This is a genomic window from Desulfovibrio psychrotolerans (assembly GCF_013340305.1).
Taxonomy (GTDB): domain Bacteria; phylum Desulfobacterota; class Desulfovibrionia; order Desulfovibrionales; family Desulfovibrionaceae; genus Halodesulfovibrio; species Halodesulfovibrio psychrotolerans.
The window spans coordinates 115,344-173,014 of sequence record NZ_BLVP01000008.1 but is presented as its reverse complement, the minus strand read 5'-3'; the positions used below and the strand labels follow the sequence as shown (position 1 = coordinate 173,014).

Annotated in this window: 47 protein-coding genes and 1 pseudogene (2 of these 48 cut by a window edge); 23 read left to right on the top strand and 25 right to left on the bottom strand. The window is 60.4% G+C overall.

Translation table 11 applies throughout. The features are described from left to right. From HUV26_RS08515 to HUV26_RS08490, 6 genes are all read right to left on the bottom strand, one after another. Positions 1-2,319 carry the 5' portion of a PEP/pyruvate-binding domain-containing protein gene (locus HUV26_RS08515; protein ID WP_174409692.1) on the bottom strand. It extends 252 nt beyond the left edge of the window, so only the first 2,319 of its 2,571 coding nucleotides appear in the window; the start codon lies at positions 2,317-2,319; its stop codon lies off the left edge, out of view. Between the two features lie 103 nt (positions 2,320-2,422). After that, entirely contained in the window at positions 2,423-4,105 is a 1,683-nt protein-coding gene (locus HUV26_RS08510) for a sensor histidine kinase (protein WP_174409691.1), read from the bottom strand. A gap of 129 nt (positions 4,106-4,234) precedes the next feature. Continuing rightward, on the bottom strand, positions 4,235-4,456 hold the full coding sequence (locus HUV26_RS08505) for a hypothetical protein (protein ID WP_174409690.1): 222 nt from the start codon (positions 4,454-4,456) through the stop codon (positions 4,235-4,237). 66 nt (positions 4,457-4,522) lie between these two features. Further along, positions 4,523-4,972 (bottom strand): response regulator, encoded by a 450-nt coding sequence (locus tag HUV26_RS08500; protein ID WP_174409689.1) that lies wholly within the window; start codon positions 4,970-4,972, stop codon positions 4,523-4,525. 58 nt (positions 4,973-5,030) lie between these two features. Further along, entirely contained in the window at positions 5,031-6,485 is a 1,455-nt protein-coding gene (locus tag HUV26_RS08495) for an SLC13 family permease (protein WP_174409688.1), read from the bottom strand. 55 nt (positions 6,486-6,540) lie between these two features. After that, positions 6,541-7,095 carry a CBS domain-containing protein gene (locus tag HUV26_RS08490; protein ID WP_174409687.1) on the bottom strand — a complete coding sequence of 185 codons (555 nt, stop codon included), beginning with the start codon at positions 7,093-7,095 and terminating at the stop codon, positions 6,541-6,543. Between the two features lie 376 nt (positions 7,096-7,471). Between HUV26_RS08490 and HUV26_RS08485 the strand changes: the two genes are divergently transcribed. Then, the gene (locus HUV26_RS08485) at positions 7,472-9,997 is read left to right on the top strand and encodes a sigma 54-interacting transcriptional regulator (RefSeq protein WP_174409686.1); all 2,526 of its coding nucleotides are present in this window, start codon (positions 7,472-7,474) and stop codon (positions 9,995-9,997) included. A 378-nt stretch (positions 9,998-10,375) separates the two neighbouring features. Here HUV26_RS08485 and HUV26_RS08480 read toward each other — a convergent pair whose 3' ends face one another. The 4 genes from HUV26_RS08480 to HUV26_RS08465 form a co-directional block, all read right to left on the bottom strand. Next, positions 10,376-10,591, bottom strand: a complete 216-nt coding sequence (locus HUV26_RS08480) for a hypothetical protein (RefSeq protein ID WP_174409685.1) — start codon at positions 10,589-10,591, stop codon at positions 10,376-10,378. Positions 10,592-10,659: 68 nt separating this feature from the next. Further along, a complete protein-coding gene (locus HUV26_RS08475) occupies positions 10,660-10,914 on the bottom strand; it encodes a hypothetical protein (RefSeq protein ID WP_174409684.1) in 255 nt (84 codons plus the stop codon). A gap of 106 nt (positions 10,915-11,020) precedes the next feature. Then, positions 11,021-12,088, bottom strand: a complete 1,068-nt coding sequence (locus HUV26_RS08470; protein ID WP_174409683.1) for a sulfite exporter TauE/SafE family protein — start codon at positions 12,086-12,088, stop codon at positions 11,021-11,023. Positions 12,089-12,111: 23 nt separating this feature from the next. Further along, positions 12,112-12,420, bottom strand: coding sequence for a DVU0150 family protein (locus tag HUV26_RS08465; protein WP_243451324.1), 309 nt, complete (start codon positions 12,418-12,420; stop codon positions 12,112-12,114). 512 nt (positions 12,421-12,932) lie between these two features. On the opposite strand from HUV26_RS08465, the gene HUV26_RS08460 reads away from it, so the two are divergent. Continuing rightward, positions 12,933-15,698 carry a PEP/pyruvate-binding domain-containing protein gene (locus HUV26_RS08460; RefSeq protein WP_174409682.1) on the top strand — a complete coding sequence of 922 codons (2,766 nt, stop codon included), beginning with the start codon at positions 12,933-12,935 and terminating at the stop codon, positions 15,696-15,698. Between the two features lie 10 nt (positions 15,699-15,708). Here HUV26_RS08460 and HUV26_RS08455 read toward each other — a convergent pair whose 3' ends face one another. The 8 genes from HUV26_RS08455 to HUV26_RS08420 form a co-directional block, all read right to left on the bottom strand. Continuing rightward, positions 15,709-16,113, bottom strand: a complete 405-nt coding sequence (locus HUV26_RS08455; RefSeq protein ID WP_174409681.1) for a response regulator — start codon at positions 16,111-16,113, stop codon at positions 15,709-15,711. Positions 16,114-16,184: 71 nt separating this feature from the next. Further along, on the bottom strand, positions 16,185-17,027 hold the full coding sequence (locus HUV26_RS08450; protein WP_174409680.1) for a sensor histidine kinase: 843 nt from the start codon (positions 17,025-17,027) through the stop codon (positions 16,185-16,187). Beyond that, the gene (locus HUV26_RS08445; RefSeq protein ID WP_174409679.1) at positions 17,012-17,434 is read right to left on the bottom strand and encodes a response regulator; all 423 of its coding nucleotides are present in this window, start codon (positions 17,432-17,434) and stop codon (positions 17,012-17,014) included. The genes HUV26_RS08450 and HUV26_RS08445 overlap by 16 nt, the downstream gene beginning before the upstream one ends. A gap of 41 nt (positions 17,435-17,475) precedes the next feature. Next, positions 17,476-19,125 carry a sensor histidine kinase gene (locus HUV26_RS08440; protein WP_174409678.1) on the bottom strand — a complete coding sequence of 550 codons (1,650 nt, stop codon included), beginning with the start codon at positions 19,123-19,125 and terminating at the stop codon, positions 17,476-17,478. Beyond that, positions 19,122-21,788, bottom strand: a complete 2,667-nt coding sequence (locus tag HUV26_RS08435) for a PEP/pyruvate-binding domain-containing protein (RefSeq protein ID WP_174409677.1) — start codon at positions 21,786-21,788, stop codon at positions 19,122-19,124. Before HUV26_RS08435 ends, HUV26_RS08440 begins: the two co-directional genes overlap by 4 nt. Before the next feature lie 9 nt (positions 21,789-21,797). After that, positions 21,798-22,205, bottom strand: coding sequence for a response regulator (locus tag HUV26_RS08430; protein ID WP_243451323.1), 408 nt, complete (start codon positions 22,203-22,205; stop codon positions 21,798-21,800). Positions 22,206-22,916: 711 nt separating this feature from the next. Next, positions 22,917-23,699, bottom strand: a complete 783-nt coding sequence (locus HUV26_RS08425) for an SDR family oxidoreductase (RefSeq protein ID WP_174409676.1) — start codon at positions 23,697-23,699, stop codon at positions 22,917-22,919. After that, a complete protein-coding gene (locus HUV26_RS08420; protein ID WP_174409675.1) occupies positions 23,696-24,022 on the bottom strand; it encodes a nuclear transport factor 2 family protein in 327 nt (108 codons plus the stop codon). The genes HUV26_RS08425 and HUV26_RS08420 overlap by 4 nt, the downstream gene beginning before the upstream one ends. Positions 24,023-24,149: 127 nt before the next feature. On the opposite strand from HUV26_RS08420, the gene HUV26_RS08415 reads away from it, so the two are divergent. The 6 genes from HUV26_RS08415 (at position 24,150) to mnmA (ending at position 32,214) form a co-directional block, all read left to right on the top strand. Beyond that, positions 24,150-24,482 carry a winged helix-turn-helix transcriptional regulator gene (locus HUV26_RS08415; RefSeq protein ID WP_205245134.1) on the top strand — a complete coding sequence of 111 codons (333 nt, stop codon included), beginning with the start codon at positions 24,150-24,152 and terminating at the stop codon, positions 24,480-24,482. A gap of 241 nt (positions 24,483-24,723) precedes the next feature. After that, positions 24,724-26,634, top strand: coding sequence for a molecular chaperone DnaK (gene dnaK / locus HUV26_RS08410; protein WP_174409674.1), 1,911 nt, complete (start codon positions 24,724-24,726; stop codon positions 26,632-26,634). 115 nt (positions 26,635-26,749) lie between these two features. Continuing rightward, on the top strand, positions 26,750-28,825 hold the full coding sequence (locus tag HUV26_RS08405) for a penicillin-binding protein activator (RefSeq protein ID WP_174409673.1): 2,076 nt from the start codon (positions 26,750-26,752) through the stop codon (positions 28,823-28,825). A gap of 393 nt (positions 28,826-29,218) precedes the next feature. Then, on the top strand, positions 29,219-29,503 hold the full coding sequence (gene gatC, locus HUV26_RS08400; RefSeq protein WP_174409672.1) for an Asp-tRNA(Asn)/Glu-tRNA(Gln) amidotransferase subunit GatC: 285 nt from the start codon (positions 29,219-29,221) through the stop codon (positions 29,501-29,503). A gap of 140 nt (positions 29,504-29,643) precedes the next feature. Further along, the gene (gene gatA, locus HUV26_RS08395) at positions 29,644-31,107 is read left to right on the top strand and encodes an Asp-tRNA(Asn)/Glu-tRNA(Gln) amidotransferase subunit GatA (protein WP_174409671.1); all 1,464 of its coding nucleotides are present in this window, start codon (positions 29,644-29,646) and stop codon (positions 31,105-31,107) included. Between the two features lie 45 nt (positions 31,108-31,152). Next, positions 31,153-32,214 carry a tRNA 2-thiouridine(34) synthase MnmA gene (gene mnmA, locus HUV26_RS08390; RefSeq protein WP_174409670.1) on the top strand — a complete coding sequence of 354 codons (1,062 nt, stop codon included), beginning with the start codon at positions 31,153-31,155 and terminating at the stop codon, positions 32,212-32,214. Positions 32,215-32,276: 62 nt separating this feature from the next. On the opposite strand, the gene HUV26_RS08385 is transcribed toward mnmA, so the two are convergent. The 4 genes and pseudogenes from HUV26_RS08385 to HUV26_RS08370 all read right to left on the bottom strand — a co-directional run bounded on the left by HUV26_RS08385 (position 32,277) and on the right by HUV26_RS08370 (position 36,164). Further along, the gene (locus HUV26_RS08385; protein WP_174409669.1) at positions 32,277-32,681 is read right to left on the bottom strand and encodes a response regulator; all 405 of its coding nucleotides are present in this window, start codon (positions 32,679-32,681) and stop codon (positions 32,277-32,279) included. Positions 32,682-32,941: 260 nt separating this feature from the next. After that, positions 32,942-33,214: pseudogene (locus HUV26_RS08380) on the bottom strand (phage regulatory CII family protein); the annotation flags it as partial. Positions 33,215-33,396: 182 nt separating this feature from the next. Beyond that, a complete protein-coding gene (locus HUV26_RS08375; RefSeq protein WP_174409668.1) occupies positions 33,397-34,992 on the bottom strand; it encodes a sigma-54-dependent transcriptional regulator in 1,596 nt (531 codons plus the stop codon). A 23-nt stretch (positions 34,993-35,015) separates the two neighbouring features. Next, positions 35,016-36,164: an ATP-binding protein gene (locus HUV26_RS08370; RefSeq protein ID WP_174409667.1), complete on the bottom strand. Its 1,149-nt coding sequence runs from the start codon at positions 36,162-36,164 to the stop codon at positions 35,016-35,018. Positions 36,165-36,468: 304 nt separating this feature from the next. Between HUV26_RS08370 and tsaA the strand changes: the two genes are divergently transcribed. Then, positions 36,469-36,981: a tRNA (N6-threonylcarbamoyladenosine(37)-N6)-methyltransferase TrmO gene (gene tsaA, locus HUV26_RS08365; protein WP_174409666.1), complete on the top strand. Its 513-nt coding sequence runs from the start codon at positions 36,469-36,471 to the stop codon at positions 36,979-36,981. Positions 36,982-37,009: 28 nt separating this feature from the next. On the opposite strand, the gene uvrC is transcribed toward tsaA, so the two are convergent. Then, on the bottom strand, positions 37,010-39,001 hold the full coding sequence (gene uvrC, locus HUV26_RS08360; RefSeq protein WP_174409665.1) for an excinuclease ABC subunit UvrC: 1,992 nt from the start codon (positions 38,999-39,001) through the stop codon (positions 37,010-37,012). 279 nt (positions 39,002-39,280) lie between these two features. On the opposite strand from uvrC, the gene HUV26_RS08355 reads away from it, so the two are divergent. Then, the gene (locus tag HUV26_RS08355) at positions 39,281-40,888 is read left to right on the top strand and encodes an outer membrane homotrimeric porin (RefSeq protein WP_174409664.1); all 1,608 of its coding nucleotides are present in this window, start codon (positions 39,281-39,283) and stop codon (positions 40,886-40,888) included. Between the two features lie 331 nt (positions 40,889-41,219). Here the strand turns inward: HUV26_RS08355 and purT are convergent, their stop codons facing one another. After that, positions 41,220-42,404: a formate-dependent phosphoribosylglycinamide formyltransferase gene (purT, locus tag HUV26_RS08350; protein WP_174409663.1), complete on the bottom strand. Its 1,185-nt coding sequence runs from the start codon at positions 42,402-42,404 to the stop codon at positions 41,220-41,222. Between the two features lie 129 nt (positions 42,405-42,533). Beyond that, positions 42,534-43,676, bottom strand: a complete 1,143-nt coding sequence (locus HUV26_RS08345; RefSeq protein WP_174409662.1) for an FIST N-terminal domain-containing protein — start codon at positions 43,674-43,676, stop codon at positions 42,534-42,536. A gap of 182 nt (positions 43,677-43,858) precedes the next feature. Between HUV26_RS08345 and HUV26_RS08340 the strand changes: the two genes are divergently transcribed. The 13 genes from HUV26_RS08340 to HUV26_RS08280 all read left to right on the top strand — a co-directional run. Then, the gene (locus tag HUV26_RS08340) at positions 43,859-45,268 is read left to right on the top strand and encodes a sigma-54-dependent transcriptional regulator (RefSeq protein WP_174409661.1); all 1,410 of its coding nucleotides are present in this window, start codon (positions 43,859-43,861) and stop codon (positions 45,266-45,268) included. Positions 45,269-45,738: 470 nt separating this feature from the next. Further along, positions 45,739-45,906 carry a Flp family type IVb pilin gene (locus HUV26_RS08335; RefSeq protein WP_174409660.1) on the top strand — a complete coding sequence of 56 codons (168 nt, stop codon included), beginning with the start codon at positions 45,739-45,741 and terminating at the stop codon, positions 45,904-45,906. 118 nt (positions 45,907-46,024) lie between these two features. Further along, the gene (locus tag HUV26_RS08330; protein WP_174409659.1) at positions 46,025-46,576 is read left to right on the top strand and encodes an A24 family peptidase; all 552 of its coding nucleotides are present in this window, start codon (positions 46,025-46,027) and stop codon (positions 46,574-46,576) included. Between the two features lie 31 nt (positions 46,577-46,607). Then, positions 46,608-47,435, top strand: a complete 828-nt coding sequence (cpaB, locus tag HUV26_RS08325; RefSeq protein ID WP_174409658.1) for a Flp pilus assembly protein CpaB — start codon at positions 46,608-46,610, stop codon at positions 47,433-47,435. Continuing rightward, complete coding sequence (locus HUV26_RS08320; RefSeq protein WP_243451322.1) at positions 47,432-48,925, top strand: type II and III secretion system protein family protein; 1,494 nt, start codon at positions 47,432-47,434, stop codon at positions 48,923-48,925. Before cpaB ends, HUV26_RS08320 begins: the two co-directional genes overlap by 4 nt. 25 nt (positions 48,926-48,950) lie before the next feature. Next, on the top strand, positions 48,951-49,253 hold the full coding sequence (locus tag HUV26_RS08315) for a hypothetical protein (protein ID WP_174409657.1): 303 nt from the start codon (positions 48,951-48,953) through the stop codon (positions 49,251-49,253). A 26-nt stretch (positions 49,254-49,279) separates the two neighbouring features. Then, a complete protein-coding gene (locus HUV26_RS08310; protein ID WP_174409656.1) occupies positions 49,280-50,500 on the top strand; it encodes a CpaE/TadZ family protein in 1,221 nt (406 codons plus the stop codon). A 585-nt stretch (positions 50,501-51,085) separates the two neighbouring features. Then, positions 51,086-52,525: a TadA family conjugal transfer-associated ATPase gene (locus HUV26_RS08305; RefSeq protein ID WP_444979612.1), complete on the top strand. Its 1,440-nt coding sequence runs from the start codon at positions 51,086-51,088 to the stop codon at positions 52,523-52,525. Positions 52,526-52,562: 37 nt separating this feature from the next. Then, complete coding sequence (locus HUV26_RS08300; RefSeq protein ID WP_174409655.1) at positions 52,563-53,534, top strand: type II secretion system F family protein; 972 nt, start codon at positions 52,563-52,565, stop codon at positions 53,532-53,534. Between the two features lie 14 nt (positions 53,535-53,548). Then, positions 53,549-54,583, top strand: coding sequence for a type II secretion system F family protein (locus HUV26_RS08295; protein WP_174409654.1), 1,035 nt, complete (start codon positions 53,549-53,551; stop codon positions 54,581-54,583). A 62-nt stretch (positions 54,584-54,645) separates the two neighbouring features. Beyond that, a complete protein-coding gene (locus HUV26_RS08290) occupies positions 54,646-56,403 on the top strand; it encodes a tetratricopeptide repeat protein (RefSeq protein WP_174409653.1) in 1,758 nt (585 codons plus the stop codon). A 12-nt stretch (positions 56,404-56,415) separates the two neighbouring features. Next, positions 56,416-56,805 carry a TadE/TadG family type IV pilus assembly protein gene (locus HUV26_RS08285; RefSeq protein WP_174409652.1) on the top strand — a complete coding sequence of 130 codons (390 nt, stop codon included), beginning with the start codon at positions 56,416-56,418 and terminating at the stop codon, positions 56,803-56,805. 17 nt (positions 56,806-56,822) lie between these two features. After that, positions 56,823-57,671 carry the 5' portion of a vWA domain-containing protein gene (locus tag HUV26_RS08280; protein ID WP_174409651.1) on the top strand. 435 nt of this gene lie beyond the right edge of the window, so the window shows 849 of its 1,284 coding nt (coding positions 1-849); its start codon is at positions 56,823-56,825; its stop codon lies beyond the right edge, outside the window.

Here is a 57,671-nt window from a genome sequence, read left to right as displayed (position 1 = left end):
GATACGCCTTCCCGCGTCTGCTGCGCCGCCCTTGAAGGAGAACATGATATAGTTATCGTTCAAAAGCGGACCGCAATAGGAATCCACAGTGGCGAAATGGTGTCCCATTCTCCCGTGAATGTTCATATATTCACCGGAAATGATGGCATAGTTTGCCCCGCCCAGCCCAGAACCGGGCAGCCTGCTGCGAAAAACGGAATCCGCCACGGCGGCATCACAGCCGGACGACTCCTGCTGTGTGGCATTGGTCCAGCGCACGCCGGGGTGGCTCATGCCTTCCAGCAATGCCTTGAACGGCATGCAGATAATATCCGTTACCTCCGCCATGCGACCGCTCAAAATAGGATGCAGCCCCCCGCCCAAGTCCACAACGAGAAACCGCAGGGGCAACCCCGTGAACAGAGGCACGGCAAGCCCCTCCTGCATGTCCAGATCATCCGCAATGCAGAACATGGAACGCATGGCCATCTCATGGGCAAACCGGATGATATCGTGCAGGGTCTGGCACCCGGAAGCCGTAAATTCTGGGGTCTCCGGGTCCACAAGATTGAGGGGGGCAATGAGCTTGAGAGCCTGCTGGAGCGATTTATACACCGGGCTGCCCTTCATCAGGTTCACGGGTTTGCGCTCGTGCAGAATCTCTGTCACGCGCCCTTCGTACACCACCTGATTAGAGGCATCCAGCGTTACCACCTGCCCGTGCTGAAGCGTATGCGTGGCCCTGCCCACCCCCACAAGCGTGGGGATGCCGAACTCGCGCGCCACAGAAGCCATATGCCCCGTAACGCTGCCCATGTCGGTGATGATGCCGGAAACCTTGCCCATGGCCGCCACGTATTCCGGGGATGTCTGCCGGGCAACAAGGATGGCACCCTGCGGAATGCCGTGCAGCTCATACCCAGTCTCCACCACATGCACAACGCCCGATGCCGTGCCCGGAGACGCCGACTGCCCTCCGGCGAGCAGCATCGCGTACCCCGCAATGAACGCACACGATTCAGGCAACTTGCAGGCATTGGCCTGCATGAGCGGGCGCGCCTGCAGCACCACAAATCTATTCTCGGCATCCATGGCCCATTCCACATCCAGCGGCGTGCCGTAGTGCTCCTCCAGCCGGAGAGCATATTCCACCAGCCGCGCGACCTGCCCATCGTTCAGGCAGGGCATGGTTCGCTGTTCCTGCGGCACGCGCTCGTACATGGTGCCGCCGCCGGGGAGCAGAACAATGCGCTCTTCCTTCAGGGCAACCTGACGCGCTTCCAAGCCCCTGTCACGCCTGCGCACGCGCCAGAAATCGGTATCTGCAGAACCATCCACAACGCTGAGTCCCAGCCCCCATATGCCGGAAACCAGAATATCCCTGTCATCCAGACAGTTTGGGTCAGCTGTATAGATGACGCCGCTGGCCTTTGCAGAAATCATGTTCAGCACCAGCACGCTCATCATGACATCTTCTTCCGAGTAGCCCTTTGTTCTGCGATAAAAGACAGCCCGGGGGCTAAACACGCTGGCTACCACTTCTCGCCATGCGCGTTCCATTTCCTGCGGTGCGACACCGAGCACCGTGGCGTGCTGCCCGGCAAAAGAAGCCTGCGAATCCTCGCATACGGCGGACGAACGGACTGCCAGCCGCACCTGAGACCCGAACGTGCGCACCATGCCCCGCGCAGCTTCCGCCAGTGCCGTTTGCAGTTCCGGCGGCATAGGCGCGGCGAGAATGCGTTCCTGCGCGCTCAGGGCCGCCTCCTCCAGCCGGGCCGTATCCCCAATATCCGTTGCGGAAAGTTCGCGCCGGACATGCTCGAACACGCCGGAATGGTGTAAAAAAAGAGCGGCTGCGGAGGCAGTCACGGCAAAGCCGTGGGGCGTGGGAAGTCCCACCCGGTTACTGACTTCACCCAGATTGGCGGCCTTGCCGCCCACCTCATCCAGATTATCCAGCGAAAGGTGTTCCAGCGGAAAGATAAGGCGGCGGGATTCAAACCTTCTGCGCCGCGAGAGCAGCTTAAGCGCCTCAACACTGATGGATTCCGCCCTGTCGAAGAGTTCCGGATACGCGCCGCCGGAAAGGGAGTTCAGGTCTTCCACAAGGTCGTATACGCCCGCAACAAGCGATTCTGTCAGCTCAAGAGCCTCGTCCTGCGTGAAGGAACGGCCATCGTACATAAGCCGTTCCAGATCGGTCATAAACTCCAGAACCTGATTATTCCCGGCAAGAAGGCTCTTGAAGGTATGATACTTGCGATCCAGCGCCGTCTCGTCGCTGATGCCGCGCTGGCGGGATTTGTTTTTTCTGAAAAACTCAAGAAGCTGTGGCATCGTTTCCTCATGGTATCAGGTCGGATATCCGGCCCAGTCCTTGAAAACGGTGAGCCTTGCATCACGGGCGGCGGGGCGGGCGTATCCTCGGGAACCGCATCGTCTACTCAATGTCTGCCGGGGCGTTCTGCGGCAACAGGATGGTAAACGTAGATCCCTTGCCGGGAGTGCTCTCTGCCGTTATGTCGCCACCAAGTTTTTGAATGATGCCATGGCAGATAGAAAGCCCAAGCCCGGAGCCTTGCCCCGGCTCCTTTGTGGTAAAAAACGGCTCAAACACCCTGTCCAGATTGTCTTTGGGAATACCGATACCCGAATCGGCTATGCGGATCGTTACCCCGTTACCCCGCGACTTTTCCGCATCAATAGTGATGGTGCCCGTGCCGTGGATGGCGTCCATGGCATTGTTCAGCAGGTTCAGCAATGCCTGCCGCAGCAACGAAGGTTCGCTGTGGATGATGGGTAAATCCGGCGCAAAATTCTTTACAATGGCGATATTGTTCAGCATCGCCTCGCGTTCACGCATCCCCACCACCTCGGAGACAACGTTGGCAATGTTCACCTCGCGGATCACAAAGTCCATCTTACGGGCAAAACTGAGCAGTTTATGCGTAATTTCGCGGCACCTGCCCACCTGCGTGGCAATGACTGCAAGCGATTCCTTGAACTCGTCATGCTCCGGAAAATCCGCCATGCTTTCGCGCTTGAGCAGGTCCTGCAACCAGCCTGTGCCCTCACCGATAATGGCAAGCGGGTTATTAATCTCATGGGCTATGCCCGCCGCAAGCTGGCCTATGGCGGCCAGTTTCTGCGACTGGATGGCGTAGTCGTTGAGCATTTTCTTATCCATATCGAGCTGGGCGAAATGCCTGAGCAGACGATGGATGGTCCAGCCGCTCGCCGCAAGCACCACAGCCACACCGAATATGCAGAGAATCAGCAACCCCTTGGCGCGCAACCCCAGTTCGCTGGTCAGCTCGCTCTGCGACTGCTGCACAACCAGCCACCAGTTGGGGTTACTGTTCAGGCTGGCGGCTTCAAACAGCACACCGCCCCCCTTCTCCTGCATAACCGCCCCTTTCTGCCCGGCGGCTACCGCTGTCGCGAGGGAGGAATCTACCGCCTGAAGCATGGCACCGTTGCTGGCAGAACGGGTCTGCAACACCCCGCCAGCGTTGATAATGTAAATTTCGCCCGTGTTGTCGAACCGCACATCGTCCAGCAGCGAACTGAAGAGAAAGGCATTCACGGTTGCGCGCAGAACCCACGTCTGCCCCGCGTTTTCCTGCCGCACCGCGATGATGAAATGGGGCGAACGGCGATACCCCAGAAATACATCGCTTATGGTCACGCCCTTTTCCATGACATCCCTGAACCACGGCTCCTCGCTGTAGTCCCTGCCCATGATGTCATGCGGCCCCACATACGCAATGTGCCTGCCGTTGCCATCCAGAACACCCATGTCCTCAAAAACATGGTCAAAGTCGCGGTCTATGGTGTTAAACAGGTCAAACAGATTTTTCTGCGAACGCAGGTACTCAAGAGAATGCACATGGGCCACAAACTGGACAATCTTCACCATCTCGCCCAGGTGGGCATCTACGGTGCCCTTGTAGCGCGTGGTAAGAAAAGACAGCCTCTGCCCGTGCTGCGCATGCAGGTTCTGCTCTGTGCTTCTGAAAATGTGGGCAAAAAGAAATGATATGGCCAGCAGAGAGGGAACAGTAAGAAAAACAAGCACCGTGAGTATGACCGGACGCTTCCGGGAAGCCGAAGAGGCATTCATATTCGCATCATCCTGAGGTTGCCATCGTTACCGCTGCAGGGACGGACACCCAAATATGCCGATACCACAGCACGATCAACATGCTACAGGCTCTCTTGCTAACACGCCTGCAAAAGAAAGGACAAGAAGCTACATCAGCCATTCCCGAACAACATACGCCACAAAGTTCAGAGCGGCGAGTCCTGCCACGCAGGCGGGCCAGAACCACCACTCCTTGAGTATGGCGGGGTTCCAGGTATTCTTGCCGCGGGGAAGATGATGCAGCGCCTTGAAGGGCACAAACGACTCAGCAGGCGTCTCGCCGGGTGGTGCGCCCTTTTCTTCTGCTTTTCCGTTCAGTGGCTTTACCATGGACCGCCTCGTATCAAAAAGTCTCCCCGCCGCGCAGGGCAACGGGGAGACTGCATTGCATCGGTACTAAAAGCGCATGCTCTTTTCAAGCCTGTCCAGCTGCGCCCGTTCTTCAGCCTTGCGCAGGCGTTCTTCACGCTCCTTCTTCACGGCGTGGGCTTCTTCTATCTTGGCGAGCAGCCCCTCTATCTCATAGGGCTTCATCAGATAGTCAAAGGCACCAAGGCGCATACCTTCCACGGCAGACGGCACGTCCCCGTGTCCGGTAAGCAGAACCACCTCCACCCCAAGATGCTTGGCGCGTATTTCCGCAAGGGTTTCAATGCCGCTCAATCCGGGCATACGTATGTCCAGAATGACCACGTCTATGGGCGTGGTGGCAAGCAGGTCCAGAGCCTCCATGCCGCTGCCCACGCTTTTCACATCGTATTGCCGTTCCGTGAGCCGCTTGCCCAGCGTGGTGCGGAAGCTTTCCTCATCGTCCACGAGCAGCAATCTGGCCTTAGTATCACTCATGATGCACTCCTCCTTGGTACCCGCCGGCCCCAGAGACCGGCGGGATTGCATGCTGCTTCTAATAGAACCCTATCATCGGCCAGTAGACCATTGCACCGAAAGTTGCAACCAACAGCAGGGCAAGGCACCACGGCACTGCGACCTTGATGAAGTCCATCTGGCTGAAGTAGCCGGTGCTGTAGGCAATAATGGTGGGTGGACATCCGATGACCAGCATAATGAACGATGTGGTCAGCGGCGCAAGCATGGCCACTGCCTTGGGCGACATATTCAGCATTTCCGCCATGGGCAGAGTAATGGGCAGGGTAAGTGCCACAGCCGCCGAGTTGCTCATCATGCTGGAGAGGATGGAGCCGAAAAGTCCCATGCCGTAGTAGACCACAAAGGTGGCCTGCCCATCCAGAAGCGGCAGCAGAGATTCAGCAAGGAACTTGCCCGCGCCGGAGTTAAGCATGGAAGCACCCATGGAGACGCCCGCGCCGAAGACAATCCACGATTCCCACGGGAACTTATCGCAGATGGTCTTAAAGGACACGAACTTGGGACCGCAGAAGCCCGCCAGGGCCAAAGAAGCCACAACGCTCACATGCCATCCCGTCAGGTCGGAGAAGGTCCAGAGAAGAAAGGTGGCGGTAAAGATGATGGTAACGCCCAGTTCACGGGTGCTCATGGGGGCCATCTTTTCCATCTTCACGCTGGCGGGCAGTTCCTTCTCCTTGGGGCGGAAGATGAGAAACACCACGCCCCACGTGGCCAGTGCCGTCAGCAGACATATGGGGAACTGAATAACGATGTATTCCATAAAACCTATGGAAACCTCGCCATTGGTGAACTGCTGGAGGATTTCCACAGCCAGAGGGTTACGACCACCGCCCAGCAGCGTGCCGAAACCACCGGCGGAAGACGCCAGCGGAATGAGAATGATAAAGAACTTTGCCAGATTGGTGCTGTTTTGGGGCGTTATCCCCATGGATCGGATGACCGGCACCAGCGCGAAGATCATGATAACGGTTACGGTCGCATCATGGAAGATGGTGGCAAGAACAGTACACCCTACGGCAAGAACAAAGCTGAGCCGCTTCACGCCTGTACCCGCAACCTTGAAAATCCAGTACATGATACGGTTGGCAAGCCCAACCTCGTTCAGCACCACGCCGAACATGACAATCATGAGCACGAACATAACCGCAGGGCTGGCAAAGGGTGCCCACGCCGCCGCAGGCGTTTCTATGCCGAAGAGGATAAGCCCGCCCGCGGCGCACAACGCGGTAACGCCGATGGGAATGGCCTCTGAAACCCACAGTATGACTATGGTGGTCACCAGTGCCAGAAACTTATGCCCCTGAGGCGAAAGGTTTTCCGGCGTGGGCAGCATGTATATGCCAAGCCCCACAGCAAGCGCGACAAGCACCTTAATGATAATAGACTTACCGGACTGTTCGGAACCCTGCTGATCTTCTTCGTGCAGATCCAGCTCATCCGGCGAGTTCATGTGATCCTTGAGTGTAGCCATGTATTCCTCCTTCCCGTATCCCCGGAAAATTCGTTATGGAATGCAGACCGCCTGATCAGGCACTGCAGATATTTTTCATCTTGTCAGCCACTTCCCTGTACACGTCAGAAAACCGGAGGATGCCGACCAACCGTTTCCCGTCCATGACAAAAAGTGAATCGTGCCGGAACATGACAAAACGATGAAACGCGGCGTTTATGGAGTCATCCTGCCCGATGACCTGCGACTTGGTCGGGCGGTTCACCACATCCCGTATGGCTATCCCCTGCGCCGTGGCACACAGGTCGTCCAGCGGCTTCGCCCACAGAGTTGCCGTATTCTTCATGGAATCGATCACATAGCCCACGTTGCCCATGAGCGGGCTTGTGCTGCCGCCCATAACCTTGTCATAGTCTGGTTCCAGCCCGCGCATGACATCAATGGGAGACAGCTTGCCCACAACCTTGTTGCCGTTGTCGCAAACAAGAAGTATGCGCTGCTCCCGCTTGCCTGCCAGATACTCTTCATGAACCTTGTCCAGAGCCAGAACGCCTTCCGCCAGCGTCGCCGTTTCGGCAATCAGGGGAAACTTGGCAACCGGAATCATGTAGTCCTTTACGCTTCCTTTCATTCTCTCTTCCTGCCTTTCTGCGTACAACGCGCCCCGGAGGACCACTGCACGATGTTGGTGAGTTGGCGCGAATACTGCGCGCAAATCAGAAACACGTTTCACACAACTATCAAATGCCGTGCCATCATGGACAGACTGGCACAAAACATCCTGTTAACTCTTTTATATTTCTCAAATTTATTTATGTAACTTTTTTCACAAAGCAGACCGCAACCCACTTGCCTGCCCGACTCCTTGCGTGTTATTGCAGCCTTGCAGGAAACGATTTTGCCAGATTTTGCACGATAATATCCCTGCGCGGAGCAACCTGCGGTCATGCACGGGCACAACGTGGCAGCCGCATTCCGCAACCGCCAAACGTACGGAGGGCCGGACCATGAGACCCAGCGACCCGAAAGGCAGACTCCACTCCACCGCCGTTTCCGGAAGCAAAGCCGCTCCGCGCAAACTGAGCACCCGTCTCTCCCTCATCCTCATTCCTGCCTCCATTCTCATTCTCGCCGCATCCGGGCTGAGCACCTACATCGCGTCTTCAGAGTTCATAAACACCGCCACCGAGCGTGTTTCCCGCGCCCATGCCACCACCACCGCGCATGCGCTGGAAACGCGGATGGAAGGCTACCGCAGGGAACTGCTTCTGGCAGCCCAAATGCCCGTTTCCGCATCATCCATGTTACGGCATCTGGCGGAACACAGAGCGGTAGACGGCGATACCGTCACGGAGTTCGGCTTCATTCCCAACCATGCGGAGGAGCACATCGTCTTTGTGGCGCATCAGGGAGTGACCATTGAACTGAAACCGGAAGAGGTGAAGGAGGTTCGCCCTAATCCCGTGCTCTTTTACGGGGACGTGAAGAATCTGAAACCCGGCGAGGTATGGCTTTCTCCGTTCAAAGAGGTGGAATACCCCTTCGCCCATGATGACGCCCCGCACGCCCGGATATCACTCACCATAATCCGCATGTTCACGCCATGCATGGACGCCGCGGGCGAGGTTACGGGCTACCTGTATATGGGGATTGACGTGCGTAAGCTGCGTAACGTTCTCTCGCTGTACGATTCCACAAAATCTCCCGTGTACGCGTTTCCGCGCAATCCTTCTGTCACGCGTTACACCTTCTTTTACGACGCGGAAGGCTGGGTAATTTTCCAATCCGAATCGCCCGATACGCCGGAGGCACCGCTGAGCACCCTCGGCGTGCGCGCCGTTCAGAAGGGCACCTTAGGCAGACCGGGGCTGCCCAACGCCTTTAAACCGCTGGACGATGAAACACAGTACTGGAACATGGTCACGGAAACGGGCAGAGGCGAACGCAGCCTTTTTCATCTGGACACTGCCGACAAAGACGGCTCTGAACGTCGCAGACATGTGGTCGCCTTTTCGCCGGTGCGACTGCGCCTCTCTTCTTCCGACACCCCGCAGGTCGTCGGAGGCGTTGCCTTTGTGGACAGAAGCGCGTTGGTAGAAAGCGCAGGAAACAGGCACCTGCACATCATGCTTGTCATCATTGCCGCTGCCGTTGCATGCATCACCTTCCTGATAGCCCTTACCACGCGGCTGACGACCCGGGGCCTTATGGACCTTGCATCCAGAGTCTCCCACGTGCGTGAAGAAGGGCGATGGGAAGAAATACGCCTGCGGAACGACGCAGGGTATGAAGCCTCTCTTCTTGGCGATTCCATAAATGCCATGATTGCCACCATACGCAAGCAGCTGGAGGAGATACGCACCAAGGATATCCGCATAGAATCAGCCGCGCTCAAAGAACCCGTGGCCCTGTCCATGGATGAACCCGGACAGGATGAAGATGTTATCTGCCCGGAAATAATCGGCTCAGGCCCGCTCATGCACGCGCTCAAGCGCGACATAGTCAAGGCCGGTCAGGTAGATGTGGACGTGCTCATCGAAGGCGAAACCGGCACCGGCAAGCAACTGGCGGCAGAAGCGGTGCACAGGCTCTCACGCCGGGCGGGCAAGCCCTTCATCTCCATTAACTGCGGAGAACTGGACGAAAACCTGCTTCTGGACACGCTGTTCGGACATGTGAAAGGTGCGTTCACAGATGGCAAAACAGACCGCCGGGGCGCGTTTCTGGAAGCGGATGACGGGACACTGTTTCTGGATGAAATTCAGTCGGCCTCACTCAAGGTGCAGCAGGCTCTTTTGCGGGCCATAGCCATGCGCAAGGTGCGGCCACTGGGCAGCGACAAAGAAATGGAAGTGAATGTGCGCCTCATAACAGCGTCCAACCTGGATCTGAAAACCCTCATTGATCAGGGCAAATTCCGTGAAGACCTGTACTACCGGCTCAAAGTCATAACCATTCAGGCCCCGCCCCTGCGGGAACATTTGCAAAACGTGCCCCAACTGGCACTGCATTTTCTCAAAGAAGCCGAGCACATGGCCGGAAGAACCAGCCTGTCCATCTCCCGCGGCGCTCTGGAAGCCCTGCTGGCATACCACTGGCCGGGCAACATCCGGGAGCTGAAGCACGTAATCATTACCGCCGCCGTTATGGCAGAAGGCAAAGTAATTCAGGCAGAACAACTCAACCTTGACCTGCCGGACACGCCGAGACTCGCTTCTGCTGCAGCGGAACCGCGCCCTGCGCAGCCGCCAGTGGCTTCCACCGTAACACCACCCGGTGCGGAACAGGCTGCTCCCGCAGTACGCCCGTTGCCTCCCGATCTTAACAGGCGGCAGATAGCGGCGTATGAACATGTTCTGCGCACGGGAGAAATAACCAGCAGAGAACTCATCCGCCTCATGGGCGGCGATATCTCCAAACGCACAGCCAGCTACGATATTCAGGACCTTGTTTCCCGCAACCTTCTGTTCCGCGTGGGCAGGGGGCCGAATACACGGTACGTGCTGCCTGAATCTGAACCTGACAAAGGCTGAACGAACATTCCCTACGCCCTGTAACATTCCCGAAGCCCTTTCATCCGGAGCAATACCTGCGGATTGCGGGCTGTTTTCCCGGCCAAAATAGAAGTGGCCGGGTATGGCAGCCCCGGCCACTGGAGAAGGGATCGATGTTTATTTCGATCCGCTTGGGTGTCCCTTGCGTTATTCTCTTTTCCCTGTTGCGAACGGTGTCTCGCACGGTTGCGGCAGCAGTTGCCTGTCACGCCGAGCGGCCCTTTCGGTCTACGTCCCTGTCATCCTGTCGTCCGGTCTGGCGGGAGGCCGCACCCCGTGCCCTTGTGGGCATCATCCGTGCGGCAACTCCCCGGCACGCGGGTCCGCTCCGCCACCGGCAACATGGCAGAGCACACCCTACTGCGCGCTCTCCGCTTCCGCCGAAGGAGATTCAAAACGTCTCACAAGATAGCGGCAGGCAAGCAGAGTTCCCAGACAAAGCGGCACATATGTCCGCAGAAATAGTACCGGCATGGTGTCCGGATCGCCGTGGCTGTAATAGATGCAGAAAACCAGCTCCGCGATGAGCAGAATATCCATCATGATAATGGTGATGCGCTGTCTGGTGTTCACTGCCATATTCTCCGTTGCGTCAGTTATCTCAGGTACGCCGGGTTGCATATGCCGGGTGCGTACCGCACTTAGCGCATGCCTTCCTGACGCGTCACATTCATAACCCGCACAGCAATTCGTTTTTCCCCGTCCACCACATAGGCGGTGCGCACTATATCTTCCGGCCGGGGTTCCATTCCCATTCGCGCCCGCGATATATCAAACGTGGTTATAATTCCGGTGGCCATGCCGTATCTGTGCTCAGGGGTAAAATTGGTATCAAACTCTTCCACCACCATAATGCCCTGCCCGGCATCGAACTGGATGCATCTGCCCTGACTCACCTCGGCAGCCCATCCAACATGCGGTACAGACAGAAAAAGAACTGCCGCAAAAATCGTCAAAACCGCAAACCTGAACCCGGCGGGCAATGGCATTCCGCTGAACACGCTACCGCATCCTCCTGAAATTCTGCAGCCGCGCCTGCGCCCTGCTCTGTCTCTTTTCCCGCAATTCCTGCGCCGCCCCGACAAACATAACCTTCATGATGTAGAGGCAGATAAGGGAGATGGCACTGAGAATGATCACGGCGGCAGAAATTTCGTGGCCGAACTCCTTAAGGATGATGGAAACCATGCAGCACAGCACGGCAACGCCGAAGGCAATGCGGATGCCGTAACCCCGCGAATATTTGGTGGCCACAGTGCCTATCTGTGCTCCAATGGCGGCACCGGTAAGCATGACAAACACGGACACAAGCTCTATGCGTCCCTTGAGCGCAAAGGTGAATGCGCCATAAAGACCTGAAATCATAACCTCAAACAAGTCAGTTCCCACGGCAATATGGGTGGGGCAGCCTACAAGATACACCAGCGCGGGCATACGCAGCAGCCCGCCCCCGATTCCGAGAAACCCCACCAGCACACCCGTAACCAGCCCCACCAGCACAGGCAGCCACAGCGAACAGGTAATGCCGGAAACAGGAAAGTGCAGCATCGGCGGTATGTTTATGCGATGCAAAGCCCGGTACCACGTAACGCCCTCTGCAGCCTGCCGGTCAAACTCATCGGGGCGCGTGCCACCTTCCGCCTTGGCATAGTCATAGAACACCAGCCATGAAATAAGGGCCAGAAAGACCACATACGCCCAGCGCACAACAGACCCCACAAGCCCCACCTGTTCAAGGTACATGATAGCCTGCGCTCCCGCCTCTATGCCCGCAACCGTTCCCCCCAGCATGACCAGCCCCATCCGGTAATCCACATTGCCGAACTTGGAGTGGCGGATGGTGGATATCATGGACTTGCCCGCAATGTGCGCTATGTCCGTGCCTATGGCAAAAGCCATGGGAAAGCCGATGATGTTCAGCCCCGGAGTAACCATCCACGCGCCGCCCATGCCGAAGAACCCGCCGATAACCCCCACCGCAAAGCCGATAAGCAGCAACGCGGGCCACAGTACCTTCATGCCCGCAATGGGCATATACATGTACAACCAGTCGGCGGAGAAAATATCCATTGCGTGCCTGCCCCGATTGTCCGCTATCGCTCATCGCTGGGTCTGGAGGAAAGGTCCAGCCCGGTACGCGAGAGGATAAAGTCCATGAGAATACCAAGAAAGCTGCCGTACAGGGCAGTAAGCACAACGGCCCACACAGCGTTCATAAACGGATTTATGTTGTACAGGTCAGCGAAGTAGCGCAGGATAGCGGACTCCACCACACGGGTGTCCGCCACCACGACAAATTCTCCCGAGACGGCCGGAACAGCCCATGCGGCAAACAGCACGACAGCAACCGCCACGGCAAGCACACGCCGTATCACATGCATGAGTCCGATCATCGCCTTCATCGCCCCGCTGCCTCTCCTTTTGCCCGTGCAGTCCAGTATGGTTTTTGCTCATTCCGTATGAGCAATCTTCGGGCCACAACGCATTGCGGGCAGCACAACAATCTAAAATACAACATATTATATACAAAATTTTCAAACCGCACACCCACCGCGCAAGCCCCTTTGCGCAAACCGGGTTGCCTTTTTGCGTGAAATTGCGCAATACCGCGTCTGCTGCGCCTGTTCCGGCAAGCTGTGCAGGCACAAATTATCTGCGCAATCCGTGCCTTCCACACCGTTGCAAGAACCCGCATACGGCCTTCGCACTGCCCCCATACTGCCCGCATACTCTCGGGAACGTGAGCAAGCCGAAGACCCGGCCGCGCCCTCTTTGCCGCGTATATGGCAAAGCGCAGGGCAACATGCTAATAACCATGGCTCGTTCCTGAACAACCTGCATGCCTCCTCCCGGGAGGCCGGAACACGCCGCTGTCCGGCGTACCCGCATAGCCCGGAAGGAACCTGAAAGAATAATGAAAAACCTGATCAAACGCCTTCGCTCTTTGCTGGTTTTCTCAGGCGGTGCCCTGCCGCCTGCGGCACCCGCCCCTCCAAATCAGGAAGAGGCCGCAGCGCGTTTCACACTGCGGTACAACGCCTTCCGGGATCTTCTGGAATCCAACTCTGAGCTTCTGGGCATTATGGGTGAAATGCAGGCAATGCTGGAGGGCAACCGCGTTTTCGGACGTCCCTTTCTGTCTGCGCAGTCATCCCGCGCCATATTTCATGCCGCACGCATGACAGCCAGTCTGCACACCCTTTCAGGCGGCCGGTATGGCGGCCTTCACAATGCGCTGCACGATATCCGCACCCGGCTGGATGAGGCGGTCGCAATGCGCCGCCCGCAGGGACGCACCGAACTGGTGCTTCCGCTGCATGCCCTGGAGCATGATGATGTGGCTACCGCAGGAGCGAAAAGCACACACCTTGCCGAACTTGGCAGGATGGGACTGCCTGTCCCGCCGGGATTCGTCGTTACCACCTCTGCCTATGACCTGTTCATGGAGCACGACGGCCTGCTTGACCGCATTCTGCGCAAGGCACGGGAAATACTTCCGGAAGATGCCGAATCCATCCGCTCCGTTTCGCTCGCGCTGCGTGACATGGTGCTCAGCCAGGCCGTGCCGCTCCCCATTGTCAACGCCATGCAGAAAGAGGCGGATGCCCTGCGGGAGGAAGGAATCTGCCGCTTTGCCGTGCGCAGCAGTGCACTGGGAGAAGACGGAGCGCTCTCCTATGCGGGGCAATACGCCACCATGCTGAATGTGCACAGCAACGGACTTGCCCCCGCCTACCGCGAGGTGGTGGCAAGCCTGTTCTCCGAACGGGCCATCACCTACCGGCTGTTCACGGGCCAGCCTCTGGAAGAATCGGCCATGGCCGTGCAATGCCTTGCCATGGTGGACGCGGTGGCGGGAGGAGCCCTGCATACCCGATCGCAGGATGCGGATACCGTGCTCATAGACGGTATTTGGGGACTGGGAGCCTATGCTGCCGACGGCACGGTCACGCCGGACAGGTTTACCGTCTGCCGTACAAGTCTGAAGCTGCTTGCCGTCAGCACCGCCGCAAAGCACGTTCGCCTTAACGCTGTGCAGAGCAACGGCACGGGCAGGGACAACGTGCCCGACGAACTTCGGGATGCGCCGTGTCTGCAGGCGGCACAGACCACCGCCCTTGCCGCCCATGGGCTGTATGCTGAAGACCGTTTCGGGTGTGCGCAGGACATGGAATGGGCTGTGGACAGAAACGGCAACCACGTTTTCCTGCAAACGCGGCCATTACGGGCATGCCGGGAACGTGCCGCCCCACGGCCCCCGCTGCAGCCGCAGCCTCATTGCGGCGAAGCAGCTTCTGCCGGCACGCAGGCGACTCAGGCTGCGAAAAGCCCGGTCCCGGAAGAAGCGCAGACCGCTCCTGCCCGCTGTCTTCTTGCGGAGAACAACCATCCTTTGCTGCGCGGCGGCGACTGCGCCTGCGCAGGCGTGGGCACCGGACCTGTGGTGCACCTGCGTGATGAGACCCCGCCATCGCATCTTCCCGCTCACGCCGTGCTGGTGGTCCGGCATCCTTCTCCGCGTCTTGTGCCTGCACTGGTGCGCGCGTCCGGGCTCATTGCGGAGACAGGCAGCCTGACAGGACACCTTGCCCTGCTTGCAAGGGAGTTCCGCGTGCCCGCCCTCTTCAACGTTCCTGATGCCATGGCAGTGCTGCAGGAAGGGGAAACGGTCACTCTGGATGCGTTGTGCAGGCGGGTATACCGGGGACGGGTGGAATCGCTGCTGGAATCGACTCCCAGTTATCCCGCCATGGCGGGCACGGCCATGCTTGCCTTGCTGCGCCAGGCGGCGGACAACATCTTTCCGCTGCACCTTACCGATCCGGAATCACAGGACTTCTTGCCGGAAAACTGCCGTACAATTCACGACATAATGCGCTTTGCACACGAGATGTGCTACCGTGAAATGTTCTCCATCAGCGATGCGCTCTCAGACGCCCACATTGCCGCAGTGCGGCTGCGGGCGGCCATTCCGCTGGACCTGCGCGTCATCAACCTTGGCGGCGGAATGGGTGACAGACAGGATATGCAGACTGCCTGCGGACCCGTTACCGGAACGGGCATGGGAGCGGGCAATGCAACACCCCCTCCGGGCAGGGGAACGGGCGGATTCATTTGTCCGGCAGATATCTCTTCACTGCCGTTCGCTGCCCTGCTCAAGGGCATGCTGGACCCGGCCGTCGCCCACGGCGGGCCACGCCCCGTAAGCGTGCGCGGCTTTCTCTCCGTCATGGGCAGGCAGATGCTGGAGCCTCCGCCGGCCGCAAGCCGCCGGTTCGGGGACCGCAGCTACGCCATAATCTCAGACCGCTACCTGAACTTCAGTTCCCGCGTGGGGTATCATTACAGTGTGCTGGACGCTTTTTGCAGCTCCAACGTGCACAGCAACTACGTGCACTTTGAATTCAAGGGCGGTGCCGCGCATGAAGACAGAAGAGCCCGCCGGGCGCAGGCACTCGCTCTGGTGCTGGAGGGGCTGGGCTTTTCCATGGAGCGCACCGGCGACCGGGTGACCGCCCGGTTCCGCAAGCATGACGCGGCAGAAACCCTTGAGCGCGTTACCGCGCTGGGCAGACTGCTCATCTACTCCCGGCAGATGGATATGCTGATGCAGGACAATGCCACCGCGCAACTGGCGGCAGAGAGTTTCTTACGGGGGGAATACTGGCGTTTTTCTTAGAACCAATCAGTCAGCCACGGGCACACAGCCCTGTCCTGTGTTCCCTGCGCCGTTCATACGCCCTTACTATGCGCTCTGCCAGATCGTCGGTCGGACAGGGCTTGAGCAGATACTCCGCAGCGCCGCAGTGCATGCCTTCCACAGCATCATCCATGCACACGTGCCCGGTGAGGATAATACAGGCTGGCGCATCGGAAAGAAGGCGGATACCGCGCAGGGTTTCCATGCCGTCCATTCCCGGCATTTTCATGTCCACCACGGCCACGTCAAACCGGTTTTCCCGCAGTGTGGCTAGCGCCTCATGCCCGCCGGGGGCAGAAACAGCATCAAAACCCTGCAATGCGAGGAGCCGCACCAAATTTTCGCGGAACCGTGGCTCGTCATCCACCACCAGCACACGGATGCGGGTTGTCATGGCATTTCCTCGCAGCTAAAACATCCCTGCCGTTTCGCAATCGCAACGAAACCAACCCCGTCCACAGCCCGCTACGCCTCAACATCGGCGGGCAGGCAGACCGATACTTCCGTTCCCGTACCGGGCGTACTGCCCACCGTAATGCTTCCCCCAAGCCGATGCACTATGGACGCGCAGATGGCAAGCCCCAAACCCGTGCCCTGCCCCGGCGGACGGGTGGTGAAAAACGGGTTGAACACGCGTCCTATATGCTCCTGGGCAATGCCGCACCCGCTATCCCGCACACGCAGGGTCCAGAAGCCCGGCTCTTCAGCCACCACGCAAACCGTTATACTTCCGCCCCGCTCCACCGCCAGCATGGCGTTTTCCAGAAGGTTGAGCACCACCTGCCGCAGCATGGGCGGGTCTGTGGCTACACCAAAACTGCCGCAAGCCGGATAACGCCGCACAAGAGCAATGCCCCGTTTTTGCGCCTCCCGCTCCACAAGGCCCACCATGCCTTCCACAATATCCGCCACGTCAGCCTTCTGGGGAATGGGAGGTCTGCCCCCCGCCAGCGAAAGCATGCTGTGCGTAATCTCGCCGCAACGCTGCACCTGCCCCAGAATCTGCGCAAGCGATTCATCCGCCTCAGCAGGGATGCTCCGCCCTGCCCGGCGTTCCGCATCAAAAAGAACCCGCAGCAGTTCCACTTCCTGCGCGATGATGCCCAGCGGGGTATTTACCTCGTGGGCAATACCCAGCGCTACTTCACCCACGGCGGCAAGCCGGTCTGGATGCCTTTCTCCGGCCTCCCGGCCCCCTGCTTCTTCCGCCTTATGCGGACGGCAAGCCCGCGTATCGCTGGAACAGCCTTTCCCGGTGGCAAAATCCGCCCCGTCACACCGCGCAGTGGCGGTCAGCTTCCATTGCACGCCTCGCCCCGCAGACGCTCCAGATGCAGAGAACGCCGTTCAAAGGCGCTGCGTATCTTTTTTTCCAGTTCGTCTATGTCATAAGGTTTCATGGTATAGTCATAGGCTCCGTATTTCAGGCTCTGCACGCCGGAATCGGTGGACCCGTGCCCCGTTAGCAGAATAACCTCCACCGTGGGAAACTGCCGTTTCACTTCAATGAGCGTTTCCATGCCGTCCATACCCGGCATTTTCAGATCCAGCAGCACCACATCCACCGGATTTTCCCGCAGCTTCTCCAGAGCCATCACGCCGCCGGAAGCATCCAGCACCTTCATGCCGCGCCGGGAAAACCGCCTTGCGAAGAACAACCGAAAATCGTCCTCGTCGTCCACAACCAGCACCACCATTTTTTTGTCATCTTCCATTACAGCACTCCTGTGTGATACTCCCGCGCACAGTACGCCACCTACCCCAGAGGCAGCAGAACCGAGAAGGTTGTTCCCTTGCCTACCTCGCTGTCCACCAGCAGGTGTCCGCCCATGTTCTCTACAATGCCGAAAGAAATGGCCAACCCCAGACCAGTTCCTTCGCCCACGCTCTTGGTGGTGAAGAAGGGATCGAACACCTTATCCAGAACATGCTGCGGGATACCCGGCCCGGTATCCACCACCTCAACCCGTGCAAATTTGCCATCTCCATACACCGATGTGCGCACGGTTATGACGCCGTCTTCACCCACGGCGTCTATGGCGTTATCTATGAGATTAAGGAACACCTGCTGCATCTGGGACGGGTCTGTACTTACCGTGGGCAGGGCGGGGTCGTACTCCTTCTCTATGGTTATGCTGCGGTGCATGGCCTCATTTTCCAGAAAAGCCACCGTTTCCCCGACAAGCTGATTCAGGTTCACGTGCTCCCGCACCGGGTCCATACGCCGTCCGAAGCTGAGCATGCGGTGTGTAATACCCCGCGCCCGTTCAATGTAGGAATCGATGCGGTCCAGCACCTCACATCCCTCTTTACGGTCCAGAGGCTCCTTCTCGTCCGGGTCCATGAGGTCGCGCAGCCAGCCAGCCGCCTCCCTGATAAGCGTGAGCGGATTGTTCAGCTCATGCGCCACCCCGGCAGCCATCTTGCCCAGTGCCGCCATTTTGCTCTGGTGCAGCAGCGAGGCATCCAGCCGGGCAGAGTCCAGATCAGCCTTGCGTATGCGCTCCACCACCGTGCGGCTGGTAAGAATGGTGCCCAGCACAATAAATATGACGCCAAACCCCGTAATCAGCAGCACATCCGTCTGGGTACTGAGCAGCGGAGACATGCCTTCTGCCAGATCTTCGGAAATAACCAGCACCCAAGGGGCCTTTTCCAGCCACGCCATGCCCGCCAGATAGGCACGCCCGTGCATGGCCGCATCACGCGTCCGCACGCCCCGGAAGCGTTCCACCGGTTCTATAGGTGCCCGCGCAAGCGGACCGCCGTTGAAGCGGGAAGCGGTCTGCAGCTCTCCGTTGCCGTTCATCAGAAAGGCGTCGCCGCGTTCTCCCACCTGCACACTCTGCACAAGGGAGTTGAAGAGGTTAAGATCCACCGTAGCGCGCAGAATCCATGTGCGCTCCCCTTCATCGCGCCGGATGGCTATGACGAAATGCGGAAACCGGCGCAGCCCCATGAACACATCGCTCACATGCACGCCCCGCATAAGCACTTCCTGAAACCAGTCAGCATCGCTGTAGTCGGCTTCTTCCAGCCGGTAGGGCCCTTCATAGGCAACATGTTTGCCGTTGCCGTCTATGACCCCCAGATCCACAAAAGAGGGGGTGCGGTGCGATGATATTTCGCGGAACACCCGTTTCAGGTACCCCGGCGAGGTTATGGCCTCATACTCGTGCAACCGGGCAAGCGCATGCAGGGAGAAAATCTTTTCATCCAGAAAAAGATCCACAGACATGCGCTTGTTCTCAACCATGGTGCGCAGGTTGCTTGCAACCTTGGCATTATACGTGGCCGTGAACTGATGATACATGAACGCGCTGAGGGTGATGAGCGGAATGAGAGAAAACCCCAGCGAAATGAAGACGATACGGCCGAGAAGCCGGGAATATTTATTGTCTGTCATGCCTCTTCCACCTTCCAGCCGTCTGCCCGCCGACGTTCAACAGCCTGCACCGCCGTATCCATCCCCTGTTCGAGCCGGGCCTTCCATTCTGCCAGACGCGCGTTATTGGCGAGCACCATGTCCAGCTGGCGGCTGTGCATGATAATGAAGCCCAGAACGCCGAACCCGATTTCCGTATCTGCGGCATCCAACCCCTCCATGCGCGCAAACAGGGCGTCCTCAAACACCTCAGACCGGAACCCGCGCGCTTCAAGAAGCTCAGCGATAAGCCGCACCCGGCGCAGCCTGCGGTCCAGGTCCGCCGCGCCGCCCTTGAATCGTATGGTGGCGTAGTTTTCATCCGGGTTGTCGGTTATCTGCGCCTCCACCGTGCTGAAATGGAACCCGAACCGCGCCTGCAGGTTGCAGAACGTGGAAGATATCATGAAATAATTCTGCTGGGTAAAACCGGAATGCGTTGCCGGGTCCAGTTCCGGATTGGCAGAAGCCTCAATGAGCACGGACATGAATCCCCGCGTATCCATGGGCACCGGGGCGTCCAGCGGCACGGCGGTCATGCCCTCCCACAGGGCAAGCATGGGGATGGAACGAACATCCTTAAGCTGCACAAACCGTTCATCCGCGTCTTCGGCCACGCCATCATCCAGATCCACCACCCTGTACTGCATGGGGCGTTTGAAATAGAGCTGACGGCTCGCCGCCTCGCGGGGGAACCGTTCATCGGGCCTGAAGAGTTCCTCCACGGCCTTCTCATGGCAAAACCGGGTGATATCATGGAATGTCCGGCAGTGTTCCGGGCTGAATTCGGCCGATGTGGGGTCCAGCAACCGCAACGGCACAATGTGTTCCGCCACCTTGGAGAGTGTGGCATGCACAGGACTGCCCAGCATCAGGTTGCGCGGTTCCGGCCTGTCTGCCAGCAGTTCCTCCACCCGTCCCGCGTAGACACGCAGAGCATCGGCATCCAGAGTGGCGGATTCTGCGCCGTCCAGCGCATCCACAGCTCCCGGAATGCCGAAAAGCGCCGGAATGCCAAACTCGCGTGCAACGCTGGCCAGATGCCCGGTCGTGCTGCCCTGTTCAGCAACAAGCCCCGCTATGCGCCCCATAACGGGGGCCCAGCGGGGCAGCGACTGCACAACCACGGCTATGGCACCCCGTGGACAGGCGTAGGCATCTTCACTGTTTCGCAGAATATGCAACGGGCCGTGCGCCACACCCGGCGCAGCGGTAACGCCGCCTTCCAGCAGGGGGGCGGGCATGCCTTCCGGCACCGGGGTCTGCGTCCGTTCGCGGTCCGCCGTCTGATGCAACGGCCTGCATTGCAGAAGAATAATCTCCCCGGCGCGGTCCACCGCCCATTCCACGTCCTGCGGCCCGCCGAAATACACATCCAGTCTGGCCACATGCTCCGCCAGCCGGAAGATGAGAGCATCAGAAAGAATATCGCCCGTAAGCAGGGGAACCCCCTGCTCGGCGGGAACCTTGGTCAGCTTCGGGGGCGAATCCTGTGCCGGTGGCTTCTCAACGGGCGCTTTACCGGCAGATATCTCCTCAGGTCCGCTGCCCGCTCCGTTCTGCATCGGAAGGGGCACTCCCTCCACCATGTACAGGTCGGGCCGCCTGCTGCCGTCCACCACCGCAACCGGCGGGCCGTCCACCGCGTTTATGAGAATTCGCGGCATATGCAGGTGCACGGGGTCGCGGCTGTAGGCCACCCCGCCCGCCACCGCATCCACCATGACCATGCAGCACACGCACATGTCCACATCATCGTCCCGGATACCCCGGTTGAAACGGTAGGCGATGGCCGGAACATCGTATTTTCCCGCCACTACCTGTCGGTACGCGGCAAACAGGTCGTCCGGTTCCACATTAAGCAAGGAGCGGTACTGGCCGGCCGCAGAAGCTCCGGGCAAATCTTCCCCCAGCGCGCTGCTGCGCACGGCCAGAAGATACGGCCCTTTTCCGTTGGCGTGCAAGGCATCGCGCGCGCGCAGCATGGCCTCTTCCAGAGCCGGGGGCAGAGGGGCCTGCACAATCTGCTGCTGCAAGGTGTGGCTCAGGGCCGCCAGCCCTTCCAGGTCGCCTATATCCGCCATCTGCATCTGGCGGTGAATTTCATCACGCAGCCCGGCATGATCCATAAACATGCGGTAGGCGCTGGCCGTCACCACAAATCCTTCCGGCATGCCCAGCCCGGCGTTACGGCTGGCAAGGCACAGGTTCACCACCTTGGGCCCCGCCTCATCGGCATGCTCCCTTCCCACGGCTTCCAGCGGGACCACAGGCTGCCCCCTGCCCGCCTCCCGCCTTGGCTCCACAATCTCGCCAATGGTCTGGTTAATGCGGGAGAACTGTTCTTCCAGCGCGGCATAGCGATTGTCTGACAAGGCGTTTATACGCAAGATCATCTGGTGCACGGCAGACGCCACCAGCACCGCCTTGCCGCGCACAAAAGACATACCGAAAGGCACGGTACCGCGCAGGGCTTCCTCAATTTCCGACATGCCTTCCAGCGCCCTGTTGTTAGCCCGGATGAGCAGACGAAAATCGTTGCACCGCGCGCGATGCATCTCCCGCATACGCTCCTTGTCCACCGGGTCCGCCTGCCTGCGCCCGATAAGGGCAAACAGCCTGCTGAGGATGTTGGGACGGTCCATGCGGCCCTCCTACTCGGGTAGATTACATTTTCCACCACCGCGCCTGACACGACTGCACGAACAGGCGTTGACAATGGCCTCCAGCAGGTCGTCCAGAAGAACGGGCTTGATGAGATATTCAAAGACGCCGAGAGCAAACCCCTGCGAGGAATCCGACAGATCCGCGTGGCCTGTGAGCATAACCGCCTGAATGTCCGGATTGTGCTCCTTGATGCGGCGCAGGCATTCCAGCCCGCCCATGCCGGGCATCTTCACATCCAGCACCACCACGTCAAAGGCTCCGGACCGGACTTTTTGAAGCGCGTCTTCACCGCTGCCTGCGGTGGCTACTTCCAGCCCCCGCCGGGTCAGGCGTTTGCTCATGAATTCAAGAAAATCGGGTTCATCGTCCACAAGCAAGACTTTCAACTGCGGCATAGTCCCTCCTGTTTGTGCCCCCCGCCCTGACCGGGTTGCCCGGTTCAGGCTGCGGCGCGCCTATGTCCGCTTCAGGAAACGCTTCCCGCACGTTTCTCGAAACGGCCCACGGGATATTCCGGATAGAGCATCAATTTCCGTGCCATGCACAGGCCGGGCGGATATGGCTGAATCATTGAACCATACCGCCGCCTGTTCCGGAAAGATGTATTCAACATGTCAGCATTCTTTACAAGCTGTCAAACGTGCCTCATGTTCCGCCCCGATATGAGATGACTGCGGAGCGTAGGCGATGTGTCCGGCAAACCGTTCGGCAAACTATTCGGCAAAATGCACGGCAGCCTGCCTGCCGGGTTGCCGGCAGCTGTGCCGCAGGGCCACAAAACCCGGCGCGTACTGAGCCGCACAGCCCATAGACACTCTGTACATACACACTTACCCCGGCCAGAGACCGACAGCAAGGGCCATGTCTTACTCAGACCAAAGCAGGGGAAACGGAAACACGCACACCTGCATGGCAAGGATGGTTATGGGCACGCCCGTCTGCATATAATCCATCTTTGCTTGCAATTTTAGCGCGTTGGCGTTTCCAAAAACCTCATGACCAAGCCGTTCGCCTATGATTTTGCGCACATGTTATTCATGCAAGCAAGGTAACTCCACATTCGGAACGCGCAGTCTGCGAGCACGGTGCCCGCCGTCCCATCCGGCTCACGCCGTGGGCACGGTCCCGCCGTCTATGACGTACTCGGTGCCCGTGATCGATCCTGCGCGCGGCGAGACGAGGAATGTGATCAAATCAGCCACTTCCTGAGGCCGGGCCGGGCGACCAAGCGGAATTCCACCAAGGGAATCCATGATAATCTTCTTCCCTCCCTCGCAATCCGTTCCGGCCTGATCTGCTACCCGCTCAACAAGCCGGACAGCTGCTTCCGTCTCAACCCAACCCGGAGAGACACGCACCACACGAATGCCTTTCGGCGTCACCTCCTTCGACAAACTCTTGCTGTAGGTCGATAGCGCAGCTTTTGCTGCCGCATAAGCGGTCGTCGATTCCGGCAGGGGCAATTCGTGCTGTATGGACGTGACGTGAATGACAACACCTGACCCCTGTGCGATCATTGAAGGGAGCAACGCCCGGTCAACGCGCACAGCAGGCATCAGATTCAAATTGATTTCCGCCTCCCATTCCCCGTCATCCAGCCTCGCGAAGCCGCCAGCCGATGCTTTCGATCCGCCGAGAACATTGATGATGATATCAACACCGCCAAGACTACTGAGCACGGCATCCGCCACCGCCTGGCATCCGCTTGCTGAAGTCAGATCAGCCGCGACATACATAACGCCTTCTGGGGCGACTTCGGGAACCGACCGCGCCACGGCCACGACCGTAACGCCGGCATTGCGCAAAGACTCAACAACAGCTGCGCCCACGCCCTTGGTACCGGCCGTAACAAGCGCTCTGCGGCCATGGAGTTCAAGAGTAAAGCTCATAACGTGATTTCCAGAGAGACAATCTTGTCGCCTTCAACGCTGAAAGAATAGTGAAGGTCAACGGGACTGCCGGGAAAATTGCCGGTCACCTTGCTGGTGACGATTATCCTGCCATCCTTGTCTTCGCACGCAAAAGGCTCGCTCGTGTACGTGTATTGCTGCGAGGCATCCTCTTTCCACTGCTTAATGGCGCTTAGGCCTTGGTAGGTGTGGCCTTCGTCCTTTACAACGGCGTCCTCAGCAAAGCATTGGGCAACCGCTTCGCTATCACCTCTGTCTGCAACAAAATAGGCGTCAACGGGTTTGGGAAGTTTGATAGACATGTAAAAAAAACTCCTTCGTGTCTGATCGAATCACCCTGTGCGATCCGAATTGATAAGTTGAGAGGATAAGGCTAACATTTTATTTTTAGCAATAACCCACTAAAAAGTAAGGTACTCACTTTAAAGTATGGAAAAAGAATTGACCCCCACCTCCGCTGCCGATGGCGTGGAACAGGCGCTCAAAGTTCTCGAAGGGAAGTGGAAACTGCTGATCATGTTCCACTTATTCGGCGGCAAGTTATTGCGTTTCTCAGAACTGGAAAGAGCAATTCCCGCCATCACACAGAAGATGTTGACCCAGCAGCTTCGCCAGATGGAAGCCGATGGCGTTGTTCGGCGTATCCTCCATCATCAGCTGCCGCCCAAGGTCGAATACGGCCTCACCGAGTGGGGCCAAGCCCTCTGCCCGGTGCTTGATGCACTCCTGAAATGGGCTGATCTACGCGATGACCTCCGTTAGCGCTCCACGCGCGCAAAAAAAGTCACGCCTCTGCCGCCGTTCTCCGTTTCTGTGCAAGGACTGTCCGCGCGTTTCCCGGTCATGTGTAAAAATTTTCACCACTCCCCCTTGCACACCCAAAAAATGAACTTAGCTTTCCCACAACGTCGCAAAGACACCGGGCAGCGACTGTTGCCCCCCACATATCGGGCAGAATTTCCATACCATTTCTGAGAGTATTCCCTTCAGGAGGATTTTTCACATGGGTAAGATTATCGGTATTGACCTCGGGACCACCAACTCCTGCGTCTACATCATGGAGGGCAAGGACCCGAAGTGCATCACCAACCCCGAAGGCGGCCGCACCACGCCGTCCATCGTGGGCTTCACCGACAAAGAACGTCTGGTGGGCGACATTGCCAAGCGTCAGGCCGTTACCAACCCCGAGCGCACGGTCTTTGCCATCAAGCGCCTCATGGGCCGTCAGTTCAGCGCACCGGAAGTGGGCCGCTGGGCTTCGCACTCCCCCTACAAGATTGTTTCCGGCAACGGCGGTGACGCCCATGTGGAAATAGAAGGCCGCAGCTACTCTCCGGCAGAAGTTTCCGCCATGATTCTGGGTAAGCTCAAGGCCGATGCAGAAGCCTATCTGGGCGAAGAAGTAACGGAAGCGGTCATCACCGTCCCCGCCTACTTCAACGACTCCCAGCGTCAGGCCACCAAAGATGCAGGCCGCATCGCGGGCCTTGAAGTCAAGCGCATCATCAACGAGCCCACGGCTGCGTCCCTCGCTTACGGGTTCGACAAAAAGGCCAACGAAAAGATCGCCGTGTTCGACCTCGGCGGCGGCACCTTCGATATTTCCATCCTCGAGGTGGGCGATAACGTTGTGGAAGTGCGCGCCACTAACGGCGATACCTTCCTCGGCGGCGAAGACTTTGACCTTGCGGTCATCAACTACCTTGCGGACGAGTTCAAGCGCGAAAACGGCATAGACCTCACCAAGGACCGCATGGCCCTGCAGCGCCTGAAGGAAGCGGCAGAAAAAGCCAAGAAGGACCTCTCCACCTCCATGGAGGCGGAAGTGAACCTGCCCTTCATCACTGCAGACCAGAACGGCCCCAAGCACCTTATGCTCAAGCTTTCCCGTGCCAAGCTGGAAAAGCTGGTGGAAAGCCTCGTGGAGCGCACCATCGCTCCCTGCAAAAAGGCCCTTGCCGATGCAGGCCTCACCGCTGCGGAAATTGACGAGGTCGTGCTCGTAGGCGGCATGACCCGCATGCCTCTGGTGCAGAAGAAGGTGGCAGAATTCTTCGGTAAGGAACCCAACCGCTCCGTAAACCCCGACGAAGTCGTGGCCATGGGCGCCGCCATTCAGGGCGGTATTCTTGCAGGCGATGTAAAGGACGTGCTGCTGCTGGACGTCACCCCGCTCTCTCTGGGCATCGAAACCCTGGGCGGCGTGTTCACCAAGCTCATCGACCGCAACACCACCATTCCCACCAAGAAGTCGCAGACCTTTACCACCGCGGCAGACAACCAGCCCTCCGTGTCCATCCATGTGCTGCAGGGCGAACGTCCCATGTCGGCAGATAACATGACACTGGGCCGGTTCGAGCTTACCGGCATTCCCCCGGCACCGCGCGGCATGCCCCAGATCGAAGTCTCCTTTGACATCGACGCCAACGGCATCGTGCATGTCTCCGCAAAGGATCTGGGCACCGGCAAGGAACAGTCCATCCGCATCACCGCCTCCTCCGGCCTCTCGGAAGAAGAAATCCAGCGTCTGGTCAAGGAAGCGGAATCCCATGCGGATGAAGACAAGAAAAAGCAGCAGGTCATCGAGGCCCGCAATCAGGCAGACACGCTCATCTATTCGGCGGAAAAATCCGTGCGCGACCTCGGCGACAAGCTGGATGCCGCGCTCAAGGCAGATATAGACGCCAAGGTGGTCGCCCTGCGCACAGCCATGGAAGGCGAAGACGTCGAAGCCATCCAGAAGGCCACAGAAGAACTGTCGCAGGCCTCCCACAAGCTGGCTGAGCAGCTCTACGCCCAGCAGGCACAGGCTGCGGACGCCGGTGCTGCAGGCGCAGGCGCTTCCGCCTCTGCCTCCTCCGGCAAGGATGATGACGACGTGGTGGATGCCGACTACACCGAAGTAAAGAAGTAGCAGCGGCGGCGGCTTCACCGCCATTCCCGCTCTTGCAATTGCCTCGGTATGCGTTTAGCTTGGCCTGATTCGCCATTTGGCGGATCAGGCCTTTTCACTTATGGTAGCCAACGACATGACATATATACCGTTCTTCCGACTTGCCAACGCCCGTTCCGGAACCTCTTCCCTGCCGGGCCTGCTGCCTGTCCTTCTGATTGTTCTCGTCCTTCTCGCCTCCGCTCTGGGCGGCTGCCAGAAGGCCGTGCTCTATCCTCCCGGAGAAGGCCCCAGAACTCCCGTAGCCATCAGCGCAGATGCCCCTCTGGCAGACAAGGCCTTTGCCGCCTACACGCAGGGCGACTACCGCCTTGCCTCCACCCTGTACGACAGGCTGCTGCAGGAACCGGGACTCTCTCGGCGCGAAACCGTTGAGGCATGGAAGTATTTCGCCCTTTCCAACATTGCTTACGGCAAGCATCATCTGGGGCTGGAAGCGCTGGAAAAATGGCGTTCTCTGGACCCGGATGCCCAGACCGGCGCGGAATGGCTGAACGCGTATAACCGTGCCATGACCGGCATGTCCGGAACAGGCGCTGCCCGCACGCTGGAAGGCACAGTGCAGGATGACCAGCGCCCGTGGGCCGTCAGGGCAGAATCGGCTCTGCTCCTTGCCCGTATGCAGTGGGAAGGCGGCGACAAGGCCTCCAACGCCGCAGCCCTGCAAACGCTGGAAACCCTCTACGCCCAGACAGCCGCCCCCGCCGATGCCGGATTGCGCGCAACGCTGGAATCACGCCTCTTCACCCTGCTGCAGGAAACGGACGAGAACGCTCTGGCCCGCCTTGCCGGACACCTCACGGCAGACAACGAACTGCGCTACCCCTATTCCGTCATCCTGCTGGAAAAGGCCCGCCGCACGGCAACTGACAGCGCAGACTGGCCTCCCGCATGGCAGGCCATACAGCGCCTGCGCCACACAGATACCTTTGCGGACAGACTCCTGCTGGAACGCGTGCTCATGCCGCTGGAACAGGAATTCGGCCGCCCGTCGCAGGGCATTGCCCTTGCGTTGCCCCTGACAGGCCCCTTCGGCAATATCGGCTGGAAGATTCTGCGCGGGGCAGGGGTCGCCCAATGGGAACTGGCACGGCAGGGGAACGACCTCTCCGTCACGGTTATCAATACTGCGGCAGAAGGCTGGGAACAGCGGCTGCAAGCCCTGCCCGAAGGTGTTTCCATCGTGGGCGGCCCGCTACAAAAAGAAACGTACACCACCATGCAACGCACCGGCCTGCTGCGCCAGCGCGCGTTCTTTACGTTCCTGACCAGCCTGAACGATGGCGAGGAAGGCCGCACCGCATGGCGCTTCTTCTCCAGCCCGCGTGACCAGATACGCAGCCTGCTCGACTTTGCACAGAAGGATCTGGAGATTGCCCAGTACGGGGTGCTCGCGCCGGATGAGCCTTTCGGGGCACACATGGCGCAGATGTTCCGCCAGACTGCCTCAGAGATGGGGGCAACCACCACGGTATCCGCAACCTACACCACCAAGGACACGCTCACATGGAGCAAGGTCCTGCACACCTTCCTCCGGGTACCCGCGCAGCGCCCCGGTGAAGACACCCCCATGCCGCCCAATCCGCCGTTTCAGGCCGTGTTCCTGCCGGATGGCTGGCAGCAGATGCAGGCACTGCTCCCTCACTTTTTCTACTATCAGGAAGACCGCATGGTCTTTCTGGGCAACGCCCTGTGGGAACAGGGACTTTCCGGCAGCCGCGACACGGAAACCCGCTACTTCAACCTGTCGGTTTTCCCCGGCTCATGGAACCCTTACGCGCCCACAGCAGCGGCCATGTCCCTTGCCAGTGCGCTGGATGAATCCGGCTTGGGCCAGCCCGACCTGTGGGTAGGGCTGGGGTACGATTTCGTCCGCTTCGCTTCCATGCTCGGCACCCCGGAAAAAGGTGAAGGCGCTCAGGCAATGAATGCGCGCATTCAGTCAGCGCAGCAGATGGACTGGAGCATCGCCCCTATCCGCTGGACAGCAGACGGGCTGGCAGCACAAAAGATGTTTCTCTTCACACCTGCCGCAAACGGCTTTGCGCCCATTGATCCCGCCCGGTTCAAAGAACGGCTGGAGAACACGCGCGCCCGTCATGCAGACCGGGTAAAGATGCTGGAAGAGGCCCGCCAGCAAAAACGCCAGTGACCTGCCGGGGTTCAGAAAGCAGCACAGGCAGCCCGGAGTATTCAGACAGGACGCCGGAAAAGAGCACCGACCCGTGCCGTTACCCGGCCTGCGGCGAATGCCCCTCCCGCACCTGCCCTTCCAGCGCCGCCTTTGCAGGGCGCAGCAATGCGGTCAAGGCTGGCAGCCCAACCCTGCACACCGCAAAACGGAACTCCCCCGGCTGCCTTCGGCCTTGGCGGAAGGGTTGAGACCACAGCCCCCCGCCTGTGCCGGTATGCATGAAGGAAAAATGATTTACACGCGATGGCAGGCCCGCCTCAGGAACCACCGCTCAGGACACACCGCCTGCATCGTTCTGTTTGAGCCACATTGATTGCGCCGTATTGTTACGGAGAACAAGGAGTGCCACCCATGAAGATTTCCCCCGAACAAGTGGCCCGGATAGCCAAACTGGCCCGGCTGGAACCGGACGAAGCCAAGCTGACCCTGTTCGCTGGCCAGTTCGAGTCCATTCTCAATTATATGGATACGCTGAACGAACTGGATACCACCGGACTTGAGCCGCTCTACAGCCCTGTCACGCACGCCACGGTGCTGCGGGACGATGTGGCCGTCAAAACCGCCCGGCGGGACGACGTGTTGTCCAACGCCCCGGAATCCGATGGTCAGTTCTTCGTTGTGCCAAGAATCGTCTGAAGAGTTTTCCCTCAGGCTGCCTCACGGGCACAGAACGCTGCCCCGGTCCCGTGCCCGCCGTAGCACGGCAGAAGCCCGGACAAGCATCGCAGCACAGTGCCATTGTACAGCGGCCCCCCAACCTGCCGGAGAATTGTGCCATGTCAGAACTATACGCGAAAACACTCACCGAAATCCGCGCCCTACTTGCTTCCCGTGCGGTTTCCGCAGAAGAAACCGTGGCCTCGTGCCTCGCCCGCATACACGCCACGGAACCCCAGATTCAGGCCCTGCTCTCCGTGCAGGCCGAAGAGGCTCTGGCAGCAGCCCGCGCCATGGACGCACAGGGGCCTGACCCGGAAAAACCCCTGTGGGGCGTTCCGGTCATCGTCAAGGACGTGCTGTGCACCAAAGGGGTTCCCACCACCTGCGGCTCGCGCATTCTGGAAAATTTCCGCCCCTTTTATGATGCCTTTGCGGTCCGCAGACTCAAAGAAGCCGGAGCCATCCTGCTGGGCAAGTCAAACATGGACGAATTCGCCATGGGTTCCTCCACAGAGAACTCAGCCTACCACCCCACACGCAACCCGTGGGATCTGTCCCGTGTTCCCGGCGGCTCATCAGGCGGCTCCGCCGCCTCGGTCACAGCCTGTCAGGCCCACGGCTGCCTCGGAACAGACACGGGCGGCTCCATCCGCCAGCCCGCCTCGCTCTGCGGCTGTGTGGGGCTCAAGCCCACCTATGGCCGCGTTTCCCGTTACGGCATGGTCGCTTACGGCTCCTCGCTGGACCAGATAGGCCCCATGACCCGCACGGTGGAAGATAACGCCCGCCTGCTGCAGGTCATCGCAGGGCACGACCCCAAAGATTCCACCTGTGCCGATACCCCGGTCCCGGACTATCTTGCCGCCCTCTCCCGCACCGACCTTAAAGGCATCCGCATCGGACTGCCGGAAGAATTCTGGGCGCAGGGGCTGGACCCGGAAGTGGAGGCCGCCTGCTCCGCCGCACTGGAAACCCTGAAGTCGCTGGGAGCACAGCCCGTACAGGTCTCTCTTCCCCACTCGCGCTATGCCATCGCCGTGTACTACATCGTGGCCATGGCAGAAGCCAGCTCCAACCTCGCCCGCTTCGACGGCGTGCGCTACGGATTCCGTGACAAAGAAGCCTCCGAGCTTATGGACCTCTACGTCCGGTCGCGCAGCAAAGGCTTTGGCGAAGAAGTGCAGCGGCGCATCATGCTGGGCACCTACGTGCTTTCCTCCGGCTATTACGATGCCTACTACCGCAAGGCCGCACAGGTACGCAGACGCATACGCGAAGACTACGAAAACGCGCTTGCCCGGTGCGATGTGCTGTGCGGTCCGGCATCGCCCGTCACCGCATGGAAGGTGGGTGAACTCACGGACGACCCGCTCAAGATGTACCTCATGGACATCTACACCATTTCCCTGAACCTCGCAGGGCTTCCCGGCATGTCCCTGCCCGTGGGGCTGGGCAAAGAAAGCGGCATGCCCGTTGGCCTGCAGCTGCTCGGCAAACCCTTTGCGGAAGAAACGCTCTACGGCATTGCCGCCGCACTGGAACGGGCCACGCCTCCCCTCGGGCAGCCGGCTGCACTATAGAAAATGGGGCCGTACGGCCCCTTGGTACACAAACAACACACCACCATGACCATTGCAGTAGCCATAAGCGGCGGCACCGATTCCATGTTCGCCCTGCTCTCACTGAAAGAGCAGGGCGTGCCGGTCTTTGCCCTGCACGCCCACTTCCTGCCCCGCAGCGAGGAACGGGAACACGCCCTTGCCGCCATGTGCAACACGCTGGACGTGCCCTTCCACGCCGTGGACCTGCATGACGAATTTGAACGCTGTGTGGTGGAACCCTTTCTGGATGAATACGTTCACGCACGCACCCCCAACCCCTGTGCGCTGTGCAACGCCCGCATGAAGTTCGGTGCCCTGCTGCGCGAGGCGCGCACTCTGGGCGCAGACCGCATCGCCACAGGCCACTATGCCGTGCTGCGTCACGACCCCGCCTGCGGCACTGTGCTCGCCTGCGGGCACGACCCCGCCAAGGACCAGAGCTACTTCCTTTCGCTGGTTCCCGAACAGGCCCTCGCACAGGCGGTCTTCCCCCTCGGGCGGCAGACCAAAGTGGCGGTGCGCGCGGAACTGACGCGCCGCGGCCTTGTTCCGGCCTATCCCGGAGAAAGTCAGGAAATCTGCTTCGTCCCCAATGATGACTACCGGGCCTTTCTTCGCAGCAGAGGAAAGGTGCAGGAAACCTCAGGCCCCATCCTCACCGTCTCCGGCAAACGCGTGGGCAGCCATTCCGGGTTGTGGCATTATACAGAAGGGCAACGCAAAGGCTTAGGCGTTGCGTGGCACGCGCCGCTGTATGTCATCCGTAAGGATGCGCACAGCAACACGCTGGTGGTAGGCGAAAAGGAACATCTGGTTTCAAATGGCTGCATCGTCCGGAATGTGAACCTGCTTGTCCCGCCCTCTCTGTGGCCGCAGCAGGTGCTGGTACGCACGCGCTACAGGCAGCAGCCCTTTGCCGCGCAGGTGGCAGACCTCGTTTCCGGCACACGAGACAACGGCACCGCAGCAAGCATGACCGTGCGCTTTACCGGTCCGCGCACCCCTCCCGCCACAGGCCAGATATGCTGCCTCTACGACGGGCAGGGCGCCGTGCTGGGCGGCGGCATCATTGAGGAAGCGCTGTAAACCGCCCTGCTCCCGGTTCTGGCAGTTCTGGCAGTTCTGGCGGTTCTGATGGTTCTGGCGGTTCAGGCGGGACGCAATTCTGCCATGGTGTCCAGCAGCACCCTGTGATCCAGCGGCTTTTCGATAAAGGCATCCGCCCCGATCAGCGTTGCCGCCGCGCGGGCGTTCTCAATGCTCAGATACGATGCCCCGGCTGTCATGGCCACCACCCTCACGGCCGGAAACTCCCGCTTCAGTTGCATAATCGTCTGCAACCCGTCCTGCTCGGGCATGAACAGATCCGTAATCACAATATCCGCCCCATGGGTCCGGACAGCCCGCATCCCTTCCGCTCCATCTCCGGCACTAAGCACAGTGTACCCAACCGTTTTGAGAATAGACTCCAGCATCCGTCTGAGCAGCAGGTCATCTTCCATAACAATGACCCGGGTGCTCTCCCTGCTTTCGCTAGCATTGACTGCTACCATAACACATCCTATGCGGACCGCACTCCGCTTTCAGCGACCTCTCTTCCCGCGCGCCCCTGTCCGTCTCCGCCACCAAGCCCCCTGCGGCCGTTACGCTGCGCCGCCCTCTCGGTGGCATCATCCCCCAAAATGGCATCCCCATCTGCAACCGTCCGCATGTCCGGAACATGTGGCGCTGCCCTCCCCGGCAACACTCCATGCGCATGCGTCCCCCCGCCAACCGGCAGCGGTTCGGAATCAACAACCAAACCGGCACCCTGTACACTTCGGGCGTTATCCGGTTCACCAGCCTGTTCTGCGGGCACAAGCATATACCCGAACTGCTGTGCAATAAATTCCAGCGGGGCCACGCTTCCGGTCCGCTTCATAATATCCAGCAGCGTCTCCACGCCCAGCTTGGCACCCGTATCATACGGATTCACCTCCCGCAGCAGGGTGGAATAGGGCTTGCCAATCTCCTTGGCAAGCGCCTTCGCGGGCACAGGGCTGTTCAGAACAATATCGTGGACTATCCTTGCCAGATTCACATACATAGGCGTTTCTCCCCTCGAAAGGTGTACTCCGCCCAACATATCAAGAAGCGTACCAACCGAAAAAATTAAAAAAAACCTATGGAGACAATACCCTGCCCGCACCATCCCGACGGGGAACGCTGGCCATCTTTCAAACCAAAAATTCAAGTGTAAACTAAAAATTTACAAACAGCATAAGGGCATTACTCTCCCCTGCCCGTATCCCAGCGGCGCGCAATGCCGTGCTTTCGCAGCATGGCATACAGCCATTGGCGCGTTACCCCCGCAATATCACTGGCCCGCGCCACATTCCCCTGCGCCTGCGACAAAAGCCGTTCCAGATACGCGCGCTCGGCAGACTCCAGTGCCGCGTCCCGAAACTCCCTCCACACAGGCAGCCCCGCCTCCTGGCAAGACGTCACCCTCTCTCCATCCGTGCCGGACTTTTCGTTTACCACGCCCACAGGCACAGATAACAGCGCACCATCTCCACCATCCGCCCCCCCGGCCTTCTCCCACCATGCGGATTCCTGCTCCCGTCTCTCCGCCGCCTGAGAAACCATGCCCCACCCCATCTGACGAACCGCCCCCGCAGCTCCCACAGCCCCCACAGCTCCCTCCGCCCCCGAACCTATCCGGCGGCGCGCTGCGGCAACACGAACCACGCTGGGCAGGTGTTCCGGCAAAAGCTGGTCAGAAAACCGTGCCCGCACCAGACTCTGCTCCACCACATGCATGAACTCGCGCACATTTCCCGGCCACGGATACTCAGCCAGTTCTCTGAGAAAAACCTCATTCAGGCTCTTAGGCCCCACCCGATACCGGGCGCACCCTCTGGCCACAAAATAGGCTGCCAGCTCCGGAATATCCTCAAGCCGCTCGCGCAGAGGCGGCAGCATCAACGTAATGGCCTGCAATCGGTAGAGCAGATCCTTACGAAAGGACCCGCGTTCCACCATCTGGGGCAACAGCCTGTTCGTGGCGGCCACCAGCCTGAAATTACTGGCAACCTCCCTTCCGCTCCCCACAGGGCGGAACCGCCTCTCCTGCAACACGCGCAAGAATGTCCGCTGCTGCGGAACGGCAAGCTCGCTCACCTCGTCCAGAAACAACGTCCCGCCGTCTGCCTGAAGAATAAGCCCTTCTCTGGGACGGTCCGCGCCGGTAAACGCCCCCTTCTCATGCCCGAAAAGCTCGCTCTCCGTCAGCGATTTGGCAATGGAACCGCAGTCCACAGCCACAAAGGGCTTCCCTGCCCGTGCACTGTTGCGGTGAATGGCCCGCGCAAACAGTTCCTTGCCGGTTCCCGTCTCCCCTGTGATAAGAACCGGAGCATCACTGCTGGCGGCCTCGGCAAGAACGCGGAAGCACCGCTGCATACCGGGGCTGCTGCCCACAATCCCTTCCCGCTCAGGCTCCTCCAGTCCGCCCCTGCCGTTACGAAAGGCCAAAGCCCTGTGCACCGCCTGTTTCATGGCCGTAAGCGAGGCGGGCTTGGTTATGTAGTCCAGTGCGCCGCCCGTTATGGCCAGCTCCGCCCCGTCCGCGTCACAGTCTCCGGTGATGATGATGATTTCAGGTGCTAAAATATCTTGCCGGATATACGGAATGAGCGAAAGTCCGTCCCCGTCCGGCAGCCCCACGTCCAGAAACACAAGGTCATACCCGCCCTGCGCCAACGCCTCACGGCACTGGGCAATGGTAGAAACGCCGCACACCTCGTGCCCCTCCATCAGCATGGCGGAAGACAGCATGTCCAGAAACAGAACATCATCATCCAGAATGAGAATGCGGGCCATACTCCTCCCCTGTCAGCATCGCTCTATCCCCGTGGCAACCATATCCGCACAGTGGTCCCCGCGCCGGGGACCGAATCCACCACCATCTCACCCCCATGCGCCCACACAATGCCGCGTGCCAAGGCCAGCCCCCGCCCACGGGCACCTGCGGCCTCACGGGTGGTAAAATACGGCTCGCAGCAACGTTCACGCGTTGCCGCATCCATCCCATGCCCGGTATCCCGCATTTCCAGCAACACAGGCAGCCGTCCCCCTGCCTCCCCCGCCTGCACATGCACCTGCACATGCAGCGTGCCACCCTGCGGCATAGCCTGCACGCTGTTGCGCCATACGGCATCAAACACCTGCTCAAGCAACTGCGGGTCGGCATTCACAGGCACCCGCTCCCCGCACACATCCGTTTCCAGAAGCACGTCCCCCGGCAGCAGGCCCCTCCGGTCCCGGCACCACTGCATCGTCAACGCCGCAACATCGCAGCCTGCAGCATCCACACGCACCTTGCCGCCCATGGTCCGCACACGCCCCACAAGTTCCCGTGCCTGTTCGCATCCCTTAAGAATATTCCGCACACTGCGCCCCGTCAGGGATACGGCATCCCTCTCCGCAGAGGCGGCAATTTCCGCAAAGCCCTGAATGGAGGCAAGCACGTTATTGAAGTCGTGCGCCACCCCGCTGGCAAAGCAAAGCACATGCTGCCGCCGTGCGTCCCTTGTCGTATCCCGGCCGACTTGCCTGTCTTGCCTGTCTTGCCCGGCTTGCCTGTCTTGCGGACTCTTTTCCGCGCCTAATGGCATAAGAGAATGCCGACAAGCCTCCTCCGGCTGCGTGTACCGCGCCTGCAGCACGGCCCCTGCATCCTCCACAGCCCCGGCATCCACTCTATGCCCGGCAATCCCCGCCCACCTCAGGGGAAAAGCCTCCACAAACGCCACTTGTCCTTCAGGCAGGGGCACATGTCCCTGCCAATGCCGTCCCCCGGCAACGGCGTCCCGCAGTTCGCAGGGCATCTGCGCAAGCATGTTCTGCGACAGAGCAGCCAAACACCCGCGCGCCATTCCCTCAGCATCAGGCCCGAACATGGCGGTAAAAACAGCATTGGCCTTTTGCACCGCGCAGGCAGCGTCCACTTCGGCCACACCAAGGCCGCACGCCTCTAACACATCTTCGGCCACACTCCCCCCGCGCGTTCTTGCAAATCTGAGCCACAAGGCGCAGTATCACACCCCGGCTGAATTTACAGGATAATCGATCTTACAGGATGACCTTACCGGCTCATCTTACAGGCTCATTTGCAGGCTCATTTGCAGGCTCATTTGCAGGCTCATTTTGCAGAATGATCCTGCAGAATAAATTTACAGACTGGTCTTGCAGCACCGGCAATACCGACAATACGTTCACTACGTGTCGTGCTGCCCGACATAACTGATTGGCCAGACATAATGCACAGGCTCGGCTGGCCAACAAAAGGAGCACCCCATGCACGAGAACATCCTCTTCAAACGGATAGGCACTATCTCTTCGCCGTACCATACCCTCAGTGATATGCCTATTCAACCCATAGGCGCAAGGGATACCGAGGGCCGCATCACCCTCCTCCCGAAGCTTGCGGAAGGCCTGAGCGACCTGCAGGGCTTCTCCCACCTCATTCTGCTCTACCACTTCCATAACAGCCAAGGCTATTCCCTCAGCGTAACGCCTTTTCTGGATACGCAGAAGCGCGGCCTCTTTGCCACCCGCGCACCGCGCCGCCCCAACTCCATAGGGCTTTCCGTGGTGGAACTGCTGCGCGTGGAAGGAACGGAGCTGGTTATCAAGGGAATAGACGTGCTGAACGGCACCCCCCTGCTGGACATAAAGCCCTATGTGCCCGCCTTTGATTCACCCGCAGGCCCGGTGCGCACCGGCTGGCTGGAATCCTCGGCCCATGCGGCGCAGCAACACCGTTCCGATGCGCGCTTCACAAACGGCGACACGAACCGCACCCGGTGATGCGTAACCAAAGGCCAGCAGCCAACGTTCAGCGGCCAGCCCGCATGGCCGCAAGTGCCGACCGGATACTCCGCGCCTTGGCCCGCCCTATGCCGGGAATGGCGGCAAGTTCCTCTTCGCTGGCTTCCGCCATAGCCCGCACGGTGGGAAAATGCGCCCACAGTGCCTTGGCAAGTGCCGGTCCCACGCCGGGAATACGCTGCAACTCGCCGGAAAGCGCAGACCCCGCCCGCGCCTTGCGGTGCCGCCGCAGCGAATAGTCGTGCACCGTATCACGCACCAGTTGCAGAAACAGCAGCTCCTGCGAACCGGCCTTCATGTTCACGGGGTTCATCCTGCCCGGCAGATACACCACATCGGCCACATTGCCCTTGCGCCTGTCTGCCCTGCCGTGGTCCTCACTCCGCGCCTTGGCTATGGCTGCCACGGCAAATCTGTCCGCGGCCCCTTCCCGCTCCAGTACGGAAACCACCGCAGCCAACTGCCCTTTGCCCCCGTCTATGAGCAGCAGGTCGGGCCATGGCGGGCCGGATTCCAGCCTGCGCCCCATCCACTGCGCCAGCACGCCGTAGTCGTCGCCTCCGGCGTCCTCATCCGCAAAGGCATACGTGCGGTACTGGTCCTTGGCGGGCCTGCCGTCTTCAAACACCACCATGCCCACGCGGGTATTCCGCCCCCCGGTGTGCGAAACATCCACCGCCTCAATACGCACGGGCGGCTGCGCCATGCCCAGCCGCGCCGCCAGCAGGCTTGCTGTATCCAGCCCGCGTGCCGCGCGCGCACTCTCCGCCGCATTACGCTGCGCCATGGAAACCAGCCTGTTTTCCGTCTCGTTGCGGGGCGGTCCCACGCGCACCACACCCCCGCGCAAGTCGGAAAGGGCTTCCGCAAGCGCGGGCATGGTTTCACCGCCTGCGGCGTCCGCCTCTGCTCCACGATGCTCCGGCCCGCCCGCATCCGGCCTGTCCGTATCCAGCTTGTCCGGTGCGAACTTGTCCGGTGCCAGCATGTCCGGCATATCCAATACGTCCGCTATCCCGGATAACTCCGCTACGGCGGCTTCCGTGTCTATGGCCCAAGGCACCACAATCCGCTCCGGTATCACGCTGTGCGGGCCATAATACTGGGCCAGAAAACTGCTCAGCACCTCCGGTGCCTCCTCCAGTCCCAGCCCCGGCCAGACAAAGTCACGCTTATCGGTAAGCATCCCCCCGCGCACAAAAAGCAGCCCCAGCGCAAGCCCGGCCGGGGTTTCCGCCACACCCAGCACATCCATATCGCGCGCATCGGGCAGCACCGCCGCCTGCCGCTCCACAGTACGGGTAATGGCGGCCATCTGGTCACGCAGCACCGCCGCCTGCTCAAACGCAAGATTCTCAGAAGCCTCTTCCATCTGTGCACGCAATATGCCGAGCAGTTCGGAAGACCGCCCCCGCAGCAACATCTCCACCTTGCCCACCATCTCGCGGTACACCGCCGCATCCACAGGCAGGCAGCACGGCGCAGGACACTGCTGCATATAATGATAGAGGCAAGGCCGCGTCCGGTTGGCAAACGCCCTGTCCGCGCACCGCCGCAACGCAAACACGGCGTGTATGGCCTTCCATGTCTCCCGCGCCGCCACGGCAGACGTAAACGGCCCGAAATAGGCCGAACCGTCCCTCACCACCTTGCGGGTAAGCGTCAGGCGCGGCCATGCGTGCCGCTTGGTCAGCTTAAACAGCACATACTGCTTGTCGTCGCGCAGCAGAATATTATACCGGGGCCTGTGCTTCTTGATAAGGCTCGCTTCCAGCAGCAGGGCCTCTTTTTCAGACGTGGTGGAAATCGTGTCCACCGTTCGCGCCATGCGCAGCATGGCCCGCGTCTTGGGGGTCAGCGCATCTTCCGGCCGGAAATACGATGCCACCCGCCGCCGCAGATGCTTGGCCTTGCCCACGTAGATAATGCGCCCGCCCTCGTCCTTAAAGAGATACACCCCCGGTGTGAGCGGCACGGCTGTGAGATCAATCTTGTCCATAGGCTATGCCTACCCCCTTCCTATCAAAAAGTCAAAATTATGACTAAAACACCCTTGAACTCGGGATAAATTCTTGAACCCGGCCCGACACACGTTTGCGATAAATCAGTAACCACCTACAATAAAATTGGATGCGCGCTTCTGACACCAAAACATGTATGTTTAAAAAATTTTACTTTTTTTCTTGCCAAGAATATTACATCAGGAGTAAATACTTCGGTAACAATTGTGGTCATCCGCGTCAGGAGCCGCAAAACGTAAAAGAAGGAAGGTTTACCAATGAAACGCATCATCACTCTGATGCTCGCTCTCGGCCTCGTCTTCGGTGCTGTCGCCAACAGCTCCGCAGCCGAAATCAAGGCCAAGGGTTCGTTCACCATGGAATACGGCTGGATGGACAACCTGAACTTTGAAAAGGGTTCCTCCACCGGCGGCGACGGCCGCTCTGAAGACGACTTCATCGCTCAGCAGCGCTTCCGCACCCAGATCGACATCGTGGCCAGCGAAAACCTGTCCGGTGTCGTGTTCTTTGAAATCGACAACGCTTGGGGCCGCAACGTTGCGGGCGACTCCAAGACCAAGGGCGGCCAGCTCGGTGCCGACGGTATCAACGTCGAAACCAAGCGCGCCTTCATCGACTGGACCGTGCCGAACACCGATCTGGCGTTCCGCATGGGTATCCAGGGTCTGGCCCTGCCCGCCCCCGTGGCTGGCTCTTCCATCCTGGATGACGACGTGGCAGCCATTCTGGCTACCTACAAGTTCAACGACATGCTGACCCTGAACGCCTTCTGGGCGCGTCCTTATGACTCCCGTCAGGGCGAACGGTATGCCGATGTGAACTTCCACGAAGATGAAATCGACCTGTTCGGTCTCATCGCCGGTATCGAACTGGACGGCATGACCATCACCCCCTGGGCCATGTATGGCGCAGTAGGTGCTGGTGCAGAGGCTGTTGGCGGCCTGCAGTCCCTGTTCGCAGCAAACGCTCCCAGTGGTGTCATCTCTGGTAACGCTACCAACAACTGGGGCCCGGCTACCCACACTGCCCTCCCCGCCTTCATTTACAATTCCTACAACGGCACCGAGAACATTGATAACCATCGCGCATGGTGGCTCGGCCTTGGCTATGAGCTGAACATGTTCGACCCCATCGTGTTCTCCTTCGAAGCCGTGTACGGTAAGGTTGACGGCGGCGATCTGAACTACCGTCTGACCGGTGTCAACGGCACAGATCCCGCTAACGCGTTTGCAAACGGCACCGTCTTCCGCTCCGATGACGACATCCTTGACCGCGAAGGCTGGGCACTGGCTGCCAAGCTGAGCTACAAGATGGACATGCTCACCCCCGGCATCATCGGCTGGTACGCTACCGGTGAAGACGACGACATCACCAACGGTTCCGAGCGTCTGCCCGTGATCTCCGGCGCCTTCTCCCCCACCACCTTCGGCTTTGACGGCTATGCCGGCGGCAACGTCACCCCCACCGGTGACCTGCTGGGCACCAGCTACGACGGCAAGTGGGGCCTGGGCCTCGTTCTGGAAGACATCAAGGTTATCGAAGACCTGACCTCCCAGATCCGCGTTGTCTACGTGAAGGGTACCAACGATCACGACGTGCTTGACAGCCTCGTTAAGTACACCAGCACCTCCAAGGCTACCTTCCTCAGCAACAACATCGGTACCTTCATGACCGACAAGGACCAGGCTTGGGAAGTGAACTTCGACCACAAGTACATGATCTATGAAAACCTGGCCATGATCGTGGAACTGGGTTACGTGAACCTGGACCTCAACGACTCCGCATGGGGCCTGAACCAGGCTGGCGCAACCAAGTACGACGAAGATGCTTGGAAGGCTAACCTGATCTTCCAGTACACCTTCTAAGGTACACTGGTAAGACACATAGATCGCGTATACTCCTGACGCTTTGACAGCCGGGGACCTTCGGGTCCCCGGCTTATTTGTATTCTTTTGCGAGGTGGCCTTTCGCTGTCCATTTGCCTGTTGCCTGTGCCCCCCCCCCACGCAAAAAGGCCGACGGTCATCCCGCCGGCCCTGGTTTCACAATCCCCCCTGTTTCTCAGGGCCTCATTCTTTGCTGTTCCACCCGTCTGACAGGATACTGCCCTGCGGCGTATGGTCCCCGGGCACTCTCATGTTTGCCCATACCCTGCAACCTCCATGTCAGGGCACCCCCAGTCAGACAACACGCACCTTATTCAAACCGCACCGTCACGGCGGCGGATACCCGTTGCGCCTTGCGCTTTGCTTCCTCTATGGACTCAGCCAGCGCCAGTGCAACGCCCATACGCCGTTTGCCCTTCACTTCCGCCTTGCCGAACAGGAGCAACTGCGTCTGCGGTTCGCTGAGTGCCTTGTCCAGATTGGCAAAGGTAAGCCCGGTGCCGTTGCCCTCCACCAGCACCACGCTGGAAGCGGCGGGACCACGCTGGATGATGGCCGGAACCGGCAGCCCCAGAATCGCGCGCACGTGCAGCGCAAACTCGCTCATGTCCTGCGAGATAACGGTCACCAGCCCCGTGTCATGCGGGCGGGGCGAAACTTCGCTGAAAATCACCTCGTCCCCGCGTATGAACAACTCCACCCCGAATATCCCCCAGCCGCCCAAGGCCTCCGTAATGGCCCCTGCAACACGGCGGGCTTCCTCCAGCGCCTTGGGGCTCATGGGCTGTGGCTGCCATGAAAGGCGGTAGTCGCCGTCCACCTGCACATGCCCTATGGGATCGCAAAAGCTGGTTCCCCCCGCATGGCGCACGGTCAACTGCGTGATTTCATAATCAAAGTCTACAAACCCTTCCACAATCACGCGCCCGCTGCCGGTGCGTCCGCCCTCCTGCGAATACGCCCATGCCGATGCTATGTCGGCCTCCGTCCGCACCGTGCTCTGCCCCTTGCCGGAAGAACTCATCACCGGCTTGACCACGCAGGGCAACCCTATGGCGGCAACAGCGGCACGGTACTCCTCCTCCGTATCCGCAAAACGGTAGGTAGATGTGGGCAGCCCCAGTTCCTCCGCAGCCAAACGCCGTATGCCCTCACGGTTCATGGTCAGGCGGGCGGCGCGGGCCGTGGGCACCACGGTAAAGCCTTCCCGCTCCAGTTCCACAAGGGTATCCGTGGCAATAGCCTCTATTTCCGGCACAATAATGTCCGGCTTCTCGGTCTCTATAATGCGCCGCAGAGCCGCCCCGTCCAGCATGCTTATGGGGTAGGAACGGTGCGCCACCTGCATGGCCGGAGCGTTTTCATACCTGTCTACCGCAATCACCTCCACGCCCAGCCGCATGGCCTCTATGGCGACTTCCTTGCCCAGCTCTCCGGAGCCGAGCAGCATCATACGGGTGGCGGAAGGGGTGAGCGGGGTTCCAATAGATGCCATGGCGCATGCTCCTCACAGATGAAAAGGTTCAAAAAAACGCAGCCCCCACGGGCCGCTTCCTGCCGACATGCGGCACACAGACATATCTTCCGGCAGGCGCACCATCAGCATCGGCACGCCTGAAATTCGCTACGTATCCGTCCCTTCACCCAGGATCACCCCGGTAAAGGTCTGGTTCACATGCAGCCCGTCCACCTGCTCACCGTAGGTATGAAAGCCCACATGCGGCACCTCGCGCAACACGGCGCTCAGGGCTTCCGTCAGGCCGCACCGCTCAGCCTCCAGCCTGCGGTGCACGCATTCGCAGCCGATGAGCAGCTTCGGCCGGGGCACTCCGGCAAGGGCACGGTGCAGGGATTCATCCAGATCATACACCATGTCCCTGCCCGTTCCCATATGCAGCACAAGCCCCTGATCAATGGGGCTCATGAACACAAGGCTTCCGTCCGCATTCACCCTGCCCACGGTACGCACATAGTTTTGCCCGCCCAGCCGCAGGATAAAGGGATGCAGCGTGAAATGCCAGTCCTCCAGCGCCTGCGCCGCCACACCCAGCGCGTCTGCATACACCTGCGCGGCAGAAAGCCCGTCTATGGAGAACACGGTTCGGGTCGCCGGATCGGCTGCTGTTATGACAAACGACCTGTCCGAGCGGATAAAATGATGGGTCTGAAAAATGGCAAAGGGCAAATCCGTCTCAAACAGGGCAACCAGCGCTGCATCCGGATGAAAATCACCTCCGTGGTACACGGCAGTCTGCCGGAACTGCATATCGTCCCCGGCGGAACCGCCCACCACGGGCACATCGCCCAAAGCACCCTGCAGCAAAGCGATAACCCGTTCCTCGCGCGCCGTCAGGCCGTCCACCAGCAGCAGGGCGAACATGCGCTCCGGGTCCAGAAAATTCTGCGACGTGCCCGCCTGCAACTCCATGGCAGCCATCACCGCATCGGTGGAACCCAAGGTGGAGACGGGCGAAACAAGATGTGTATGCATGGCCACATGCCGCGATCCAATGCTCGCCGCCACAATAGTCCCGGAAAGATACCCCGCGCCGGTCACAAACTCCCCCGCCGTGGTACATCCCGCCACCGGGCAGGCAAACGCCTCATCCACCGCCTGCGCCAACCGGCCCAGATCATACCGCGAAGACGCAAAAAACAGCACGGCCGCCATATCCGGCTGGTCAATGGCCTGCGCTATCTCCGCCACCGCCAGAACAGGATCGGGGTTTGCGGAAAAGGCTGTCTTCACGTGCATGGTTCCGGACATGTAGGGCTCCCCAAAGGATGAAACAGCGCCTCTTGCTGCGCGTGCACACAGTCTACACGAAAAGCCGCCCGTGTTCCATCACCGTAATACACCTCTCCCGGCACCCCTTCATGCGCCCTTGCCCGTTTACAATAGTTCCGCACCCCGCTACAACCGGACTAAACCACAGCCGGAAACACGCCATGCACCACACGCCCGCAGAACATATCCTGCTCATTGAAGACGACCCCGCCTTCGGTGCCATGCTCACCGAGGCGCTGGATGCCAAGGGCTACAGCGTGCATCGCGAGGTTCGGGCGGAAGATGCCCTGCAACATCTGCGGGACCACGGCAGCCACGGGTTCGACCTCATCCTCACAGACGTAAAGCTGCCCGGCATGTCCGGTCTGGAGGCCATTCCCCGGCTGCGGCAGATGGCGCCGGAATCGGACATCATCGTCATGACCGCCTTTTCCACCAAGGAAATGGCGGTGGAGGCCGTGCGTCAGGGGGCCTACGATTTCTTTTCCAAACCCTTCAGTCTGGGCGAACTGGAAGTGGTGGTCCGCCGCTGCATGGAAAAACGACGCCTCCAGAGCACGCTCGCCCAGTTACGTTCCACCCTGCTTTCCAGCGGCCCGGCAGGCTGCATCATCGGCGAAAGCAGCGCCATCCGCGAGGTCAAGGAACGCATAGAACGCATCGCCCCGCTGGACACCACCGTGCTCATCCTCGGTGAATCAGGCACCGGAAAAGAACTCATTTCCGATACGGTCCACGCCCTTTCGCCGCGTGCGGGCAACCCCTTCATCCGCGTCAACTGCGCCGCCATTCCCGAAAACCTGTTCGAAAACGAACTCTTCGGCCACGAAAAAGGGGCCTTTACCGGTGCCGCACAGGCGCAGGCAGGCAAGTTCGAGCAGGCGGACAAGGGCACCATCCTGCTGGATGAAATAGGCGACATGCCCCTGTCCATCCAGCCCAAGCTGCTGCGCGTGGTGGAACAGAAGCAGGTGGAACGCCTCGGCGGCCGCAGGCCCGTCAATCTGGACGTGCGCATCATCGCCGCCACCAACCAGCATCTGGAAGACCTCATCCGCGAAAAACGGTTCCGCGAAGACCTCTACTACCGCCTGAACGTGGCGGTCATCCATCTTCCGCCGCTCAGGCATCGCCGGGAAGATATCATTCCCCTTGCCCACCATTTCCTGAACCGCATCCGCAGGCAACTCGCGCTGGATGTGGACGGCTTCACCCCGCAGGCGGAATCCGCCCTGCAACGCCACGACTGGCCGGGAAACGTGCGCCAGCTTGCAAACGTGCTCGAAGGCTTGGCCATCAGTGCCGCGCCGGGTCGGATAGAAGAGCACCATGTACTGCGCGCGCTGGGCAACGCCACGGGCCGGAATATCCCGTCAACCGCACCCCACGCCATAGACCTGCGCGAAGCCGTGGAGCACTTCGAAAAAACCCTCATCCTCAACGCCCTGCGCCGCACCGGCGGCAGCCAGAAAGACGCAGCAACCCTCCTCGCCCTCAATCCCAAAAACCTCTGGGCCAAAATGCGCAAGCATGCCATCACGCCGGATGACATTGCCGTCTGCACCTCCTGAATCTATTTTTTTTAGACCAAACACCCTGCCGCCTTCACACCCCCGGCCCTAGCAGCGCAGTACAGTGGGGAAAGCCCTACCTGAAGTCTAGAAAATCCCTAAAAATCAAGCCCGCCACCTCGTCTATCATTCTTAGAACGTGGCCCGGACACCACCTTTTCCCTTGCCGCGCAACAGGTTCCGGCCTTCTTCCAAAATCTTCCACCACTCGTCCAATCTATTTTTCTTGGAACAGACGGAAATACCACTCCGCATGCGGCTTCCTTTCAGAGGCCTTATCACCCAATCTCCCCGCTATAAAAGCGGCGCTTCATTTTTTTGTTTCTTTAAAATAAGACAGTTATCAACTTTTATTCCTCATACAGCCCCCTTTGGCACGCCGGTTGCCTTAGAGAGGCCGTGCAGCATTGATAGGCAGTCACAAAACAACAAACGTCAACCAATTCATCCCAAACAGGAAGGAGAACCCCATGCGTGCCATCATGAATTTCATCCGTGAAGAAGAAGGTGCAACCGCTCTGGAATACGGCCTGCTCGCCGCCCTTATCGCCGGTGTGCTGACCGCTGCCGTTACCCTGCTGGGCGGCAACATCCGCGCCCTGTTCGAGCGTCTTGCCGGCGACATCGGTGCCGCGTAAGCCCCTGACCGCTTCACAACGTCCCAAATTACGCCTGATCGCGTAACGCGTTCGACGGGACCGGGAACCCCGACCCCGGTCCCGTCAAGCGTTACAGGCCCCTGAATGGAGCAACCCGATGCAACTGTTCATGAACCTCACCCTCGCCGCCGTGCTGCTCACAGCCGTCATAACGGACCTGCGGGCGCAGCGCATTCCCAACTGGATCACCTTTCCCGCCATGGCCCTTGCCCTTGCCGCGCACACCACAACCCAGGGCCCGGAGGGACTGATCTTCAGCCTTTCCGGCCTCGTCCTCGGTTTTGGCGTGATGTTTGTGCCCTACCTCATGGGTGTCATGGGTGCCGGAGACGTCAAGCTCATGATGGCCGCGGGGGCCTTTCTGGGCATGGCCGCAACCCTGCAGGCCTTCATCCTCACCAGCCTTGCAGGCGGCGTTTACGCTCTGGTCATGCTGGCCCGCCGCCGCAATGTGCTGGCGAACATCTTCCGGGCCCTCAAGGACTCCGCCGCCCTGTTCCTGTCCACGCGCCAACTGGCTTATGTGCGGCAGACAGACCATACCAGCTTCCCGCGCCTGTGCTACGGGGTGGCCATCGCCGCGGGAACCCTTGCCTCCATGTTCATCACGTGGGGGACAGCCGGATTCGTTCCGGCACAATGGATGTAACCGGTAATTTTACAGATCGCCGGGGGGAACCATGCGCGCATCAACTCTCATTCCGCTTTTCCTTGGGCTCCTGCTTTCGCTGGCAGCCGGCTTCATGGTCTTCACATGGATGACCTCCAGCCGTCCGCAGCCGCAGGCGGTTCAGGCTCCTAAAACAGTGAACATCGTGGTCGCCTCCCAGCCCGTGGGAAAGGGCACCAAGCTTTCCGAGCAGCACCTCAGGCTGGCCGCCTTTCTGCCGGAATCGATTCCTGCGGGCACCTTTGCCGCCCCGGAAGAACTGTCGGGCAGGGTAACGTCCGTTCCGCTGGAACCCGGCGAAATCATCACCACCGCACGCCTTCTGGACGACAGCGTCCAGTACGGCGGCGTCTCCTCCCTCATCAGCCCCGGCCTGCGCGCCATCGCCGTCAAGGGCAACCAGATTCTCGGCATCGCCGGGTTCATCCGTCCAGGTAACAGCGTGGACGTGCTGGTGACCATAGACGACGAACGGCGCGACAAGGACAAGGCCGTCACCAAGACCGTGCTGGAAAACATCCGCGTCATCGCCACAGGCACTGAGCTGGAAAAGAAGGGCGATGATACCGAAACCTCTTCCGTGGACGTCTACACGCTGGAAATGACCCCCGTCGACGCAGAAAAGCTGGCACTGGCCGCCACACGCGGCACCCTGCACTTTGCCCTGCGCAATCCGGCGGACGCAAGCACCGTCCGCACCGGCGGCACCAACGTGCCGGATACGCTGGCATCACTCACCCCGCCGCCCGCCAAGAAGCCCCGCAGCAGCGCGCCCCCTGCCGTAACCGTGGAGCTGATCACCGGCACCAGCCGCCAGACCATGAGGTTCGCACAATGAAAATCACCCGCGCATACCGCGTTATGCTTGAACCCCGTCCCCGGCAGAGTGGTTCCTCCCGTCCGCTGACAGCCGCCATTCTTCTGTGCGCCCTGCTGCTCACTGCCGCCTTTGCCTCAACAGCCCACGCGCAGCCATACGGCATCACGCCGCAGACAGTGGAAGTGGTCAAGGGCAAGTCCATTGTCATCCGGCTGGACGCCCCCGCCGCACGCGTCTCCCTTGCGGATACGGACACGGCAGACATCATCCTGCTGTCTCCGGTGCAGGCGTATGTTACGGGCAAGAAGCCCGGCGTCACCAACCTCACGCTGTGGTCGGGCACGGGCGAACTCGCCGGTGTGTACGATATCCGCGTCACCGCCGACCTTGCCCACCTGAAGGAGATGATCCACCGCGTGCTGCCCGGTGAACAGGATATCCGGGTCATCGGCACGGGCGAACACATCACCCTCTCAGGCACCGTCACCAGCGCCACCAGCCTCTCCACCGCTCTGGAAGTGGCGGAAATGTTCGCGCCGGAAAAGGTGACCAATCTCATGAGCGTGGGCGGCGTGCACCAGATCATGCTGGAAGTAAAGATTGCAGAAATGCACCGCTCCTTGCTGGAACGGCTGGGTATAGACCTCGCCTACGCATGGAAGGGCGATTTCGCCTACTCACTGCTTAACAACCTGTTCAATCTGGACCCCAAGAACGGGGCCATTTCCATGGGCGAGACCGCCGCCGTCATCAATCCTTCCCGCAACGGGCTGTTCCGCGCCACCTCCGGCGGCGTAACCCTTACCGGGTTTCTGGACGTGCTCAAGCAGAACGGACTGGTCAAGGTGCTTGCAGAGCCCACCCTCATCTGCCGCAGCGGTGAAGATGCACAGTTCCTCGCGGGCGGCGAAATTCCCGTTCCCGTGCCGCAGGGTCTGGGCACCGTGGCCATAGAATACAAAGAATACGGCGTCCAGCTGGTCTTCAGCCCCTCTGTCATCTCCGGCGACCGCATAAGCCTGCGCGTGTTTCCCGAAGTCTCTGAACTGGACTACGCCAACGCCATCCAGATTTCCGGCATGGTCATTCCCGCGCTCACCACCCGCCGCGCCTCCACCGTGGTGGAACTGGGCAACGGGCAGAGCTTCGCCATTGCCGGGCTCCTGCACAACGAGGTGCGCGAGAACATCAAGCGCTATCCCGGTCTGGGAGACATTCCCGTGCTGGGCACCCTGTTCCGCTCCAGCGAGTTCCGCAAGAACGAGACGGAGCTGGTCATCATCGTCACCCCGCACCTCACCAAGCCGCTGGACGTGGCGCAGCAGGTTCTGCCCACAGACAACTATACCGAACCCACGGAAATGGAATTCTTCTTCCACGGCAAGATGGAGGGCGAAAAACGGGTGAACGTAGCCCGCATCCAGCCTGTCAGCACCGGCAGGGCGGAAGACGCCAACCAGCGTTCCACAGGCATGGAAGGCGAATTCGGCCACATTATCCCGCAATAACGGTACAGGATACAGGAGCAGAACCATGACTCACCGCGCAACCATCATTCTTCTCGCCGCCGCCACCTTTCTGGGCGGATGCGCTGCCGTGCGCGACCTGGACAAGCCCGTGGGGCAGCAGGGGTTCAACGATCCCCTCGGCGCCTCCTACCGCCAGCAGTTACAGGCACAGAAGTTCGATCCCATTCCCGCCGGGTCCGACCCCGTCACCGGCATGGACGGCAAGCTCTCTCAGCGCGCCATCCAAGCCTACCAGCAGCCCACGCCGGAAGACAAAGGCCCCACCTTCAACGAAGTCATGCGCTTCCTCATGCAGGATAAGCAGTAGCGCGTCCGCAGAAACGGAGAATCATCATGACCGCCGTATCCATCCACTTCAGACTGCACCACCCGGAAGCCGCCGCCTCGTTCGCACGGCTGGTGGCGGATGACGCGCGTTTTTCCGCCGTGCTGCCCGGCACGCCGGAAGATGCAGCCGCGTCCGGTTTGGTGGTGGCAGAAGTACGCACCGCGCAGAACGTATCCGTCATTTCGGACCTGCTCGCCCTGCCGGAAGTACGGGAAGTGTTCGTGCTCGGCCCTGCGCAGGATGCGGACCTCATCCTTGCCAGCATGCGTGCCGGTGCCACGGAATACCTGCCCTTCCCCCTCAAGGTGGGAGAATTCCGCGCCGCGCTGGACCGCTTCACCGTCCGCACCGCCCATTCAGCGCAGGCAGCAGCCCCCCATCCGCAGCGGCAGGGCAGGGTCATTCACCTGCTGGGCGGCAAGCCCGGCACGGGCGTGACCACCCTTGCCGTCAATCTGGGAGTGGAAGCCTCTGCCCTGGACGGCGCGCGCCCCGCCGCACTGGTAGATATGCGCCAGCCGCAGGGCGAGGTGCCCCTTTTTCTGGATATGCACTACACCCACACATGGGCGGCTGCCACGCACAACGCCCACCGGCTGGACGATGCGTTCATGCAGAGCCTCATGGTCCGCCATGCCTCCGGGCTGGACATCCTCGCTGCCCCGGACCGCTCGGAAGACACCGGCTCCGCAGCTCCGCAGGCCATAGGCACCATGCTGCGCATCCTGCGTTCGCTGTATTCCACCGTCTTCGTGGACGGCAGCCCGCTGGTGGACGAACTGAGCCTCGCCTCCATGCGTGAGGCAGACGCTGTACTCATGGTCACGGAACTTTCCCTGCCCTGCCTCGCCAACACCCGCCGTCTGCTGGAAACGCTGGATAACGTGGAACCGGACGTGGCGGACAAGATACGCATCATTGCCAACCGCTACACGCCCAAGGCAGGCGTTGCCCTTGCCGAAGCGGAAGAACTGCTGGGCCGCCCCATCGCATGGAAGGTGGATGAAGATTACGTGGCAGCGGTAAGCGCCATCAATCAGGGCACGCCCCTGCGGGACTCCGCCCCCAAATCGCCCCTTACCCGCAACATCGGCAAACTGGCCACCACGTTCGTGCGCACGGAAGCGCAGCGCAAGGCGTCCGGCCTGTTCGGAAGACTGTTCCGCAACGGCGCGGACGATATGGCAGAAACACCCCTGCACGTCTTGCAGGGCGCGGGAGGCTAACCCATGTCACTGCTTGCCAGACTGAACCGCAGCACACGCCGCACCCCGGAACCGACGGAAGTCGCTCAGGTCATCGCAGTTCCTGCGCCCGCCCGCGCAGCCGCAACAGCGCAGCCACTGACGCCGGAAATTACGGGTACGCCGAACACCACGGATACGCTGGAACAACACACCGCGCGCCAGCCGCTTCACCCGCTTCACCCGCTTCACCTGTCGGAATCCATGCCCCCGTTATCCTTTTCGCAGGAAGAAGCACACGCCGCCCGCGGCGAGGCGCAGCCCGTTACGGCTTATCCTGACGCGACACTCCGCCGGGGCACGCTGCTCCAGCAGAATGCCATGCATAGAGCCCCGACTGACCACATCGGCCACATCGGCCATATCGACCACATCGGACCGGACGCCCGGACAGGTTCTGCCACTCCCGGCGCACCTGCGGAACAGGCATCGGCCCATACCCTGCTGGACCTGCTTGAGCTGGACCCGGAACCAGCCGGTTCCGAACCGGCTGCGGCAACAGACGCGGCCTCCCGTCCACACAGAGCTACGGCAGCCGCAGCCGCCCAGCAGGCTACTCCGGGCGACCTGCCCCCGCTATCTTTTGCGCAACCTGAAGCCCCTGTGTCCCCAGTTTCTGCCACCCTGGCCGCCCCGGCCGTAACAGTCGCCCCGGCTGTAACCGGAATGTCCAAGGCTGGTGCGCACACAGACCCCCAATCTCCGGAACAGCCCGCGCGGGACGAAAGTTATTATCTGGTCAAATCTCAGATCCACGAGCGGCTCATAGAAATGCTGGACCTCACCGCCGTGGAAGCCCTGCCCCCTGCCCGTCTGCGCGAAGAGATAAGCCGCCTTGTGGAACGGCTGCTGCGCGAGGAATTCCGGCAGGCTCCCCTGAACTCCCGCGAACGCCGCGACATCCTGCGCGAGGTGCAGGATGAGGTGCTGGGTCTGGGACCGCTGGAACCGCTCCTGCAAGATCCCACCGTGTCCGATATTCTGGTGAATAACTACCGGCAGGTATATGTGGAGCGTCACGGCAAGCTGCAGAGGGTGCCCACCCGCTTCAAGGACGACACGCACCTGCGCAAGATCATAGACCGCATCGTAGCACAGGTGGGACGCCGCGTGGATGAAGCCTCTCCCATGGTGGACGCCCGCCTTCTGGACGGCTCCCGCGTGAACGCCATTATCCCGCCGCTGGCGCTGGACGGTCCCAGCCTTTCCATCCGCCGGTTCTCCAAGGACCCGCTGGAACTGGACGACCTCATCCGCTTCAACGCCCTCACGCCCGAGATAGGCGAGGTGCTCAAGGGCATCGTGCGGGCGCGGCTTAACTGCATCGTCTCCGGCGGCACGGGATCGGGCAAGACAACCATGCTCAACTGCCTGTCGCGCTTCATCCCCCATGACGAACGCATCGTCACCATAGAGGATGCGGCGGAACTGCAGATGAAGCAGGATCACGTGGTTCGGCTGGAAACCCGCCCCGCCAACATAGAAGGCAACGGCGAGGTAAACGCCCGCGATCTGGTCAAGAACTGCCTGCGCATGCGCCCGGACCGCATCATCGTGGGCGAAGTACGCTCCAGTGAAGTGCTGGACATGCTGCAAGCCATGAACACGGGGCACGACGGCTCCCTCACCACCATTCACGCCAACAATCCGCGTGACTGCCTGATGCGCCTTGAAACCATGGTCGCCATGGCGGGGCTGAATATCGCGGACAAGTCGCTCAAGCGCTACATAGCCTCTGCCGTGGACGTGATCATTCAGGTGAACCGGCTCTCGGACGGCTCGCGCAAACTGCTCAGCCTGCAAGAAATAACCGGCATGGAAGGCGATGCCATAACCCTGCAGGAAATTTTCTCATTCAAGCAGACCGGCATAGACGAAAACCGTAAAGTTATCGGTCAATTCGTCTGCACAGGCATCCGGCCCAAGTTCTCGGCACGCCTGCAGGCACAGGGCATAGACCTGCCGCCCTCGCTGTTCGACCCCACCCTGCGGGAAGCCCGCCAGTAACCGTTGGCATGGCAAGGCCACTTCCAAGGAGCATCACATGACCGCCGCAACCCTCATAGCCGCCCTCGCCGTCATTGGCCTCTTCGTCCTGTATCTGGGCGTGGTCAATCTGCTGCTTTCCCGCAGGCGCAGACGTCAGGAGCAGGTGAGCAAACGCCTTGGACGCCTGCGCGCCACGCTGGAGCAGGCGGAAAGCGTGTCCATAGAACGGCACCACAGCTTCTCTTCCGTGCCGTGGCTGCACACCCTGCTCAACCAACTGCGCTGGGCGGGCAAGTGGGAACGCATCCGCGAGCAGGCTCAGGTGGACGTGAATATCGGCACCCTCATGCTGCTGGGCGGTGTCGGGGCGGTGCTGGCGTGGTTCCTCATGCAGTTTGCCACGGTCAGCCCCTATCTGCGCCCCGTGCCTTCGCTCCTTGCCGCCTATGCCCCCTTTGCGTGGCTGCTGCGCCGTAAGGACAAGCGCATGGCCCAGTTCCAGCGGCAGTTGCCCGATGCCCTGGACCTCATCGCCCGTGCGCTCAAGGCAGGACACGCCTTTACGCAGGGATTGCGCATGGTGGCGGAAGAAATGCCCGACCCCATCGGACCGGAATTTTCCAAGACCCTTGATGAGCTGAATTTCGGCATAGCCATGGATGCGGCGCTGGCTAACCTGCTGCACCGTGTGGACTGCCCGGACCTCAAATTCTTCGTGGTCTCCGTGAACATCCAGCGCGAAACCGGCGGCAACCTTGCGGAAATAGTAGGCAACATAGGCCGTCTGGTGCGCGAGCGGTTCAAGTTCGACGGCAGGGTCCGCACCCTCTCGGCAGAAGGCAAGCTCACCGCCTATGTACTCATGGCGCTGCCGTTCGGCATAGGCACCATCATCCACTTCATTAACCCGGATTACATGGGCCTGCTCTACTCCACGGAAGAAGGCAGGTTCCTGCTCACCAACGCCTTCATCCAGATGGCAGTGGGCGCTGTGGCGCTCAAGCGTCTCATCACCATCAGGGTCTGACGGAGCACATGAGTATGGATATGCACACTTACGCCCCCATCATCGCCGCCGGGCTGGCATCCGCCGCCATACTGCTCATCGTCTCCGCCCTTGCGCGGCTGCTGGGCAACCGCAACCGCCTGCACAGCATGAAGCGGCGGGTGGATAACGCAACCAATCCGGCCCGTTCCTCCGGCAGGGGACTGCATGCAAACGCCCTGTTCCGCAACGGGGGAGCTGCCCTTGCAAACGGCGCGGGAGTGGCAGAGCAGGCACAGCCTTCCTCGCTGCGCCTCCTGCTCGCACGCTTTGCCTCGGCGGCAGACCGCATGGGCGAACATCTCAGCCCTACCAAGCAGGATGAGCTTACGGAAGCCAACCTCTCCATGGTCCGCGCGGGCTTTGCCAATCCCGCCCGCGCCAACCGCATCTTCTGGGGCGTCAAGGGCGGCCTTGTGCTGCTGGGTCTGCTCAGCGCCTCGGCAGTGTGCCTGACCATGCGGGAGCAGATTCCCCCGGCACTCATGGCCCTCATTTTCATCTTTCCCGCCGTGCTGGGCATGTACATTCCCAATATCTGGCTGCGCATGCGCACCACCCGCCGCCGCCGCGCCATAACCAACGCCCTGCCCGATGCACTGGACCTGCTGGTGGTCTGCGTGGAATCCGGCATGGGTATTGATCAGGCCATCAACCGCATAGCGCGTGAGATGCGCGCCACCAATCCGGAACTTTCCGGCGAACTGAACACCGTCATCCTTGAACTGCGGGCGGGCAAAAGCCGCACAGACGCGCTGAAGAATCTCGCCCGCCGCGTTGGTCTGGATGATATGAACAGCCTTGTCACCCTTATCGTGCAGGCAGACACCTTCGGCACCAGCATCGCCGCCACCCTGCGCGTCTATTCGGACCACATGCGCACCACGCGCTACCAACGGGCGGAGGAAATAGCCGCCAAGCTGCCGGTGAAGATGCTGTTTCCGCTCATTTTCTTCATCCTGCCCGCGCTGTTCGTGGCCATCATGGGCCCGGCGGGCATACAGCTTATGAACGTGTTTTCCAAACTGTAGACCATACGCCCCGGCACGGGGCAGGCAGAACATACAAGGCGGACCGTCCGCCGGGAGGAACCATGAAGCGCATCACCATCATCGCCCTTATAGCCCTTACCGCCGCACTGGCGGGCGGCTGCACCGCCACCGGCAAGGACAAGGCCGCGTCCATGTCGCTCATGGAGCGCTTCCACAGCGGCCATTCCCTCATCGGGGAAGACAAGGAACTCACCGGCAAACAGGAAGACCGCAACCTCACCAAGGAGCAGGCAGAAGCACGCCAGTGCCTCATGCGCGGCCTTTCCTACGCGGCTCAGGGGCGGCAGGAACTCGCCTTCGAACAATACTCCCGCGCCGCCGCGCTTGACCCCGGCCTCACGCAGGCCCGCTTCCGCCGCGGCATGGTGCTGCTGGAAAAGCAGTTGCCCGCCCCTGCGCTGGAAGAGTTCACGGCGGTCATGGAACAGAACCCGGACTATGCTCCGGGCTTCGCCGCCGCCGGCAAGGTCTACTTCATGAACGGCCTGTACCCGGAGGCACGCAAGCTGTTTGAGAAGGCGCTGGTGCTGGATGCCTCGCTGCTGGAAGCATACGACCATCTGGGTGCCATCCACAATTACAACAAGGAATACCAGAACGCCCTCGCCACCTTCCGCAACGCGCTGGAGAAGCATCCGGACGCCGTCTACCTGTTCAACAACGTAGGTCTGGCCCACTCCATGCTCGGGCAGGATGCCGAAGCCGTGGAAGCCTTCCGCAAGGCCATCATGCTGGGCGCGCCCTCTTCCAAGGCATACAACAACATGGGCCTTGCCCTGTGCCGCATGGGCCGCTACCGCGAGGCGCTGGAAGCCTTCCGCGCCGCCGGGGGCGAAGCCGCCGCATGGAACAACCTCGGCTACTTCTTCTTTCTGGACGGACAATACCCCCGTGCCATCACCAGCTTTGAAAAGGCCATCGAACTCGAACCCACCTACTACCAACGCGCTGCGGAAAACCTGAAGCGCGCCCGCCTCGCCGCCCAGTTCGCGCAGGGAACCGAAAGTGCCCCCGCCCGCTACGGCACGGCAGACCCGCATGGCGATGTGCTCGGCCCGCGTACTCCCGGCGTGGTTGCGCCTTCTCACGGCACGCTGCCCGACATGGGAGGCGAACAGGATTTTACTCCCGTGCCCGCCGTGTACAGCCCCGTTTCTTCCGCCGTACAGCCGGTTCATGCCTTTGCCCTGCAACCGCCTGTGCAGACCGCCGCATATACGTCTGTACGGACGGCCCGACAGCCTGAGCCTACCCGTGCGGAATCCGCTGCCGACAGTGCCACCGCAACGGCAGCATCTCCCCTGCGCGAAAAAGACCTGCCCGACACAACCGGACCTAACACCCGTTCCGGACAGGTCAGCCATAATGATCAGGTTGCCACCCAGGCAACGGGCAATGCCGAATCCCCCGCAACCCCGGCAGCCGCATCCGGCAACGCCGCATACACGCTGCATGTCAGCTCCTTCCGCCAGCATGACATTGCGGAACAACAGGCACACCTGCTGAGAGAGCACGGCGCGGATGCACGCGTGCTGAGCGTCTCTTTGCCCGACAAGGGCAACTGGCACCGGGTGGTTACAGGCCGCTACGCCACGCTGGAAGAAGCCCGCCGCGCGCTGGCGGAACATGTGGAACAAAACGGCAACAAGGAAACGGGCGTGCGCATCGTGCGCGATGCCGCTACCGCCAACCCGGCCCCCCGCAATTCCCGCGCCCTGGAAGATAACACCGTCCCGGCACACCCCGGCACAGGCATTACCGCGCTGCACGTAAGCACCTCGTTTGCGCACCAGCCTTAAAGGAGAACGCCCATGAAAAACTTCCGCACATCGGAAAACGGCATGGCCGCCGTGGAAATCGCCCTGCTCCTGCCCGTGCTGGCCCTTGTCCTGTACGTGGTGGTGGAAGGGGCAAACACCCTGCACAACTATGCCACCATTTCAGAGGCAAGCCGCTCTGCAGCGCGGCAGGTAGTCATTTCAGGCGACCCGTCCACCGCACGGCCCATCGTGGAAGCGGTGGTCACCGAACTGCCCGTGGCCGCCCTGACCACCACCGTGAGCATGGACGCGGGCGCCTCGTCCGTCACCGTGGAAGTGCGCTACGCCTACCAGTCCGTGTTTCTGGCAAACAGGCAGGCGGATGGCCCCCTTCCGTCCCTGTACACCCTTTCGGCCAAGACAACCATGCCCGTCCCATAGGCAGGCAGGAGGCACCCATGCAATCAGCATCCAACATCATTCCCCGGTGGCTGCGCCGCCTGTATGCAGACGAACGGGGCGCGGCTGCGGCCCTTATTGCGGTCATCATTCCCGTGGTTATCGGCGCTGCCGCGCTGGCACTGGATTCGTCTCTGCTCTATACCTCGCACTCACGCCTTCAGGCAGCGACGGATGCAGCCGCACTGGCGGGCAGCCTCCAGCTCCCCTACGACCCGGACATAACGAACGGTCAGGTGGCTGCGGCAGCAGAGGATTATCTCACGCAGAATTACCCGGATGCGCAGATAGTTTCCGTCGCTCCCGGCGGCCTTGCCCGTTCCGTGCATGTGGAAACACAGGCCACGGTGCCGCTGCTGCTCATGCCTGTGCTGGGCGTGCACAACAAGCTTGTCACGGCGCGGGCCACGGCGGGCTTCAACAAGCTGGAGATCGTGCTGGTCATAGACAACTCCGGCTCCATGAAGGGTGCGCCCATCAACGAGACCAACAACGCTGCCACCCGCCTCGTCAACCTGGTCATGCCGGACGGCCTGAAAACCTCGATCAAGGCCGGTCTTGTTCCCTTCCGGGGCAAGGTGCGCATCCCCGCAGGCGTGGACGGCCTGCCCGCAGGCTGCCGCAACGCGGACGGCACCCTGAATCCCACCCTGCACGAAGAATACTACAAGACCAAATACCGCACCCCTTCCGGCTCCCAGTTGCGTGTAGACATGAACACCTGCGAGGCCATGCCCTATGCGCAGGGCCTTACCGATGACAAGTCCGTCATCCTGAGCGCCATCTCCAAGCAGAACGGGCTGGGCAGCGGGTCCGGCACGCTCATCTCCGAGGGCATGAAGTGGGCG

Coding starts and splice junctions, on each gene's coding strand:
- HUV26_RS08315 (WP_174409657.1), top strand. CDS start 48,951: ATGACTCACCGCGCAACCATCATTCTTCTCGCCGCCGCCACCTTTCTG.
- HUV26_RS08465 (WP_243451324.1), bottom strand. CDS start 12,420: ATGAAGGCGATGATCGGACTCATGCATGTGATACGGCGTGTGCTTGCC.
- HUV26_RS08290 (WP_174409653.1), top strand. CDS start 54,646: ATGAAGCGCATCACCATCATCGCCCTTATAGCCCTTACCGCCGCACTG.
- HUV26_RS08415 (WP_205245134.1), top strand. CDS start 24,150: ATGGAAAAAGAATTGACCCCCACCTCCGCTGCCGATGGCGTGGAACAG.
- HUV26_RS08340 (WP_174409661.1), top strand. CDS start 43,859: ATGCACCACACGCCCGCAGAACATATCCTGCTCATTGAAGACGACCCC.
- HUV26_RS08385 (WP_174409669.1), bottom strand. CDS start 32,681: ATGGTAGCAGTCAATGCTAGCGAAAGCAGGGAGAGCACCCGGGTCATT.
- HUV26_RS08455 (WP_174409681.1), bottom strand. CDS start 16,113: ATGACAACCCGCATCCGTGTGCTGGTGGTGGATGACGAGCCACGGTTC.
- HUV26_RS08490 (WP_174409687.1), bottom strand. CDS start 7,095: ATGAAAGGAAGCGTAAAGGACTACATGATTCCGGTTGCCAAGTTTCCC.
- dnaK (WP_174409674.1), top strand. CDS start 24,724: ATGGGTAAGATTATCGGTATTGACCTCGGGACCACCAACTCCTGCGTC.
- HUV26_RS08495 (WP_174409688.1), bottom strand. CDS start 6,485: ATGGCTACACTCAAGGATCACATGAACTCGCCGGATGAGCTGGATCTG.
- HUV26_RS08430 (WP_243451323.1), bottom strand. CDS start 22,205: ATGCCGCAGTTGAAAGTCTTGCTTGTGGACGATGAACCCGATTTTCTT.
- HUV26_RS08485 (WP_174409686.1), top strand. CDS start 7,472: ATGAGACCCAGCGACCCGAAAGGCAGACTCCACTCCACCGCCGTTTCC.
- HUV26_RS08285 (WP_174409652.1), top strand. CDS start 56,416: ATGAAAAACTTCCGCACATCGGAAAACGGCATGGCCGCCGTGGAAATC.
- HUV26_RS08355 (WP_174409664.1), top strand. CDS start 39,281: ATGAAACGCATCATCACTCTGATGCTCGCTCTCGGCCTCGTCTTCGGT.
- HUV26_RS08335 (WP_174409660.1), top strand. CDS start 45,739: ATGCGTGCCATCATGAATTTCATCCGTGAAGAAGAAGGTGCAACCGCT.
- HUV26_RS08500 (WP_174409689.1), bottom strand. CDS start 4,972: ATGAGTGATACTAAGGCCAGATTGCTGCTCGTGGACGATGAGGAAAGC.
- gatC (WP_174409672.1), top strand. CDS start 29,219: ATGAAGATTTCCCCCGAACAAGTGGCCCGGATAGCCAAACTGGCCCGG.
- gatA (WP_174409671.1), top strand. CDS start 29,644: ATGTCAGAACTATACGCGAAAACACTCACCGAAATCCGCGCCCTACTT.
- HUV26_RS08320 (WP_243451322.1), top strand. CDS start 47,432: ATGAAAATCACCCGCGCATACCGCGTTATGCTTGAACCCCGTCCCCGG.
- mnmA (WP_174409670.1), top strand. CDS start 31,153: ATGACCATTGCAGTAGCCATAAGCGGCGGCACCGATTCCATGTTCGCC.
- uvrC (WP_174409665.1), bottom strand. CDS start 39,001: ATGGACAAGATTGATCTCACAGCCGTGCCGCTCACACCGGGGGTGTAT.
- HUV26_RS08470 (WP_174409683.1), bottom strand. CDS start 12,088: ATGGATATTTTCTCCGCCGACTGGTTGTACATGTATATGCCCATTGCG.
- HUV26_RS08510 (WP_174409691.1), bottom strand. CDS start 4,105: ATGAATGCCTCTTCGGCTTCCCGGAAGCGTCCGGTCATACTCACGGTG.
- HUV26_RS08375 (WP_174409668.1), bottom strand. CDS start 34,992: ATGGCCCGCATTCTCATTCTGGATGATGATGTTCTGTTTCTGGACATG.
- HUV26_RS08460 (WP_174409682.1), top strand. CDS start 12,933: ATGAAAAACCTGATCAAACGCCTTCGCTCTTTGCTGGTTTTCTCAGGC.
- HUV26_RS08310 (WP_174409656.1), top strand. CDS start 49,280: ATGACCGCCGTATCCATCCACTTCAGACTGCACCACCCGGAAGCCGCC.
- HUV26_RS08330 (WP_174409659.1), top strand. CDS start 46,025: ATGCAACTGTTCATGAACCTCACCCTCGCCGCCGTGCTGCTCACAGCC.
- HUV26_RS08440 (WP_174409678.1), bottom strand. CDS start 19,125: ATGACAGACAATAAATATTCCCGGCTTCTCGGCCGTATCGTCTTCATT.
- HUV26_RS08425 (WP_174409676.1), bottom strand. CDS start 23,699: ATGAGCTTTACTCTTGAACTCCATGGCCGCAGAGCGCTTGTTACGGCC.
- HUV26_RS08435 (WP_174409677.1), bottom strand. CDS start 21,788: ATGGACCGTCCCAACATCCTCAGCAGGCTGTTTGCCCTTATCGGGCGC.
- HUV26_RS08420 (WP_174409675.1), bottom strand. CDS start 24,022: ATGTCTATCAAACTTCCCAAACCCGTTGACGCCTATTTTGTTGCAGAC.
- purT (WP_174409663.1), bottom strand. CDS start 42,404: ATGGCATCTATTGGAACCCCGCTCACCCCTTCCGCCACCCGTATGATG.
- HUV26_RS08300 (WP_174409655.1), top strand. CDS start 52,563: ATGACCGCCGCAACCCTCATAGCCGCCCTCGCCGTCATTGGCCTCTTC.
- HUV26_RS08295 (WP_174409654.1), top strand. CDS start 53,549: ATGGATATGCACACTTACGCCCCCATCATCGCCGCCGGGCTGGCATCC.
- tsaA (WP_174409666.1), top strand. CDS start 36,469: ATGCACGAGAACATCCTCTTCAAACGGATAGGCACTATCTCTTCGCCG.
- HUV26_RS08505 (WP_174409690.1), bottom strand. CDS start 4,456: ATGGTAAAGCCACTGAACGGAAAAGCAGAAGAAAAGGGCGCACCACCC.
- HUV26_RS08405 (WP_174409673.1), top strand. CDS start 26,750: ATGACATATATACCGTTCTTCCGACTTGCCAACGCCCGTTCCGGAACC.
- HUV26_RS08445 (WP_174409679.1), bottom strand. CDS start 17,434: ATGGAAGATGACAAAAAAATGGTGGTGCTGGTTGTGGACGACGAGGAC.
- HUV26_RS08345 (WP_174409662.1), bottom strand. CDS start 43,676: ATGTCCGGAACCATGCACGTGAAGACAGCCTTTTCCGCAAACCCCGAT.
- cpaB (WP_174409658.1), top strand. CDS start 46,608: ATGCGCGCATCAACTCTCATTCCGCTTTTCCTTGGGCTCCTGCTTTCG.